Source organism: Craterilacuibacter sinensis (assembly GCF_009831765.1).
Taxonomy (GTDB): domain Bacteria; phylum Pseudomonadota; class Gammaproteobacteria; order Burkholderiales; family Chromobacteriaceae; genus Craterilacuibacter; species Craterilacuibacter sinensis.
In genome coordinates, this window is record NZ_WSSB01000005.1 from 165,181 (window position 1) to 222,331 (window position 57,151).

Annotated in this window: 53 protein-coding genes (1 of these 53 cut by a window edge); 38 read left to right on the forward strand and 15 right to left on the reverse strand. The window is 58.5% G+C overall.

Annotation, left to right across the window (positions count from 1 at the left end; genetic code table 11):
- Window positions 1–16: 16 nt before the first annotated feature.
- The 3 genes from GQF02_RS07285 to GQF02_RS07295 all read right to left on the reverse strand — a co-directional run bounded on the left by GQF02_RS07285 (window position 17) and on the right by GQF02_RS07295 (window position 2,699).
- On the reverse strand, window positions 17–499 hold the full coding sequence (locus GQF02_RS07285) for a glutathione peroxidase (RefSeq protein WP_124734397.1): 483 nt from the start codon (window positions 497–499) through the stop codon (window positions 17–19).
- A 366-nt stretch (window positions 500–865) separates the two neighbouring features.
- A complete protein-coding gene (locus tag GQF02_RS07290) occupies window positions 866–1,993 on the reverse strand; it encodes a M14 family metallopeptidase (protein ID WP_160795987.1) in 1,128 nt (375 codons plus the stop codon).
- Window positions 1,994–2,144: 151 nt separating this feature from the next.
- Window positions 2,145–2,699, reverse strand: coding sequence for a phasin family protein (locus GQF02_RS07295; protein ID WP_124734395.1), 555 nt, complete (start codon window positions 2,697–2,699; stop codon window positions 2,145–2,147).
- 229 nt (window positions 2,700–2,928) lie between these two features.
- Between GQF02_RS07295 and phaR the strand changes: the two genes are divergently transcribed.
- Window positions 2,929–3,501, forward strand: coding sequence for a polyhydroxyalkanoate synthesis repressor PhaR (gene phaR / locus GQF02_RS07300; RefSeq protein WP_160795989.1), 573 nt, complete (start codon window positions 2,929–2,931; stop codon window positions 3,499–3,501).
- Between the two features lie 65 nt (window positions 3,502–3,566).
- Here phaR and hypF read toward each other — a convergent pair whose 3' ends face one another.
- Entirely contained in the window at window positions 3,567–5,870 is a 2,304-nt protein-coding gene (gene hypF, locus GQF02_RS07305) for a carbamoyltransferase HypF (protein ID WP_160795991.1), read from the reverse strand.
- 136 nt (window positions 5,871–6,006) lie between these two features.
- Here hypF and GQF02_RS16070 point away from each other — a divergent pair, with 136 nt between their 5' ends.
- Both GQF02_RS16070 and GQF02_RS07310 read left to right on the forward strand, forming a co-directional pair.
- On the forward strand, window positions 6,007–6,129 hold the full coding sequence (locus GQF02_RS16070; RefSeq protein WP_268891005.1) for a hypothetical protein: 123 nt from the start codon (window positions 6,007–6,009) through the stop codon (window positions 6,127–6,129).
- Window positions 6,126–8,630 carry an EAL domain-containing protein gene (locus tag GQF02_RS07310; protein WP_328698597.1) on the forward strand — a complete coding sequence of 835 codons (2,505 nt, stop codon included), beginning with the start codon at window positions 6,126–6,128 and terminating at the stop codon, window positions 8,628–8,630. Before GQF02_RS16070 ends, GQF02_RS07310 begins: the two co-directional genes overlap by 4 nt.
- 91 nt (window positions 8,631–8,721) lie before the next feature.
- Here the strand turns inward: GQF02_RS07310 and GQF02_RS16140 are convergent, their stop codons facing one another.
- Window positions 8,722–10,254, reverse strand: coding sequence for a methyl-accepting chemotaxis protein (locus GQF02_RS16140; RefSeq protein WP_160795995.1), 1,533 nt, complete (start codon window positions 10,252–10,254; stop codon window positions 8,722–8,724).
- Between the two features lie 331 nt (window positions 10,255–10,585).
- Between GQF02_RS16140 and GQF02_RS07320 the strand changes: the two genes are divergently transcribed.
- The 8 genes from GQF02_RS07320 (at window position 10,586) to GQF02_RS07355 (ending at window position 19,490) form a co-directional block, all read left to right on the forward strand.
- Window positions 10,586–11,044, forward strand: coding sequence for a hypothetical protein (locus GQF02_RS07320; RefSeq protein ID WP_160795997.1), 459 nt, complete (start codon window positions 10,586–10,588; stop codon window positions 11,042–11,044).
- The gene (locus GQF02_RS07325; RefSeq protein WP_235930097.1) at window positions 11,041–11,931 is read left to right on the forward strand and encodes a DMT family transporter; all 891 of its coding nucleotides are present in this window, start codon (window positions 11,041–11,043) and stop codon (window positions 11,929–11,931) included. The genes GQF02_RS07320 and GQF02_RS07325 overlap by 4 nt, the downstream gene beginning before the upstream one ends.
- A gap of 19 nt (window positions 11,932–11,950) precedes the next feature.
- Window positions 11,951–12,820 (forward strand): DMT family transporter, encoded by an 870-nt coding sequence (locus GQF02_RS07330; RefSeq protein ID WP_235930098.1) that lies wholly within the window; start codon window positions 11,951–11,953, stop codon window positions 12,818–12,820.
- Window positions 12,821–12,857: 37 nt separating this feature from the next.
- A complete protein-coding gene (locus GQF02_RS07335; RefSeq protein ID WP_124734389.1) occupies window positions 12,858–13,214 on the forward strand; it encodes a SpoIIAA family protein in 357 nt (118 codons plus the stop codon).
- A gap of 73 nt (window positions 13,215–13,287) precedes the next feature.
- On the forward strand, window positions 13,288–15,591 hold the full coding sequence (locus GQF02_RS07340) for a Tex family protein (protein WP_160795999.1): 2,304 nt from the start codon (window positions 13,288–13,290) through the stop codon (window positions 15,589–15,591).
- 181 nt (window positions 15,592–15,772) lie between these two features.
- Complete coding sequence (locus GQF02_RS07345; RefSeq protein WP_160796001.1) at window positions 15,773–16,744, forward strand: M14 family metallopeptidase; 972 nt, start codon at window positions 15,773–15,775, stop codon at window positions 16,742–16,744.
- A 104-nt stretch (window positions 16,745–16,848) separates the two neighbouring features.
- Entirely contained in the window at window positions 16,849–17,910 is a 1,062-nt protein-coding gene (locus tag GQF02_RS07350; protein ID WP_160796003.1) for a GGDEF domain-containing protein, read from the forward strand.
- Window positions 17,911–18,182: 272 nt separating this feature from the next.
- Complete coding sequence (locus GQF02_RS07355) at window positions 18,183–19,490, forward strand: hemolysin family protein (RefSeq protein ID WP_160796005.1); 1,308 nt, start codon at window positions 18,183–18,185, stop codon at window positions 19,488–19,490.
- 113 nt (window positions 19,491–19,603) lie between these two features.
- Here GQF02_RS07355 and GQF02_RS07360 read toward each other — a convergent pair whose 3' ends face one another.
- The 8 genes from GQF02_RS07360 to prpB all read right to left on the reverse strand — a co-directional run bounded on the left by GQF02_RS07360 (window position 19,604) and on the right by prpB (window position 33,437).
- Window positions 19,604–21,382 carry an aminopeptidase P family protein gene (locus GQF02_RS07360; protein ID WP_160796007.1) on the reverse strand — a complete coding sequence of 593 codons (1,779 nt, stop codon included), beginning with the start codon at window positions 21,380–21,382 and terminating at the stop codon, window positions 19,604–19,606.
- 85 nt (window positions 21,383–21,467) lie between these two features.
- Window positions 21,468–23,075, reverse strand: coding sequence for a methyl-accepting chemotaxis protein (locus GQF02_RS07365; protein WP_160796009.1), 1,608 nt, complete (start codon window positions 23,073–23,075; stop codon window positions 21,468–21,470).
- 167 nt (window positions 23,076–23,242) lie between these two features.
- Window positions 23,243–25,399 carry a methyl-accepting chemotaxis protein gene (locus tag GQF02_RS16145; RefSeq protein ID WP_220789375.1) on the reverse strand — a complete coding sequence of 719 codons (2,157 nt, stop codon included), beginning with the start codon at window positions 25,397–25,399 and terminating at the stop codon, window positions 23,243–23,245.
- A 153-nt stretch (window positions 25,400–25,552) separates the two neighbouring features.
- On the reverse strand, window positions 25,553–27,181 hold the full coding sequence (locus GQF02_RS07375) for a methyl-accepting chemotaxis protein (protein ID WP_160796011.1): 1,629 nt from the start codon (window positions 27,179–27,181) through the stop codon (window positions 25,553–25,555).
- A 153-nt stretch (window positions 27,182–27,334) separates the two neighbouring features.
- Complete coding sequence (gene prpF / locus GQF02_RS07380) at window positions 27,335–28,531, reverse strand: 2-methylaconitate cis-trans isomerase PrpF (protein WP_160796013.1); 1,197 nt, start codon at window positions 28,529–28,531, stop codon at window positions 27,335–27,337.
- Between the two features lie 136 nt (window positions 28,532–28,667).
- A complete protein-coding gene (gene acnD, locus GQF02_RS07385; RefSeq protein WP_160796109.1) occupies window positions 28,668–31,289 on the reverse strand; it encodes a Fe/S-dependent 2-methylisocitrate dehydratase AcnD in 2,622 nt (873 codons plus the stop codon).
- A gap of 87 nt (window positions 31,290–31,376) precedes the next feature.
- Complete coding sequence (gene prpC, locus GQF02_RS07390) at window positions 31,377–32,522, reverse strand: bifunctional 2-methylcitrate synthase/citrate synthase (RefSeq protein WP_160796015.1); 1,146 nt, start codon at window positions 32,520–32,522, stop codon at window positions 31,377–31,379.
- 36 nt (window positions 32,523–32,558) lie between these two features.
- Entirely contained in the window at window positions 32,559–33,437 is an 879-nt protein-coding gene (gene prpB / locus GQF02_RS07395; protein WP_160796017.1) for a methylisocitrate lyase, read from the reverse strand.
- A 320-nt stretch (window positions 33,438–33,757) separates the two neighbouring features.
- Here prpB and rpoE point away from each other — a divergent pair, with 320 nt between their 5' ends.
- From rpoE to nagZ, 18 genes are all read left to right on the forward strand, one after another.
- Window positions 33,758–34,357, forward strand: a complete 600-nt coding sequence (rpoE, locus tag GQF02_RS07400; protein WP_124734379.1) for an RNA polymerase sigma factor RpoE — start codon at window positions 33,758–33,760, stop codon at window positions 34,355–34,357.
- Between the two features lie 2 nt (window positions 34,358–34,359).
- Window positions 34,360–34,842, forward strand: a complete 483-nt coding sequence (locus GQF02_RS07405; RefSeq protein ID WP_160796019.1) for a sigma-E factor negative regulatory protein — start codon at window positions 34,360–34,362, stop codon at window positions 34,840–34,842.
- Window positions 34,842–35,798 carry a MucB/RseB C-terminal domain-containing protein gene (locus tag GQF02_RS07410; protein ID WP_160796021.1) on the forward strand — a complete coding sequence of 319 codons (957 nt, stop codon included), beginning with the start codon at window positions 34,842–34,844 and terminating at the stop codon, window positions 35,796–35,798. The genes GQF02_RS07405 and GQF02_RS07410 overlap by 1 nt, the downstream gene beginning before the upstream one ends.
- Window positions 35,795–36,277 (forward strand): SoxR reducing system RseC family protein, encoded by a 483-nt coding sequence (locus GQF02_RS07415; RefSeq protein WP_160796023.1) that lies wholly within the window; start codon window positions 35,795–35,797, stop codon window positions 36,275–36,277. Before GQF02_RS07410 ends, GQF02_RS07415 begins: the two co-directional genes overlap by 4 nt.
- A 2-nt stretch (window positions 36,278–36,279) precedes the next feature.
- On the forward strand, window positions 36,280–36,531 hold the full coding sequence (locus tag GQF02_RS07420; RefSeq protein WP_124734375.1) for a glutaredoxin family protein: 252 nt from the start codon (window positions 36,280–36,282) through the stop codon (window positions 36,529–36,531).
- Between the two features lie 71 nt (window positions 36,532–36,602).
- The gene (lepA, locus tag GQF02_RS07425) at window positions 36,603–38,396 is read left to right on the forward strand and encodes a translation elongation factor 4 (protein ID WP_124734374.1); all 1,794 of its coding nucleotides are present in this window, start codon (window positions 36,603–36,605) and stop codon (window positions 38,394–38,396) included.
- The gene (gene lepB, locus GQF02_RS07430; protein WP_328698598.1) at window positions 38,397–39,377 is read left to right on the forward strand and encodes a signal peptidase I; all 981 of its coding nucleotides are present in this window, start codon (window positions 38,397–38,399) and stop codon (window positions 39,375–39,377) included. It abuts the gene before it with no gap.
- Window positions 39,378–39,526: 149 nt separating this feature from the next.
- The gene (locus GQF02_RS07435; protein ID WP_124734373.1) at window positions 39,527–39,901 is read left to right on the forward strand and encodes a DUF4845 domain-containing protein; all 375 of its coding nucleotides are present in this window, start codon (window positions 39,527–39,529) and stop codon (window positions 39,899–39,901) included.
- A gap of 3 nt (window positions 39,902–39,904) precedes the next feature.
- Window positions 39,905–40,612: a ribonuclease III gene (rnc, locus tag GQF02_RS07440; protein WP_160796025.1), complete on the forward strand. Its 708-nt coding sequence runs from the start codon at window positions 39,905–39,907 to the stop codon at window positions 40,610–40,612.
- Window positions 40,609–41,496: a GTPase Era gene (gene era, locus GQF02_RS07445; RefSeq protein ID WP_160796027.1), complete on the forward strand. Its 888-nt coding sequence runs from the start codon at window positions 40,609–40,611 to the stop codon at window positions 41,494–41,496. The genes rnc and era overlap by 4 nt, the downstream gene beginning before the upstream one ends.
- A gap of 1 nt (window position 41,497) precedes the next feature.
- Window positions 41,498–41,824, forward strand: a complete 327-nt coding sequence (locus tag GQF02_RS07450) for an antibiotic biosynthesis monooxygenase family protein (protein ID WP_124734370.1) — start codon at window positions 41,498–41,500, stop codon at window positions 41,822–41,824.
- The gene (gene recO / locus GQF02_RS07455; protein WP_124734369.1) at window positions 41,824–42,567 is read left to right on the forward strand and encodes a DNA repair protein RecO; all 744 of its coding nucleotides are present in this window, start codon (window positions 41,824–41,826) and stop codon (window positions 42,565–42,567) included. The genes GQF02_RS07450 and recO overlap by 1 nt, the downstream gene beginning before the upstream one ends.
- A gap of 19 nt (window positions 42,568–42,586) precedes the next feature.
- The gene (gene pdxJ / locus GQF02_RS07460; RefSeq protein ID WP_220789376.1) at window positions 42,587–43,318 is read left to right on the forward strand and encodes a pyridoxine 5'-phosphate synthase; all 732 of its coding nucleotides are present in this window, start codon (window positions 42,587–42,589) and stop codon (window positions 43,316–43,318) included.
- Window positions 43,318–43,701: a holo-ACP synthase gene (gene acpS / locus GQF02_RS07465; protein ID WP_124734368.1), complete on the forward strand. Its 384-nt coding sequence runs from the start codon at window positions 43,318–43,320 to the stop codon at window positions 43,699–43,701. The genes pdxJ and acpS overlap by 1 nt, the downstream gene beginning before the upstream one ends.
- Window positions 43,702–43,732: 31 nt before the next feature.
- Window positions 43,733–44,071: an FKBP-type peptidyl-prolyl cis-trans isomerase gene (locus tag GQF02_RS07470; protein ID WP_160796029.1), complete on the forward strand. Its 339-nt coding sequence runs from the start codon at window positions 43,733–43,735 to the stop codon at window positions 44,069–44,071.
- Window positions 44,072–44,092: 21 nt separating this feature from the next.
- The gene (locus GQF02_RS07475; RefSeq protein ID WP_160796031.1) at window positions 44,093–45,118 is read left to right on the forward strand and encodes an acyltransferase family protein; all 1,026 of its coding nucleotides are present in this window, start codon (window positions 44,093–44,095) and stop codon (window positions 45,116–45,118) included.
- Window positions 45,102–45,893: a sialate O-acetylesterase gene (locus GQF02_RS07480; protein ID WP_160796033.1), complete on the forward strand. Its 792-nt coding sequence runs from the start codon at window positions 45,102–45,104 to the stop codon at window positions 45,891–45,893. The genes GQF02_RS07475 and GQF02_RS07480 overlap by 17 nt, the downstream gene beginning before the upstream one ends.
- A 21-nt stretch (window positions 45,894–45,914) precedes the next feature.
- Complete coding sequence (gene nagZ / locus GQF02_RS07485) at window positions 45,915–47,000, forward strand: beta-N-acetylhexosaminidase (RefSeq protein WP_160796035.1); 1,086 nt, start codon at window positions 45,915–45,917, stop codon at window positions 46,998–47,000.
- Between the two features lie 140 nt (window positions 47,001–47,140).
- Here the strand turns inward: nagZ and GQF02_RS07490 are convergent, their stop codons facing one another.
- Both GQF02_RS07490 and GQF02_RS07495 read right to left on the reverse strand, forming a co-directional pair.
- Window positions 47,141–49,528: a bifunctional diguanylate cyclase/phosphodiesterase gene (locus GQF02_RS07490; protein ID WP_160796037.1), complete on the reverse strand. Its 2,388-nt coding sequence runs from the start codon at window positions 49,526–49,528 to the stop codon at window positions 47,141–47,143.
- Window positions 49,529–49,984: 456 nt separating this feature from the next.
- Window positions 49,985–51,181, reverse strand: coding sequence for a multidrug effflux MFS transporter (locus GQF02_RS07495; protein ID WP_160796039.1), 1,197 nt, complete (start codon window positions 51,179–51,181; stop codon window positions 49,985–49,987).
- Between the two features lie 143 nt (window positions 51,182–51,324).
- Between GQF02_RS07495 and GQF02_RS07500 the strand changes: the two genes are divergently transcribed.
- The 9 genes from GQF02_RS07500 to GQF02_RS07540 all read left to right on the forward strand — a co-directional run.
- Entirely contained in the window at window positions 51,325–51,612 is a 288-nt protein-coding gene (locus GQF02_RS07500; RefSeq protein ID WP_160796041.1) for a hypothetical protein, read from the forward strand.
- Between the two features lie 259 nt (window positions 51,613–51,871).
- Window positions 51,872–52,282, forward strand: coding sequence for a flagellar basal body rod protein FlgB (gene flgB, locus GQF02_RS07505; RefSeq protein ID WP_124734361.1), 411 nt, complete (start codon window positions 51,872–51,874; stop codon window positions 52,280–52,282).
- 2 nt (window positions 52,283–52,284) lie between these two features.
- A complete protein-coding gene (gene flgC / locus GQF02_RS07510; protein WP_124734360.1) occupies window positions 52,285–52,695 on the forward strand; it encodes a flagellar basal body rod protein FlgC in 411 nt (136 codons plus the stop codon).
- 17 nt (window positions 52,696–52,712) lie between these two features.
- On the forward strand, window positions 52,713–53,393 hold the full coding sequence (locus tag GQF02_RS07515) for a flagellar hook assembly protein FlgD (protein WP_124734359.1): 681 nt from the start codon (window positions 52,713–52,715) through the stop codon (window positions 53,391–53,393).
- Window positions 53,394–53,430: 37 nt separating this feature from the next.
- On the forward strand, window positions 53,431–54,738 hold the full coding sequence (gene flgE / locus GQF02_RS07520) for a flagellar hook protein FlgE (RefSeq protein ID WP_160796043.1): 1,308 nt from the start codon (window positions 53,431–53,433) through the stop codon (window positions 54,736–54,738).
- Between the two features lie 14 nt (window positions 54,739–54,752).
- The gene (locus tag GQF02_RS07525; RefSeq protein ID WP_160796045.1) at window positions 54,753–55,496 is read left to right on the forward strand and encodes a flagellar basal body rod protein FlgF; all 744 of its coding nucleotides are present in this window, start codon (window positions 54,753–54,755) and stop codon (window positions 55,494–55,496) included.
- Window positions 55,497–55,520: 24 nt separating this feature from the next.
- Entirely contained in the window at window positions 55,521–56,303 is a 783-nt protein-coding gene (gene flgG, locus GQF02_RS07530) for a flagellar basal-body rod protein FlgG (protein WP_124734356.1), read from the forward strand.
- Window positions 56,304–56,320: 17 nt separating this feature from the next.
- Window positions 56,321–57,013, forward strand: a complete 693-nt coding sequence (locus GQF02_RS07535; protein ID WP_124734355.1) for a flagellar basal body L-ring protein FlgH — start codon at window positions 56,321–56,323, stop codon at window positions 57,011–57,013.
- Between the two features lie 8 nt (window positions 57,014–57,021).
- Window positions 57,022–57,151, forward strand: the beginning of a protein-coding gene (locus tag GQF02_RS07540; protein ID WP_160796047.1) for a flagellar basal body P-ring protein FlgI. 965 nt of this gene lie beyond the right edge of the window; the window shows 130 of its 1,095 coding nt (coding positions 1–130); the start codon lies at window positions 57,022–57,024; its stop codon lies off the right edge, out of view.

The following is a 57,151-nucleotide window of genomic DNA, read 5'->3' on the forward strand; positions in this document are numbered from 1 at the left end:
GCCAGCCCTTTATGCTTTACAGCAGCGCTTCGATCTCGTTCGCCATGGATGAAGGTGTGGTTTGCGGAGCAAAGCGCCTGACGACATGGCCCTGACGGTCAACCAGATACTTGGTGAAATTCCATTTGATCGCAGGCAGGCCCAGCAAGCCGGGCTTTTCTTTTTTCAGGTAATCCCACAAGGGGCTCGCGTCTTTACCGTTGACGTCGACCTTGTCCATCATGGTGAAGCTGACGCCGAAATTTTTCTGGCAGAACGCACCGATGCTTGCAGCATCTCCGGGTTCTTGCTGGCCAAACTGGTTACAAGGAAAGCCCAGTATGACCAAGCCTTGTGCATGATAACGCTGGTGCAGCGCTTCAAGCTCGGCATATTGCGGGGTGAAGCCGCATGCGCTGGCGGTGTTGACGATGAGCAGAACCTGACCTTCAAACTGGCTCATGGGCAAAGGCTGGCCATTTATCGCCAACGGCGCGTATTGATAGATAGGGGATGGCATCAGGGCTACCGCAAGGATGAAGAATAGCCAGCTTAAGGCAAGGTGGATGCCAGACGCAATGAGTGGGGGACTACTGAAAAGTAACAGACAAAAAAGAAGCGCCGTGGCAAGGGGGAACCACGACGCCCCAAGGAAAACAGCTTGCTGTGCAAGAACCCTGCGCCCATCAAGGGCAAACCGGATCCTTCGTTAAAGGTAGAGCATGTATGGGGGAAAAGCGAGGATGAATCGAGAAAGGAGATGGATCTGATTACTATCTGCAACAAAACGGGGAAGTAGTATCATTTGTCCGGCCAGCAGTCCGCCTGAGTCAGGACGAGATCTGCTTGCCGGTATTGGTATTTAATGTATCAGGCTGATGTGCAATCAGCGCAGGTGGCGCAGGACGGCGAGAATGGGGGAGAGTGCAGCTTCACCCATGCGCAGACTGCGCTGGCCGTTCCAGCCAAAGTCGTCATCCGGCAGATTGGCGTTATCCTTAAACGGCATTTCCAGCGTAAAAGCGAGGCAGCGGAACTGTTCGGCGACCCAGGCGGTTGCCCAGGTCAGCTCGGCTTGTCCTTTTTCCTGCTTCGGATAACCGATTTCATCCTGGAAATCCGGGCAAGCAAGCTGCAATTGCTCCTTGAAGAGCGTCTCTAGCCTGGCAATGCGTTCATCGTAGGAAGGTACGCCTTCGCTGCCTGCGGTAAAGACATAAGGCAGTGCCTCGTCGCCGTGGATGTCGAGGAACAGGTCAACCCCGGTTTCCAGCATTTTCTGGCGAACCGCCAGCACTTCCGGACTCTTGTCTGCGCTTGGTGCATTCCATTCACGATTGAGGTTGGCACCGGCGGCATTGGTTCTGAGGTTGCCATGGATGGCACCGTCCGGATTCATATTGGGCACGATGTAGAACGTGGCCGAGTCCAGTAGCAAACGGCTGGTCGGGTCTTGTGGGTCCAGCAAGCGATTGAGCAAGCCTTCGACAAACCATTCGGCCATGGTTTCCCCCGGATGCTGGCGGGCAATAATCCAGATCTTGAGGTCGGACTCGACTTCGTGGCCTATGGTCAGCAGGTCGATATCGCGGTCTTCAATGGTTGAGCCCAGCGAGCTGACATCACACAGGCCGGAGCTTTGTGCCTGACCGATCAGGTTGAGGTGCTGCTCGTAGGAGTAGGGCTCGAAATAGGCGTAGTAGACGCTGCCGGCCAGCGGTACATGTTCGATGGTCAGTGTCTGCCCATCATAAGTCGTCGGTACGCGGAACCAGTTGACGCGGTCGTATGAGGCCATGGCCTGATAGTCCTGCCAGCCTTGCGGGTAGGCACATTCTCCTGCATTGAGAAAGCGTAGCGTACAGGGTTGGTAGGCTGCGCCTTGCAGGCGGAAATAAAACCATTGGGCAAAGCTGGCTGCATTGTCCTGACGGATCTTTAGCTGGATGTCGGAAAAATCGTCAAACTGGACAACTTCAATACTGCCGGCGTCAAAATGGCTGCTGATTTTCATCCGATATAACCTCGGGCTCGGTGAACGGTGGAAACAAGGGCAGATTGTACTGCTTGTTGGCTGGCGTATCACCCCCATGATGCAAAACACCCCGCGCATGCGGGGTGTCGGATGCAGGCTTGCAGCTGGCTGCAAGCCCGAAAGTGCAGACTTAAGCGTTGCTGCGCTTGGCGTTGGCGTTTTTAACCGCATCAGCGGTCGCGCTGCCTGCCGTTTTGATATTGCTGTCGGCAAGGTGCACCACTTGCTGTGCGCTTTGCGTCACGCTGTTGACGGCAGCTGCGGTGGCTGCAATCGATGTTTTGACTGCGTTGACGGCTGCGTCGGAGCCTGCCGGTGCATTCTTGGCCAGTGTTTCAATCGAGCTGATCAGGCCTTTATTGAAGTTGCCGATATTGTCTTCGACCAGTTTGGTCATGGCACCTTGCGTCTGGGAAATGATCTCGTAGAAGCTGCGTGCATTTTCAACGGCTTTTTCAGCGGCGAGGCCGGCCATTTTGTTGAAATTCGCTGCGATGCTTTGCGGATCACTGGTGCCTGACAGTTCACGGGCAAACTCGGAATTTTCTTGCAGGGTTTGCTTGGAGATGTCCAGATTGAATCTGATCAGGCGCTCGGTGCTGTCTAGCGCGATTTGTGCGGCACGCAATGTGATCTCGTAGTGATTGAGAGAAAAGGTATTGAGTTGTTCTTTGGCGGTATTCATATCGTCGGTTTCCTTAGGCTTTGAAGGTTTTAATCGGGCGATTCAGGATGCCGTTTTGAGTTCTTTTTGCAGCAAGTGATTGTTTTTTTTGGTTGTGCTATGCACAATCCATCTCAATCTATCATGCAGTGCAGCATGGTGCTAGACGTTTAACTCTACTCTGTTGTTTTTATGATAGAGTAATGTTGTGTTGCGATGTAAAACAGAAATATACAAAGGGGGAGTTTTCATGAGTATAGAAAAACGGGTTATTAAAAAATATCCCAACCGCCGTCTGTACGATACCGCGACCAGTTCGTATATCACGCTGGAGGATGTTAAGCGTCTGGTATTGGATAATGTCGATTTGCAGGTAGTGGATGCCAAGACCCAAGAGGATATTTCGCGCAGTGTTTTGCTGCAGATTATCCTGGAGGAGGAAAGCGGTGGCTCTCCCATATTTACTCATGACGTGCTGACCCAGTTCATCCGTTCTTATGGTCAGGCGATGCAGGGCATGATGGGGCCGTTTTTGGAGAAGAATCTGGAGATTTTCGGTCAGTTGCAGAAAAAGATGCAGGAGCAGAGCCGTTCCTTATGCTCGGATGGCAATGGCTGGAATGCCAATTTGTGGGGCGAGTATATGAAGCTTCAGGCGCCTGTGATGCAAAACCTGATGTCGAACTATATGGAGCAGAGCAGCAGTACGTTTCTTGATATGCAAAGCCGTATGCAGGAGCAGACCAAGCAGTTGTTCTCGGGGTTTGCTTTCCCCGGATTTCCTGTCCCACCGGTACAAGCCGAAGACAGCAACAAAAAATAAAGCTTGTCTGCCGTCCCCGCATACAAACGCCTGCCTGTGTGGCAGGCGTTTTGCATTCACCCCATTTACCCTTTTGTCTGGGCCTGCAAGCGCTGGCGGGCGATCCAGGCTTGTCCCAGACTGATTCCGCCATCGTTTGGCGGCAGCTGCCTGGCGCGCAATGCATTGATGCCGGCGCCTTGCAGGCGGGGAAGTAATGCTGCCATCAGTCTGCGGTTGCTACAGCAGCCCCCGCTTAACACCACGGTATTGATGCCACTGGCCGCGCAGGCATGGTGTACCCAGTCGGCCAGTGCAGCGGCAAGTGTCGCATGCCAGATGCCGGAAATTTCACCGGTTTTACTTCCTAAACCGGCCAGTTGGCGACATACCGGTTTGAGGTCAAGCTGCATGTCTTTTATCTGCCAGCCATCCAGCATGGGCGCGCATTCTGCCGCTATTTCCTCCAGACGTTGCAAGGCCTCGTTGTCAAAGCGCTGTTCTTCGCACAGGCCACACAGTCCCGCGATCGCCGCGAACCAAAGCGCCATGCTGCTGGTGTTTTGTAGTTGCAGCGGCTTTTCCAGTTGGGCGGCAATGGCAGGCCAGGCCGGGCGCTGGCCAAAGCGGCGCTGGGCCTCCTGTCCTTCACCCAGTGCATAGAGCAAGGCACTTGCCATAAGCCATGGCTCGCGCATGGCGCGCAAGCCGCCTGGCAAGGGGAGGGGTGCGAGTTGGCCCAATAGCTCGAAGCGGCCACCATGGACCTGCATGAGTTCGCCACCCCAGCCTTTGCCGTCCTCCCCAAGTCCGAATGCGTCCAGCGCCAGGCCTAATGCCGGGCTGGTGTGGCCATGCTCGGCCAGTACTGAGGCAATATGCGCCTGATGGTGCTGGATATGAAACAGAGGCACACGGTAGTGTCTGGCCATCTCTTCGGCCAGCCGGCTTGAGTCCTGGCTGAGGTCAAGGTCGCAGGCAATGGCGGCTGGCGTGATATCGGTCAGCTCAAGCAGGTGATGGGCGCTGGCTTCCATGGCATCGCAGTTAAGCGGATGGTTCAGGTCGCCGACATGTGGGGAGACAAACGCCTCCTGTCCCCGCAGGACGCAAACGGTATTTTTATGCTGGGCGCCCAGTGCCAGAATACTGGGGCCGGTACTTGCCAGAGGGAGCGGGTCAGGTGCGTAGCCACGGGCGCGCCGCAGAAAGAGTGGCTGCTTGCCATCCTGAATCAGTACGCTATCGTCGCAGCGTGCGACGATATTGCGGTTGTGCAGCAAGAATACATCTGCCAACTGGTTCAGTCGTTCGCGCGCTTCCCGGTTGCTGATCACAATAGGCTCGCCGCTAGGGTTGGCGCTCGTCATGACCCAGACGCGGTCACAGGCTTCTTCCCGCCATGCATGGCCATCCGGCCTGCCCAGTGCTTCATGAAACAGCAGCCATTGTTGTGGCGTGTAAGGCAGCATAACCCCCAGACTGTCCAGTCCTGGTGCCACGCCAGCTAGTTTGGCGTCGGTGTCATGACGCTTGCGCAGTAATACGATCGGACGCTCGCGTGATGCCAATAGCTCGGCTTCCTCCTCGCTGATATGGCATAGGCGTCGGGCAGAGGCAATGTTGAGTACCATGACCGCCAGAGGTTTATCCTGTCGTTTTTTCTGTCCGCGTATCCGTCTTACGGCCTCTTCCTTGTTTGCATCGCAGACCAGGTGGAAGCCTCCCAAACCTTTCATGGCGATGCTGCGTCCCATATTGAGTACTTGCAAGGAGCCCGCTATCGCATCGCCTTTAAGGGCCTGGCCAAAGCGATCGGTCAATGACAGACGCGGGCCGCATGCCGGGCAGGCATTCGGCTCGGCATGGAAGCGACGGCTTTCCGGATTGTGGTATTCATCATGGCAGCTTGGACACAAGGTAAAGGCGGCCATGCTGGTTTCGGCCCTGTCGTATGGCAGGGCGTGGGTGATGCTGTAGCGCGGACCGCAATCCGTGCAGTTGATAAACGGGTAGCGGTAGCGGCGATTGCCTTGTTCGAAAAGCTCATGCAGGCAGTTGGGGCAGCTTGCCATGTCTGCCGGCACATAAGCGTGCGTAGCCTTGCCGCTGCTGCTGAGTATTTCGAAATGATCGCATTCGTCTTGCGGCGGGATGGTTTCCTGCGTCAGGCTGTCCAGTCTGGCCAGGGGCGGCAAGTTCTGGCGCAGGGCCTTTTTGCATGCTGCTACTGTCTCGCCAGGGCCTTGCAACTCGATAACGACGCCTTCGCCGGTGTTTTTTACAAAACCGGCCAGGTGGTGGTGTTTGACTACGCGCCAGACATGGGGACGAAAGCCGACGCCCTGAACGCGTCCGAGAATGGTGAGGCGGGTGCGGCAAGTCGTCATGTGTTTTTCTCGGTGTGCTGTATCGGATAAGTATGCAGCTTATGTCGAGCCATGCTGCAGCGCGGAAACTAACGCCCTACATTTTAAGCATTTAAATATTGATTGAAAGTGGAAATTGATAATTTCATGAACTAAATTGGATGAATTTGTTATTATTCGAATTGAATGTGGGGTGGTGAAAAATGATTGTCCAGCATTTATCGTGCTTGCCGTGCATGGTAAATGGCTGGTGGCGGCTTTTTATTGGGGGGGTGTGTGACGTTCCAACGCGCGATAGCAACGCTGGCATCCAGCAATATACTCAGTTGCAGTCCAGAAACCCCTGCGGCCGTGGCGGCTCGCATGATGGTCGATGCGCATTGCGGATCCATCGTGGTGATGAGCCCTGCCGGCAAGGCACTGGGTATCTGGACCGAAAGCGACGCGCTGAAGATGGGTGTAGGCTGCCATGATGATTTATCGCAAGCGATCGCCGGGGTGATGAGTGCGCCGGTATTCACGCTTGATGCCGGACTGGGTACACAGGAAGTGGCTGCCTTTTTTCGGCAGAAGCAGATCCGCCATGCACTGCTGACCCGGGATGGGGAGTATGTAGGTGTGGTGTCGGCCTCCGATATCGTATCGCATCAGGGCAGCGAGGTCTTTTTACGCTGTACCCGGCTGGACAACCTGTCGCTGGCTCCTTTGGTGAGTGTCGGTGCAGATCGTCCTTTATCCGAAGCCTTGCAGGTGCTGCGTGATAGCGGCCGTGATGCGCTGGCCATCGATTTTGCCGATGGCAGCTGGGGTATTCTGACTGCGCGTGATGTACTGGCGCTGCTTGCCCGGCAGCAGCAGGATGTCGCCGTGCGCGAAGTGTGCAGTTACCCGATGCGTAGCGTCGCCGTGAATACGTCATTACTGGCGGTGCGCCAGCAATTGTTGGCGCAAAAAACGCGCCATATGGGTGTGTCCGGTCTGGATGGATGCTTGCAGGCGATAGTCGGTATGGTCGATATCATGTATTCGATCGAGCACGAATTCATTGCCGAGTTGCAGCAAGCTTTGCAGCAACGGGATGCGGCGCTGGCAAATTCGCGTCAAAACCTGATGCTGGCGGAAAAGGTCTTCGAGTCGACGCAGGAGGGCATCGTCGTGACCGACCCGGCGGGTGTGATTTTGCATGTCAACGCGGCATTTACCCGGATAACGGGTTACAGCCGTGAGGAGGTGCTGGGAAATACGCCGGCGATACTGCAATCCGGCCAGCAGTCGCCCGAGTTCTATCAGTCTTTCTGGCAGAGCCTGAAAAATGAAGGGAATTGGCAGGGCGAGCTGGTCAATCGGCGCAAAAATGGTGTGCTGTATTCCGAGCATCTGTCCATCTCCGGCATTCGTGAGCCTGATGGCAGCATCCTGCACTATGTAGGGGTATTTTCGGACATCACCCAGCGCAAGTTGTCTGAAGAGCGTTTGCATTATCTGGCGAATCATGATGCGTTGACCGGCTTGTTCAACCGCACCTTGTTTGCTGATTATGTCGCAGATGCGGTGCAGCGCAGCCTGAATGGCGGGCAGTTTGCTGTCCTGCATGTCAATCTGGACCGCTTCAAGCTGATCAACGACACGCTTGGCCATCAGGTAGGGGATGCCTTGTTGCGCCAAGTCGCAACGACGCTGAAATCCAGCCTGCCAGACAGTGCACGCGTGGCCCGCTTGGCCGGGGACGAGTTCGGGGTTTTGTATGAATACGGCGAAAGCGTAGTGCTACTGGCGGCGCTGGTGCAGAAAACGCTGGATCAGTTAGCTGGCGAAATTCAGGTAGACGGCAATCCGCTCTTTATTACCGCCAGCATCGGTGTCGCCTTGTACCCGGATGACGGGCATAACGCCGAGACTTTATTGTTGAATGCCGATGCAGCCATGCACAAGGCCAAGGCGCGCGGCAAAAATGCATTCCAGTTTTATGCGTCAGATATGAATGTCCGTGCCATGGCCAGGCTGGAGCTGGAGTTCGCGTTGCACCGGGTGCTGGAGCGTGAGGAATTGGCACTTTACTACCAGCCCAAGATCGATCTGGCCAGTGGCCGTTGCTGTGGTGCCGAGGCACTGTTGCGCTGGTTTAGCCCGGATCTGGGCTCGGTCTCGCCAGCTGCCTTCATTCCGCTGGCCGAGGAAACCGGACTTATTATTCCTATCGGTGAATGGGTATTGCGCACTGCCTGCACACAGGCGAGTCATTGGCTGGCGCAGGGTGTGCTGGAGGGGCGGGTGGCGGTAAACCTGTCCGGGCGTCAGTTCGCTTCCGGTAATATTGTTGCCATGGTCCGGCGTATTCTGGATGAGACCGGTTTGCCGGCCGGGTTTCTGGAGCTGGAAATTACCGAAAGCACGGCCATGGATGTCGATAGCGACGTGCTGGGCCAGTTAAGCAGCTTGCGCGCTTTGGGGATTGCGCTTTCCATTGATGATTTCGGCACCGGCTATTCATCGCTGGCGTATCTGAAGAAGCTGCCGGTCAGTGTGCTCAAGGTTGACCAATCCTTTATCAAAGATTTGCATCACGACCGGGATGATGCCGCTATTGCTGCCGCCATTATCTCGATGGCCCGCAGTCTGGAGTTGGACATTGTCGCTGAAGGTGTCGAACTGGAAGCGCACCGCCAGTTTTTACTACAGCATGGCTGCACGATGGCGCAAGGCTATCTGTTTAGCCGACCCTTGCCGGCCCAGGAGATGGGGCGCTGGCTGGCTGGCGATAAAGCGGCCTGCATAGTATAGGTATAAGGGTGGCGGCTGTGATGGGAGTAAAGGCAGACCGGGGGTGCGCGCCTGTAGTCAGATGCGCACCCTTTGTGAGGCTTAAACCGGGTCAGGCATAGTAGCGTTGCGGCTCGCTACGCACATTGGGTGCCAAGTGGGGCGCTGTATTTCGTGTCTGGAATGTAGTGATTGACTTGCCAAGCTCCGCCATCAGCCTATCCAGCTGCCGGGTTGCATGGGCAATGGTATCGGTTTCTGCCGATAGCGCCCGGGTATCGCTTTCGATCGAGGTAATATTGCTGGCGAAGTGACTGAAGCCTTCGTTTTGCTTGGCCTCTGCCATTGAAACCTGTTGCAAAAGGTGGCCAAGTTCCAGTGTATTGGCGATCATCCCTCCAAGTTTTTCATGGGCCGACAGTGTATGCTCGCGGCCCGCTCGCATCTGGGTATTGCCTTCCCGCATGGCGATAATCGATGACTGCGTGCCCTCATGAATAAGATGTATCTTGTCGCCGATATCCACGGTGGCTTTTTGCGTGCGCTCAGCCAGTTTCCTGACCTCATCTGCGACGACGGCAAAACCCCGGCCGAATTCGCCGGCACGCGCCGCTTCGATCGCTGCATTGAGTGCCAGCAAATTGGTCTGGTCGGCAATTTCCCGGATCATCTGTACGATACTGTCGACTTCCGTACTGCGCTCGCCCAGCTCTTCCAGTTTCTCTGCTGCCGCATCGATGACGGCACGCGCCTTGTTAAGTTGTTGTACGGCGGCGTCCATTGCTTCTCCACCCGCATGCGCCGCGGTGCCTGCGGCTTCGGCCATGGTGGTGGCACGTTGTGACTCGTGGGCACTTTGCTGCGTTAATGCCGACATTTTCCGTGTTTCAGTCACCATGTTTTCGGCACGTTGGCGCTGTTTGGTCATGGTGTCGGCCATCAGGCCGGCGCTGCTGGCAATGTCGCGGCTTTCGGTTGTAGCGGCCTGAATAGAATGCGTCACCTGCGCCATCATCTCCTTCATGATGCGGCTTGCGTTTTCTGCCTCTTCGCGCGCGGCTTCCAGTTTCTCGAAGCCACGGGCTTTGGCTTTTTCAAATGAAAGCGACAGGATGAATACCGTCAGCGTGAGTCCGATCAGGGATTTTGCCTGTAGTTTTGGGAATTCTTCGTGGGCAATGGGGGTAGGCGGGAGCCAGCCGTGATTCTCCGACAAAACAAGCATGGCGATGATGGCCAAAATGGTCATTCCGCTCCACACCGTGCCCGAGTTGCGGCCATTGATAAATATGGCCGCCATCGGCACAGCGGCATACCAGACGATGCTGGTCGACATGACGCCGCCGTTAACGTAGACCATCCAGCTAACGAGTGCAAACATGCATAGCACCACGTACTCGCCAACCAGACGTACCATGCCGCTGAATTTAAGTGCGAAAGCGCCGGACAGTAGCGACAGGCAGCCAAGCAAAATGCCGTCTGCCATCGCCGGGTGGTTCAGCTTGTAGTAAGACAAGGCAAACAGCGGTGCGATCAGGCCCGCGGTTAGTGCCGCGCTGATGATGGTACGGGCGCGGATGAGCAGTTCCTGCTGCTGGCGGACAGCGGCAGGGATAAACCACTCGGTGATACTTTGTAGCGTCATAATGAAGTCTCTCCCGTGATTTGCTTTTTATTATCAATACCGTAGCGGTAATGAAAGGTTTTGTGGGTGAACTCTAAAACAAATGTTCGATTAGAACAATGGTGTATTTGGGGGGGCGATCAAGCAGCAACGCTGTATTTTTGGCTTTTGGCCTGGGTGTGGGGCTTGCCTGAATCGCTGGTGTCATAAGTATGGTTTGAGGCAAAATGATAAAAGCGGCCTATTCCGCCATGCCTAGAAATCGATTGCCCTCATGTTGCGTTTGCCTTTGTTGTCTGTTTTGCTGCTCTGTTTCCCTGTTTGGACATGGGCTGCGCCCTATCGCGATACCGTGTGGCCCCTGACCTTCGATTTGCCGGCGCAGTGGCAGGTCAGTAGCAAGACCGAGAAAAAGCGCCGCAGCCTGCAGGTTTTGCCCCGACGTGCAGAAGACCGGGAGCGTGGCGATGCGCGCGCGGTGTTCAGCGTGCGCCGCTTGGCTAAGCGCGACAGCTTGCAGCGCTTGACCCAGCCATACCGTAGCGCCCGGGGCGGGCGCGAGGCCGCCAGCCGTATCGAGCTGGATGAAAAGCGTGGCCGTGTGCTGCTGGACTATCGCGAGAGCGAAAATGTACAGAATGGCCTGTGGATCGTGCGGCGCCACCAGAAGGTATGGCAGCTGGACAAGGCTTCGCGCCGGGTGTTCGAGGCCGATTGCAGCGCCAATGCGTCCGAGTACAAACACTACCGCCAGCCTTTTTCCAGCCTGTGCCTGAAGTTTGCCGTCAGTGGCAAACGCGAGCAGCCATGAGTACGGCCATCCGCGCAAGGCAGACGCTATGGCTACGCGTGCGCGCGGGGCGGCTGGGTGCCGGCTGGATGGTGCTGGCGGGGCTGTCGTTTGCGCTGATGGGGGTATTCGTCAAGGAGGGGGCGCGCACGTTTTCTTCGACCGAGCTTTTGTTCTGGCGCACCTTACTGGGCGCCTTGTGCCTGTCGGGGGTGATGCGGTTACGCGGACAGTCGCCGCGCACATGCAATTTTCCTGCCCATCTCAAGCGTAGCCTTATCGGTTATGCCTCCATGGCCATGCTGTTTTATGCACTCGCCCATTTGCCCTTGTCGAGCGCAATTACGCTGAATTACACTTCGCCGCTTTTCTTTGTCCTGCTGTGCATGATCAAGCTGCGCGACCGATTGACACCGGCCGTGGGGCTGTCTGTGGTGCTGGGCTTTATCGGGGTGGTGCTTCTGCTTAAACCCGGCTTCGCTTCGGATGCCTGGTTTGCCACACTGATTGGCCTGGGCTCGGGGCTGTGTGCCGGCTTTGCCGTGTTTCAGGTGCGCGAGCTGGGACAGATGGGGGAGCCATCGTGGCGCACGGTGTTCTGGTTCTTCTGGCTCGCCAGCGGCTTTGGTCTGGTGTTTTTGCTGTTTGGCCCGGGCTTTACCCCATTAAATAGCGCTAATGTCGGGCCCTTGCTCGGTGTCGCGCTATTCGGCCTGACCGGCCAGCTGGCAATGACCCGTGCCTATCAGGAAGGGCGGCGCTTTCTGGTCGCCAGCCTTGCCTATCTGACTGTCGTCTTTTCCGCCTTGTTTGGCGTTCTGCTCTGGGGTGAACCCATGCGCGGTGACGCGGTGCTGGCGATGACGCTGGTGATCCTGTCCGGTGTGATTGCGGCACGGCGCGGATGAATTTTCTTTTTGGAACGGTATGAAGCATTTGTTTTTGCCTGCGCGCTGGCGGGATTTTTCCCTGGGCGCGGGCTGGATGGTGGTGGCCGCTTTTTTCTTCGGCCTGATGGGGGTATTCGTCAAACTGGGCTCGGCCAGTCTGAGCTCAAGCGCACTGGTGTTCTGGCGCACGCTGATTGGCGTGCTGCTGCTGGGGATTCCTGCCTTGCTCAAGGGACAGCGTTTTGCGACGCCTTGCCTGCGGCGTCATATTCAGCGCGGTCTGTTGGCTTACACCTCGCTGCTGCTGTACTTTTATGCCATCGCTCATCTGCCGCTGGCGACCGCAGTGACCTTGAATTACACCTCGCCCATGTTTCTTGCGCTGCTGTCGGTCGTATTCTTGCGCGAGAAACTGTCGCCGCGCGCACTGTTTGCGCTGGCGCTGGGTTTTGTCGGGGTCGTGCTGCTATTGCGCCCGACACTGGCGTCGGATGCCTGGCTGGTGGGCCTGATGGGGCTGTGTTCGGGCCTGTTGGCCGGCTGGTCTTATCTGCATGTGCGCGAGCTTGCGCGTCTGGGCGAGCCTGAGTGGCGTATTGTGTTTTATTTCGCACTGATCGCGACGCTGGGCGGGGCGGTGCTGGTATCGTTCGAGGGCTGGCAGCCTATGGATGGCTACACCATGCTGATGGTGGCCGGGCTGGGCATCACCGCCACCATTGCCCAGCTGGCGATGACCCGCGCCTACAAGGTTGGCAACAAGCTGGTGGCGGCCAACCTGTCCTACCTGACCGTGGTGTTTTCCACCTTGCTGGGTGTGCTGTTGTGGGACGAGTCCCTGCCCGGTGCATCGCTGTCGGCAATAATATTGATTGTGATCAGTGGAATGCTCGCCAGCCGGCGCTAGAATGTTAATTGCATGAATAACGTGAGAGGTGTAGCGCATGATTTCCATCCGTGAGCAGGACTATGGCCTGGATGTCGCCTTGTATGGCGAATTTACTCTGGCCGATTTCAAATTGTTCGAAGCGGCGCTGATGAAACGCGTCGGCGAGCAGCGCAAGCCTGATGTATTGCTGGACTTGTCCGAGCTGAAGGACTTCACCATCGACATGGCGCTGGAAGAGGTGAAATTCATGCGTGCACATGAAAAAGACTTCGGCCGCATCGCGCTGGTGGTCGAGGATGTGTGGATCAAGCTGGCGACCCATATTGCCGGCATGCTGTCCGATGCGCGCTCGCACCACTTTGAAACACTGGAAGAAGCGCAGGCCTGGCTCAAGGGCGCAGATCCGCTGTAAGGCTTGCAGGGCTTGCTTTTACCGGTTTAGCCGCTACAGTAGGGACTTTTCTTCGCCAAGACAGAAAAGCCGCATGATCAAGTCTATTGCCAGCCGCCTCGCGGCGGAACTCAATGTCCGCGAGGCGCAAGTCCTTGCCACGGTCGAACTGATTGACGAGGGCGCAACCGTGCCCTTTATCGCGCGCTACCGCAAGGAAGTGACCGGAGGTCTGGACGACACTCAGTTGCGCCTGCTGGATGAGCGCCTCGTCTATCTGCGTGAGCTGGATGCCCGCCGCGATACCATACTCAAAAGCATTGCCGAACAGGACAAGCTCAGCCCTGAGCTGCAGGCCGCCATTTTGGGCGCCGATAACAAAACCCTGCTTGAAGACCTGTACCTGCCGTACAAACCCAAACGCCGTACCCGTGCCCAGATCGCGCGCGAAGCCGGGCTGGAGCCGTTGGCCGATAGCCTGCTGGCTGATCCCACCCAAGTGCCCGAAGCGGCGGCCGCTGCTTATATCTCGGTGGATAAGGGTGTCGCCGATGCCAAGGCCGCACTGGATGGTGCCCGCGCCATTCTGATCGAACGCTTTGCCGAAGATGCCGCACTGTTGGGTGTTCTGCGCGACAAATTGTGGCAAGAGGGCGAGCTGACCGGCAGCGTGGTGGCGGGCAAGGAAGCCGAAGGCGCCAAGTTTTCCGATTACTTCGCCCATCGCGAGCCGATACGCAGTACGCCTTCACACCGCGCGTTGGCACTGCTGCGTGGCCGCAATGAGGGCATTCTGACGCTCAGCCTTAAATACCAGCCGGACGAAACGCCGATTACCGAGCGTTCGGCTTATGAGCTATTGATTGCCCGCCATTTTGCGGTGGCCGATCAGGGCCGTGCCGCCGATAAATGGCTGCTGGACGGGGTGCGCCTGTGCTGGCGTGCCAAGATTTTTCTTTCCTTCGAGCTGGAGCTGCTGGGCCGGCTGAAAGACGCGGCTGACGCCGAGGCGATTAAGGTGTTTGCCGGCAATCTGCACGACCTGCTTTTGGCCGCGCCGGCCGGCGCGCGTGCCACCATGGGGCTGGATCCGGGCATCCGTACCGGCGTGAAAGTCGCCGTCGTCGACGCCACCGGCAAACTGCTGGACACCGCCACCGTTTACCCGCACGAGCCGCGCCGCGACTGGAATGGCGCACTCTCGACCCTGGCTGCGCTGGCCGTGCGCCATCAGGTTGATCTGATTGCCATCGGCAACGGCACCGCCAGCCGCGAAACCGACAAGCTGGCCGAAGAGCTGACCCGTGCGCTGCCGCAACTGGCGATGACGCGCGTGGTGGTGTCAGAGGCCGGCGCATCGGTGTATTCGGCATCCGAGCTGGCTGCACGCGAATTTCCGGCGCTGGACGTTTCCTTGCGTGGTGCGGTGTCGATTGCCCGGCGCTTGCAGGACCCGCTGGCCGAGCTGGTGAAGATAGACCCTAAAAGCATCGGTGTCGGCCAGTACCAGCACGACGTCAACCAGAGCCAGCTGGCCAAGTCGCTGGACGCCGTGGTGGAAGATTGCGTCAACGCCGTCGGGGTGGATGTGAATATGGCCTCGGTGCCGCTACTGACCCGCATCTCGGGGCTGAATGCCACGCTGGCGGCAAATATCGTGGCTTATCGAGATGCCAACGGTGCGTTCAAAAGCCGCAAGGCGCTGTTGAAAGTGCCGCGTCTGGGTGAAAAAACCTTCGAGCAGGCGGCAGGCTTTTTGCGCATACGCGGCGGCGACAATCCGCTGGATGCGTCGTCGGTTCACCCGGAAGCCTATCCGGTGGTGGAGAAGATCGTCAGCCGTACCGGGCGTGCGGTGTCCGAACTGATTAGCGACGCCGGCGCCATCAAGGCGCTGCGTCCGTCCGACTACACCGACGAGCGTTTTGGCTTGCCGACGGTGATGGATATCCTGAAAGAGCTGGAAAAGCCGGGGCGCGACCCGCGCCCCGAGTTCAAGACGGCGACCTTTCAGGACGGGATCGAGGACATCAAGCATTTGCTGCCGGGCATGGTGCTGGAAGGTTGCGTCACCAATGTCACCAACTTCGGTGCCTTTGTCGATATCGGCGTGCACCAGGACGGGCTGGTGCATATTTCCGCCTTGTCCAATAAGTTTGTCGATGATCCGCGTACCGTGGTCAAGGCCGGCGATGTGGTGCAGGTCAAGGTGATGGAAGTGGATGTGGCGCGTAAACGCATCGCGCTGACCATGCGCATGAGCGACGAGCTTGGCGCCCAGCGTTCCAGTGCACCGACTGGCCGCAGCGATGCCCCGCGTGGCGGTAAGGGCAAGGCAGTGGAAAAGGCGCCGGCCAATAATGCGATGGCGGAAGCGTTGGCAAGGCTGAAGCGCTAAGCCCATCTGTTTCCTTGAAAAGCCCGCCAAAGTTGCGGGCTTTTTTTGCGGGCAGGCATCACCAGGCCCGGGATTCAGGGCAAGCGCAGGCGGATTTGCGGGAGCTTGAGCGTGCTAACTGCATTGGCATGATGTGGTGATCCGGTTTATCTTCTGGGGATTGCCAAACTGCGAGCGCACCATGTCTATCCCTTTGCAATTTTCATCCTACCAATTTGCCTCTCCCCAAGCCGGTCCGCGCTTAATCGTGCTGGGCGCCGTGCACGGTAACGAGGTTTGCGGCACCTTGGGTATCCGCCGTTTGCTGGCCGAATTCGAGAGTGGCGCACGCGTGCTCAAGCAAGGCTGCGTAAGCTTGGTGCCGGTGACCAATCCGCTGGCCTACAACAAGGGCGAGCGCTCGGGCGACCGCAACCTTAACCGTAATTTTGCGCCGACCGATACGCCGCTGGAGTTTGAAGACCGCATCGCCAACTGGCTATGCCCGCTGCTGGCGCAACACGATGTGCTGCTTGATCTGCATTCTTTCCAGTCCAAGGGGCAGGCTTTTGTGTTTATGGGGCCGCATGACAATGCCGGTACGCTGGAGCCGTTTGTCCATGCGGCCAAGGAAGAGGCACTGGCGCGCCGTTTGGGGGTGAATCGTGCGGTGGATGGCTGGCTGTCGACCTATGCGCTGGGGGTGAAGCGGCGGGTGGCCTTGTTTGGCGAGGCCGATTCGCGCCAGATGCAGCTGAATACCGACCCGCGCTACGGCATGGGCACGACCGAATGGATGCGCCGTTGTGGCGGCTGGGCGCTGACGCTGGAGTGCGGCCAGCATGAAGACCCGGCCGCACCCGATGTGGCGTATCAGGCCATCGTCAATACCTTGGCGCACCTGGGGCTGATTGATGCACCCGCACCTGCACCGGTTGACGGGATGGAGGCGCTGTCGCTGTATGAGGTGATTGACCGCATGCACGCCGATGATCAGTTTGTGCGCGAGTGGGTCAGCTTTGACAAGGTAAAAAAGGGTGAGCAGATCGCCATCCGCGCCGACGGCACGCCGGTACTGGCCGTGGACGACGGGCGCATCGTGTTCCCCAATGTGAAATCGCAGGCGGGGCAGGAGTGGTTTTATCTGGCGCGCGAGTCGGGGCGGCTAGGCTGAATGCGGCCATTGTTGTGGCGCACACACTTGGCTAGATAATGACTTTTGAGTAAAATAGCAGTGCATCGCTATTTATATTACTTAACGACCCTGAAAGGGGTGTCATGACGTGTGTTGTCGCTGACCTGATTCCCGACAGGCAAGCTATGCCGGACGTTGCCGGCGAGCCTGCCCGGCAGGATATCCAAACCTTGCGCGAGGCGCTGGCGCGCAGTCAGTGCGAGTTGCAGGCCAGCAGGCTTGCCCTGGCCCGGCAGTCGCGTGAGCTGGCTTTTTATCGCGCAGCCCTGGATACCCTGCCTACGCCTATTTTTGCCAAAAATTCCGAGTTGCGATTTACATTTTTCAATCACGCCTATGAGGATTTTTTTGGAGTAAGTCGCGATGACTATCTGGGCAAGAGCGTGATGGAGCTCGATTATCTGCCTCTTGACGAGCGGATAGCGTATCAGGAAGAAGATGCCCGGATGCTTGCCTGCCAGAGCGTTGCGAACCACGAGAAGATTTACTCTTCACCGCTTGATGGGGGCGGGAGAACGACTCTTTACTGGAGCAGGGGGTTCTCCGATGACACGACGGGTGTTGCCGGCCTCGTCGGTATGATTGTTGATATTTCCGGGCAGAAGGCGCTACAGGACGGCTTGCGAGAGACGGTTGAACAACTGGTACAGGCGCATGAACAGGTGCGCACGCAGAGCCTGACCGATGAACTGACCCAGCTTGCCAACCGGCGTGCTGCCATGTTGCGCTTGCAGGGGCTGTTTGCACTGACCGAGGCCGGTGAGCTCGGCTTCAGCCTGATCCTGTTCGATCTTGACCACTTCAAGCGCATCAATGACAGTCACGGTCATGATGCCGGGGACACTGTCCTGCAGGCGTTTTCCAGTGTACTGCGCGAGCATTGCCGGCAGAGTGATATGGTGGCGCGTTTCGGTGGCGAAGAATTCATCTGCCTGCTGCCTGGCGCGTCGCTGGAAACGGCTGGGCATATCGCGCAGCGGATTCTTCAAGCGTTGCAAAGGCCCGGCGTCAGCCCCTGGCCTGTGACCTGCAGCGCCGGCGTTGCCGCTTTTGCGTCCGGCGATACCGCAGCCGGACTGATCAAGCGGGTCGATGATGCGCTTTACCGTGCCAAGCGTACTGGGCGTAATCGGGTTTGCTGCTGAGGGGCTACTCCAGCCTGTTGCGTGTTGTCGGTGTGTCGCGCCATTTTTACGGCGGGCTGAACACCGCCAGCCATCGCGTGTTGATCAGACCCGCTTATGTGTACTGATCTTGCGATCATGCAAAATGTAGGTAAGATCTAGCTGTTTTTATTGTTAAGGAATGACCGCGGGCCTGCCCGTGATCCTATGGACCCTTTCCCCTCTGTCTGTTCTGTTGTTCATCCCGCATCCCCCTTGTACTGCCACGCGCATTTCCGACAGGAGGCGCCATCGTGGAAGTGCTGATCCTGATAGGCCTGATTATTCTCAATGGCGTGTTTGCCATGAGCGAGATCGCGCTGGTCACCGCGCGCCGCGCACGTCTGTCCAAGCTCGCCGATAACGGCGACCACGCCGCCGCTGCCGCGCTCAAGCTGGGCGAAGAGCCGACCCGCTTTTTATCGACAGTACAGATTGGCATTACTTCAATCGGTATTCTGAACGGTATCTTCGGCGAGGCCGTACTGGCCGAGCCGCTGGCCGTGTGGCTGGTGTCGCTGGGCGTGCCGGGGCACGGTGCGTCGATTGGCGCGACGGTGGGGGTGGTGATCGTCATCACCTATGTCTCTATCGTGGTTGGCGAACTGGTGCCCAAACGGATCGGCCAGATGGCCCCCGAGACTATCGCCCGGCTGGTGGCGCGCCCGATGCAGTATCTGGCACTGGCAACCCGGCCGTTCGTGCACTTGCTGTCGCTGTCGACCGAGGCTTTGCTGCGCCTGATGGGGGTGCGTAACCAGATTGCCAGCGGGGTGACCGAGGAAGAGATCCAGACCATGCTCGACGAGGGCAGCGAGAGCGGCACCATCGACACCCACCAGCACGAGATGTTGCGTAATGTGTTCCGTCTCGATGACCGCCAGCTCTCGTCGCTGATGATCCCGCGTGCCGACGTGGTCAGCCTCGACACTACGCTGCCGTTTGCCGACAACCTGGCACGGATGACCGGCTCTGAGTTTACCCGCTATCCGGTCTGTGCCGGTGCGCTGGACCGGCTCAGCGGCGTGGCCAACGCCAAGCATGTGCTGACCGCAGCCCTGGCCGGCGGCGAGCCGGACTGGGCATCACTGCTGCAACCGGCGCTGTTCGTGCCGGAGACGCTGACCGGGATGGAGCTGCTCGAACAGTTCCGCGTTGGCGGCACCCAGATGGCGATGGTGATCGACGAGTATGGCGAGGTCGAGGGTATTGTTACCTTGCATGACCTCCTGGAAGCGGTCACCGGTGAGTTCACCCCGCGTGACGCAGACGACGCCTGGGCCTTGCAGCGCGAGGATGGCTCGTGGCTGCTGGACGGCTCGATTCCGGTGCCCGAACTCAAGGACAAGCTTTCGCTCAAGGAAACCCCGGAAGAGGACAAGGGCCGCTACCACACCCTGTCGGGGATGATCATGCTGCTGTTGGGGCGGGTCGCGCGTACCGGCGATATCGTGTGCTGGCAAGGCTGGCAGCTGGAAGTGGTCGATATGGACGAGATGCGTATCGACAAGGTGCTTGCCAGCCGGGAGGTGGTCGAGCCGGATAATGACTTGCCTGCCTGAGTGGCCAGGCACAGCGGCTAGCCGCTACTTTTTCGGCAAGCCGCGGGCGTTCAGATGCCCGCGGCTTTTTTATCGCTGTACGCGCGTCCGGCATCCGAAAGCCGGCACTTGCATCAGACTGGCTGCGTAGAGGCCAGTAGCCAGTCGCGGGCGGCACCTTCTACATGCGGCAGTAGCCGGCTGCGTACTTCGGCATGGTAGGTGTTAAGCCAGTCGCGCTCGGCGGTGTCCAGCAGTGCAAGCACGATGCAGCGCGTATCGATCGGGCACAGCGTCAGCGTCTCGAAAGCAAGAAAATCATTGAACTCGCTGACGCCTGCCTCGATATTGAGTACCAGATTTTCAATGCGTACCCCCCAGCGCCCCGGCCGGTAGATGCCCGGCTCTATCGATGTCACCATGCCTTCCTGCATCGCCATGTGTGGGGTCGGCAGCGCGCGCGAGATGCTTTGCGGGCCTTCATGCACATTAAGGAAATAGCCGACACCATGGCCTGTGCCATGGCCGAAGTCTATGTTTTCCCGCCACAGCGGTGCACGCGCCAGCGCGTCCAGCATGGGCGACAGCGTGCCTTTGGGGAAACGGGTGCGCGACAGATTGATCACGCCCTTGAGTACCAGCGTAAAGTCGCGCTTTTGAGCCTCACTGGGGGTGCCGACCGCGACGACGCGGGTGATGTCGGTGGTGCCGCCCAGATACTGGCCGCCGGAATCTATCAGCAGCAAGCCGTCGCCCTGAATGGTGGCGTGAGCCTGAGCTGTGGCGCGGTAGTGCGGCAATGCGCCGTTGGCGTTAAAGCCGGCAATGGTGGCGAAACTCTCGGACACAAAGCCCGCCCGGCGCGCGCGCGCGGCGGTGATCTGGGTGTCGATATCCAGCTCGGTCACGCTTTCGCGGCCTATGACCGACTCGAACCAGGCAAAAAATTCACACAGTGCCGCGCCATCTTGCTCCATGGTGGCGCGGATCTGGCTGGCTTCGGCCTTGCTCTTGCATGACTTGAATAGCGTGCTGGGGTTGATGCTTTCTATGATGCGCACGCGGTCCGGTACGCTTTGGGCGAAACCCTGGGTGACCCGTGCCGGATCCAGTAATAGCGTAGCGTCCGGTGCGAGTGCGGCCAGCGCCGCTTTGGCATGGGCATAGGGGGCGAGCGTGATGCCATCGGCACCAAGGCGTGCGGCAAGGGCTGCATCCAGCTTGCCGGCGCCGACAAACAAGGTGGCGCTGTCGTGCCTCAGTAGCAAATGGGCAAGAAAGACCGGGTTGTAGCTGACATCACTGCCCCTGAGGTTGAGCAGCCAGGCGATATCGTCCAGTGTCGAGAGCCAGTGGTAGTTGGCGTCTTGCGCGGCCATGGCGCTGCGTACGCGTGTGATCTTGTCGGCACGGCTTTCGCAGGCGGCAGGTGGCAGATGTTCGTACACCGGTGCGCTTGGCAGTGCCGCGCGCTCGCTCCAGATGGCGGCGACCGGATCAAGCGCGGTGTTGAGCACGACGCCGCTATGACTCAGCGCCTGCTTGAGGGCACGGGCGGCGCCTTGCGACAGCACATCGCCATCGACAGCCAGTACCTGGCCTGCTTTTAGCTGGCTGGCCAGCCAGTCGAGATGCTGGGTGCTGGCGGCCGTTTCAACCTTGACCAGCGTAACCCCGCTGCCGGCAAGCTCCTGTTCGGCTTGCGTCCAGTAGCGGCTGTCCGCCCAGAGGCCGGCAAAATCCTGAGTGACAATCAGCGTCCCCATGGAGCCGGTAAAACCCGACAGCCATTGCCGCGCCTGCCAGTGCCCGGGCAGATATTCGGACAGATGCGGGTCGGACGACGGAATCAGGCAGGCATCAAGGCCTAGCGCAGCCATATGCTGGCGCAGGCGGGTCAGGGCAGGGCTCATGGGGCTTCCTCTTGCGGGTAGGTCCCCATTGTCGGTGGCGAAAGCGCTGGCGGCAAGTGCGGATAGTGGCCGCCAGCTTTACACATTAGCTCCGGCTCAGCCGGAATCGTCCTGCGCTCTTGCGCAGTGTGGATATCAGGCCCGCGGTCTGGCCGATTGCCTGGCGGCACTGTGCCAGCGCGATCTGGTTTTGTTCGGCCAGTTGAGCGACCTGCTCGATCCCGGTGGCAATTTCCTTGCTAGCCAGCCCCTGCTCGCCAATAGCGTGAACGATCTGGGCAACCTGCGTCTGAATGTGCTGATTGCTCGAGTCCAACTGGCGTATCGTTGTCCCGGTTTGGACAATGAGTCCTTCTTGCGCGGTGACGGCCTCGGCATTGTTCTGCATGGCATGATTAGCGTTTTTGATGCTGTGCTGGATACTCGCCATTGTGCTTTCGATCTCGCCGGTTGAGCGAGCTGTTCGTTCGGCAAGCTTGCGTACTTCATCCGCAACCACGGCGAAGCCGCGTCCGGCCTCGCCGGCACGAGCGGCTTCAATGGCTGCGTTCAGCGCCAGCAGATTAGTCTGCTCTGCCACATCGCGGATCACGTTGACAATATTCTGGATTTTTGTCGATTCGGACTGCAGACTCTCGAGCACCATACTGACATCTCCCGCTTTCCGGGCAACATCCAGCATGCCTTTACTGGCCTGATCTATTGCTATCAGCCCCTTGCCCGAGTGCGTCATACCGTCCTCGACATTTTGCAAAATGGTCTGTCCGGACTCGGCAATATGGTTGACGCTGACGGTCAGTTGTTCGACTGAACTTGCCATCATCGCCACGGCATCGCTTTGGCGGGTGATGCGCTCGAACAGCCCTTCGCTTTGCTGGTCAATTTGCGCGGACTGGGTGGATAGCTCATCTGATTGGGCATGAATGGCTTGCGCCAGCGTAGTCAGCCCGGATTGCATCTGCCCCATGGCCGCCATGGCGCTGCGGGGCGGTGCGGAGGGTATGGCGATATCCAGATGCCCGGCTGCAACCTGATGCGCGATCTGCGCCAATTCTTGCGGGTCGGCTCCCAGGCTGTGGCGAAGACCGCGCAGCATCCAGGCTATCGACAGCATGGCCATCAGTACGGCCGCCAGCGCGAGGCTCGCGCAGACTATCTGGTAATACTGCAGATCTGCGGCCAGTTCGGCACGCTTGTTTGTGGCATGTTGCGCCGTTTGTTTGCCTTGCTCGATCAGTGTCTGGCGTATTTCACGCCATAGTGGCGTTTCCTGCTTATTCAATCGCTCACGCGCCAGTACGCCATCGCTGGCTGCCATGCTGGCAATCTCGGTGATCAGGCGATCACGTTGTTCGCTTTTGGCACGGATTTGAGCCAGGGCGCTCTGGGATTGCGCATCCGAGAGTGATTCGGCCCGTTTCAGGTCTTCGTGAAATGTTGCCTGTGCCTTTGCCAGATTTTTATGGCCCGTTGGATTCGCTGGATCGAGCAATACATTGCGTAGTGCCTGACCTGTCTGCAGGCCTTGGGCATACATCGAGGAGACGCTGTCGGCGAGGACCTGATCGTGTTGGGCCAGCCGGTTAAAACCGGCATTGATCTGGCCCAAAGCAAATAGCGCCAGCAAGACCGCGACCAGAAGCAGTGACAATGAGCCGGCAAAAGCCAGCATGATCTGTTTTTTAAGCGACATATGTCATGGCCTGATTGTTTTTGACCTTATCAATTTTAAGGTTTTTGCAGTCCATTGTCTTTTTTATATATTTATTTGGAATTTGATGCTCGTCATCAGTTGGCCATTGTTTTCGTGCCCGCGTCTATGCCAGATGCTGGCTTCGTTTATGCCCATGGCCGAAATGGCTAGCGCGCGAGTTGCGAGACGCGGAATTTGCCCGCCAGCAGGGTGAGACCGTCGATGCCGTTGCGTGCCTCGTTGACGCTACCGGCCAGTGCGGCCTGGGTTTGCCCCAGATTGATGCTGACATCGCCGATTTCTTCTGCCTCATGCAAACGCTCGTGACCGGCATTCGACAATTGCTGGATGATGCCGATCAGTCCGTCGACAAGTGCCTGTACTTCTGGGTTTTCTCCGGCGGATGCTTCGGCGAGCTGTAAGCCTTCTTCCAGATCCCGCATGCCGGATTGCATGCTCGCGACCGCACTGGCAGCCTGTTGCTGTACGCTGCTGATCATGCAGCGAATGTCCTCGGTGTTGCTGCGGGTGCGTTCGGCCAGTTTCCTGACTTCGTCGGCGACCACTGCAAAGCCGCGCCCGGCCTCGCCGGCACGCGCAGCCTCAATGGCGGCATTCAGTGCCAGCAGGTTGGTCTGGTCGGCGACGTCCTGAATCAGGCCGACCACACTGCTGATCTGTTGTGTACTGTCGCCTAGCGAGTCGATGATCGATGCCGATTGCGCGACGGTCTGGCGAATGCTGCCGGTACGTTCGCTGACAGTCTGCATCTGGTTTCGGCTGCTGTTGTTCTGTTCAAGCATCGCATCGCGCACATGGTCGGCGTAACGGTTGGCGTCGGCGAGTATGACCGCTTGCATCTGCAGCCCTTCCCGTGTGCGGGCCGCGGTGCTTTGTACCTGGGAGGCGGCGACGCCTGCGGCCTGGTTGTGTTCGCTCATGCGCAAGTTGGTGTGGCCAAGCGTACGGCTGACGCCAAGCAGGCGGCCCAGCGTCAAATCCAGATTGTCAATCAGGCTGTTGACCCATTGGGCCATCAGGCCGGTTTCGTCATGGCGCAGCGAGTCACGCTTGATGCGCAAGGTCAGGTCGCCAGCGCCCTCGGCGACATTGCGTATCATCCCCGACATGGCACGCATGCGTAGCGCCAGCGGTTTTGCAAACAGGGCATGAAACCCCAGCGTTCCGCCAAGTGCCAGACACAGTGCCGCACCGGCCTGAAGCGCGCCCGGCAACGCCGTCAAGTGCGTCACCCCCAGCGTTGCCGCCGTCAATGCCAGCTGGAGGCCCAGAAAGCGGGTGCTTAACTGGTAGCTGACCGAGCGGTAGCGGTAGACCTCTTCAAGGTCGGCTTCGCACATCATGCCCCAGGTGTCGGGCGAGCCGGGCAGCTTGAAACTGATACCTTTGCCGACGACGGGGATGTGGCGGTAGTCGGCGTAGCCCGGGTAGGTGACAAACAGGTTTTCGCCCCGGCGTATGGTTTCGCGCACGCCAGGGTGCAGTTCGCCGCTGGCCGGGTCGTTGAAGACGAGTTCAAGTTCGGTGTGTTCGCGTACCTTTACCGTGCCGTAGGGCGTGGTGACGCCGTCTTTCAGGTTGTCGCCGCCGCTAAAAGTATGGTCTTCGAAACGTGATCGCGATAAAGCAGTGCCGGGGCGTATTGAGGGATCGACGACTGGCTTGACCATGAACAGGTAGTTGTCGCCTGAGGCATGGAAAATATGCCCGGCCTCGCGCTGGATCAGGTCGCCCAGCACATCGTTGGGCACGCGCGCGCGCAGGCAGCCCCAGCTTGCGCCGTCGCGTATCAGCGGTTGGTGGAACATCAGGGTCACTGCATCGTGAAAGCGTGAACTGCGTGCACCCAGACGTAGGGTTTCCTCATCGCGGTACGGCCCGTACAGTACCGGTTTGCAAAGGCCCTGTTGCAGTAAAGGGGGGAGGGGGGAGGTCGGTGAGCGTGTGTGTTTGGCCGTGCTCGCCAGAAGCTGCCCTTGTGGTGACAGGATAAATAGTTCGGTTACATCGCCTAAGGTGGCATAAGCCTCTTCAAGCGCTGCCGTATATTGGCCCGGCCCCAGGCTGGACAGGTGTTTGCCCAGGCTATCCAGTGCCTGCCAGTGTTGCGTTGTCCAGTCGAGCAGTATCCCTACCCGGGTACGGGCAAAATTTTCGAAGATGTCTTCGAGTACCGTGTAGCGGTCACGATTAAGGAAGCAGGACCAGCGCATGGCGATTTTTCCGGTCTTGCCAAGCAGGGGGAGCCAGTGTTGTTCCTGAGTGCTGCGTGCCATTTGCGTGCTTTTAAGCATGTTTTGCATGGTGGCCTCCTTTTTCGATAAAACAGATATGCAAATAGCGTGCCAGTGACCGGCAGGGAGAAGCCAAACGGCAGCGCAGTTGCGCTGCCGTTTGGCTGAATGGGCTTGCGATTGGAAGGGGGGCGGTTTACTGCGATGCCCCATATGGGTGCATCAGGTGCGAAAGCGCGAAACCGATTCCTGCAGCGTCGAGGCCAGCTTGTCCAGTTCGGCCACCGCCTGAACAGTGTGGCCGATAGCGATGTCATTTTCGCGTGCGCGCTCGGCAATGCTCTCGATATTGTGAATGACGACGTTGCTGCTGGCCTTTTGATGCTCGGTCACGCCCACGATCTGATCCAGACCGTGGCTGACATCGGCAACCGAAACCCGGGTCGCATCCAGTACGGCGACAACCTGCTCTGTCGATTGCTGGCTGGACGCCAAGCGGCTCAAGCTGTGTGCCAATGCTTCACGCACAGCTAGTGATTTCGGCCCGAGTGCCGAGGTCACCTTGTCGATTTGTGCGGCCGAGGCGGCTGATTTCTCTGCCAGCTTGCGTACTTCGTCGGCGACGACGGCAAAGCCGCGGCCGGCTTCGCCAGCTCGCGCCGCTTCGATGGCGGCGTTCAAGGCCAGAAGGTTGGTCTGCTCGGCAATTTCACGTACCTGACGCGTCATGTCGTTGATTGCCGAGGTCGAGTGCATGAAATCGTTTTCGGCATCGGCCATTAAGCGCACGGCTTGCTCGACTTGCAATGCCTCGCTACGCAGCAACGCCAGATTCTGGCGCCCGCTTTCGGATTGTTCGCAGCTGCGCGCTGAAATATCGCGTACTGTGCCGGCTTGTCCGGCAATGGCCACGATGTGCTGGGCCAGCGTTTCGACTTCGCTTGTCGCGGCCTGTGACTGGTTGCTTTGCAGTTTCGAGCCTTGCGCCAGGCTGGCGGCGTGGCTGGACAGGGTGTGCGATGCGGTCGCGACGGCGCCGGCTGAACGGCTGACATCACGCACCAGCGCCGAGATGGTTTCCAGCAGGCGGTTGAAGCGGTATGCCGCGATGCCGATCTCGTCACGGCTGGCGACCGGCAGGCGCCGGCTCAGGTCTCCATCCCCTCCGGCCAGTTCCGCCAGCCCCTGCGACATCTGGTTTAGCGGGCGGGTCACGAAGCGGCGGATAAACAGGAAGATCAGTCCCATCAGCGGTAGCGACATCAGCAGGGCAAAGGCGATGCTCTGGTTGCGAAAACCGTCTACGGCAGCATAGGTCTTGGTCAGGGAGATGCGCATGCTCACTGCGCCTAGCGGTGTACCTTCGGCCACCTGATGGCAGCTGATGCAGTTTTTGCCCAGATAGTTGCTGGATGCCAGTGCCGGATAGACCACCCGCAGCATCTCGCCTTGCGCCGGTGAGCTTTCGATGGCGATATAGGGTTTGCCGCTGGCGAGTGCCTGGCGTTCGATGTCGTCAACCGGGCGGGCTTTGTCGCCGCCGTTGCCTGGGCCGAATATTTTGCTTACACCTTCGCCGCGCAATACGCGCAGGTCGTGCACGCTGGACAGCTCCCGGATCTGGTCCAGAAAAACATCGCGTTGCGCCACGGTGCCGGTGATCATCATCCCGGTCAGTCCAGCCAGCGTCATTTCGTTCATGCTGTGCGCCAATCCCTTGGCCTGATCGACGGCTATCTCGCGGCTGACGCGGGTCTCCCAGGTAATCAATCCGCCTAATGCCAGCGCCAGGCAAAGCCAGATGGCGGAAGTCAGGCGTAGCCAGATCGGCCAGTCGGAAAATTTTCGCATGAAGAAAGATCCATACCTGAAAGGAATTCGGAAAGTATAACTTATTAATATGCCATTTGAGATGATGTGGAGTGATAAAAGTTAAGCCTGATATGACAAAAACCCCGGGCTATGCCCGGGGTCGCCGATGGGGTGGTATTGCTGTTTAGCGGGTCAAGATTCGCATGTGTCGCCGGGTACGCGCACCCAGCCTTCCATCAGTACGCGCGCGCTGCGGCTCATCACAGCCTTGGTGACCGTCCACTGGCCATTCGCCTGCTGTGCCTCGGCGCCGACGCGCAAGGTGCCGGACGGGTGGCCGAAGCGTACCGCGCTTTTCTCGCCGCCACCGGCTGCAAGGTTGACCAGCGTGCCGGGAATGGCGGCGGCCGTGCCGATGGCCACCGCACAGGTGCCCATCATTGCGTGGTGCAGCTTGCCCATCGACAGCGCGCGTACCAGGAGATCGATTTCGCAGGCCTTGATGGCTTTGCCGCTGGACGACAGATAGTCGGCTGCGGGTGCAACAAAGGCGATCTTGGGCGTGTGCTGGCGTTTTGCGGCTTCGTCCACATCCTGTATCAGCCCCATGGCCCGTGCCGCGTAGGCGCGGATGGTCTCGAAGCGGATTAGCGCCGCGCTGTCATTATTGATGGCATCCTGCAGTTCGGTGCCGGTGTAGCCGATATCGGCTGCGTTGACGAACACAGTCGGGATGCCGGCGTTGATCATTGTCACCTTGAAGGTGCCTACGCCGGGCACCACCAGATCGTCGACCAGATTGCCGGTCGGGAACATCGCACCGCCTGCGCCGTCCTCGTCGGCGGCCGGGTTCAGAAACTCGATGGCGACTTCTGCAGCGGGAAAGGTGACGCCATCCAGTTCGAAGTCGCCGGTTTCCTGCACGGCACCTGCGCTGACCGGTACATGCGCGATGATGGTTTTGCCGATATTGGCCTGCCAGATGCGTACGGTGCAGATGCCGTTGTCCGGTACGCGAGCAGGATCGATCAGGCCTTTGCTGATGGCGAAAGAGCCGATGGCGGCGGTGAGGTTGCCGCAGTTGCCGCTCCAGTCGACGAAGGGCTTGTCGATGGAAACCTGGCCGAACAGATAATCGACATCATGCTCTGCCTGCGTGCTTTTGCTGACAATCGCGGTTTTGCTGGTGCTTGAGGTCGCGCCGCCCATGCCGTCTATCTGTTTGCCGTACGGGTCGGGGCTGCCGATGATGCGCATCAGCAGAGCGTCGCGCGCCGCACCGGCTACTTGCGCGGCAATCGGCAGCTCTTGCAAGGCAAAGAGCACGCCCTTGCTGGTGCCGCCACGCATATAGGTGGCGGGAATGCGTATCTGGGGAAGGTGAGCCATGGCTGAATTCCTGATGAATGTATTGGGTAGGCCTGGCGGCCGAGTCTGGCAGGGCGGGCCGCTACCGGCCAGACCGGTTTGCATTGCCTGGACGGGCGTTAGCCGCCATCTGGCAGCTAACGCCTATAACCGGCGCTTACGCTAATGCAACTTCAGTCTTGCTTGACTCAAGGAAGTCTTGCGCGAAGCGCTGCAATACACCGCCTGCCTCGTAAATCGAGACTTCTTCGGCGGTATCGAGGCGGCAGGTGACCGGCACTTCGACGCGTTCGCCATATTTGCGGCTGATGACCAGCGTTAGCGTCGCGCGCGGGGTGCGCGCACCCAGCACGTCGTAACTTTCCGTGCCGTCCAGCGCCAGGGTTTTGCGGGTGACGCCCGGTTTGAACTCGAGCGGCAATACGCCCATGCCCACCAGATTGGTGCGGTGGATGCGCTCAAAGCCTTCGGCGACGATGGCTTCGACGCCGGCCAGACGCACGCCTTTGGCCGCCCAGTCGCGCGAGCTGCCCTGGCCGTAGTCGGCACCGGCGATGATGATCAAGGGCTGCTTGCGTGCCATATAGGTCTCGATTGCTTCCCACATGCGGGTGACCTTGCCCTCCGGTTCGATGCGGGCGAGCGAGCCTTGCCTGATCTGGCCATCGACCACGGCCATTTCATTGATCAGCTTGGGGTTGGCGAAGGTGGCACGCTGTGCGGTCAGGTGATCGCCACGGTGCGTGGCATAGGAGTTGAAGTCCTCCTCCGGCAGGCCCATCTTGGCCAGATATTCGCCGGCGGCCGAGTTGGCCAGAATGGCATTGGACGGCGACAGATGGTCGGTGGTGATATTGTCCGGCAATAGCGCCAGCGGCCGCATGCCCTTGAGTGTACGCTCGCCGGCCAGTGCGCCTTCCCAGTAGGGCGGGCGGCGGATATAGGTGCTTTGCTCCCGCCAGGCATAGAGCGGGCTGTCGGCCTGTTGCGCCACACCCAGATCGAACATCGGGATATAGACCTGCTTGAATTGCTCTGGCTTGACGCTCTTGGCGACAATGGCGTCGATCTCTTCATCCGATGGCCAGATGTCGATCAGGCGAATCTCGCGCCCGTTCACCACGCCCAGCACGTCCTTTTCAATGTCAAAACGCATGGTGCCGGCAATGGCGTAGGCAACCACCAGCGGCGGCGAGGCGAGGAAGGCCTGCTTGGCGTAGGGGTGGATGCGGCCGTCGAAGTTGCGGTTGCCGGACAGCACGGCGGTGGCGTAAAGATCGCGTTCTATGATTTCTTGCTGGATTGCCGGGTCAAGCGCGCCGGACATGCCGTTACAGGTGGTGCAGGCGAAGCCGACAATGCCGAACCCCAGTTGTTCCAGTTCGCTCAATAGGCCGGCATCCTTCAGATACAGCTCGGCCACTTTGGAGCCCGGCGCAAACGATGACTTCACCCACGGTTTGCGGGTCAGACCCAGTTCATTGGCTTTTTTCGCCAGCAGTGCTGCCGCAACCACATTGCGCGGGTTGCTGGTGTTGGTGCAGCTGGTAATGGCCGCGATGATGACCGCGCCGTCCGGCATCAGCCCTTGTGCCTCTTCGGCGCGGGCGGCGGCAAGCTGGGCTTCGCTGGCAATGCCGCGTGCCTGCAATTCGGTTGTCGGCAGGCGCTTGTGCGGGTTGGACGGGCCGGCCATATTGCGCGTGACGCTGGACAGGTCGAACTCGAGTACGCGTTCGTATTCGGCACTGGCAAGGCTGTCCGCCCACAGGCCGGTGGTTCTGGCGTAGTTCTCGACCAGTGCCACCTGTTCAGGTTCGCGCCCGGTCAGCTTCAGGTAGGCGATGGTCTGTTCATCGATGTAGAACATGCCGGCCGTGGCGCCGAACTCTGGCGTCATGTTGGAAATGGTGGCGCGGTCGCCGATAGACAGGCTGTCGGCACCATCGCCGAAAAATTCGAGCCAGGCGGAGACGACGCGTTCCTTGCGCAGGAACTCGGTCAGTGCCAGCACGATGTCGGTGGCGGTGATGCCGCTCTGACGCTTGCCGGTGAGCTTGACGCCGACGATGTCGGGCAAGCGCATCATCGAGGCGCGGCCCAGCATCACGGTTTCGGCCTCGAGGCCGCCGACGCCGATGGCGATCACGCCCAATGCGTCCACATGCGGGGTGTGGCTGTCGGTGCCGACGCAGCTGTCCGGAAAGGCGACGCCGTCACGTGCCTGAATCACCGGCGACATTTTTTCCAGATTGATCTGGTGCATGATGCCGTTGCCGGCCGGAATCACGTCCACGTTCTTGAATGCGGTACGGGTCCAGTCGATGAAATGGAAGCGATCCTCGTTGCGGCGGTCTTCGATGGCGCGGTTCTTGGCGAAGGCGTCCGGGTCGAAGCCGCCGCACTCGACAGCGAGCGAATGGTCGACGATGAGCTGGGTCGGCACCACCGGATTGACTTGTGACGGGTCGCCGCCTTGATCGGCAATGGCGTCGCGCAGACCGGCCAGATCCACCAGCGCAGTCTGGCCCAGAATGTCGTGGCAGACCACGCGTGCCGGAAACCACGGAAAGTCGAGGTCGCGCTTGCGCTCGATCAATTGCTTGAGGGCGTCGGTCAGTGTGGCAGGGTCGCAGCGGCGCACCAGGTTTTCGGCCAGCACGCGCGCGGTGTAAGGCAGTTTGGCGTAGGCACCCGGCGCGATCGCATCAACTGCGGCGCGGGTGTCGAAATAGTCGAGGCCGGTGCCGGGCAAGGGTTTGCGGTAGTGAGTATTCATGGTGTCGGTCATCACGATAGGGTAGGCATGCATGCGGCAAGGGGGAGCCGGCGCCAGGCGCACGGCTCCCCCGCTTAATTCAGGCGCTTAGCGTTGTTCGATCGGCAGGAAGGCCTGATCTTCCGGGCCGACATAATTGGCGCTCGGACGGATGATCTTGCCGTCGATGCGCTGCTCGATCACATGCGCGCTCCAGCCGCTGGTGCGGGCGATCACGAACAGCGGGGTGAACATCGCGGTCGGCACACCCATCATGTGGTAGGACACGGCGGAGAACCAGTCGAGATTGGGGAACATGTTCTTGATGTCCCACATCACGGATTCCAGACGCGCGGCGATGTCGAACATCTTGCTGTCGCCGGCGGCGGCCGACAGCTCGCGCGCGACTTCCTTGATCACCTTGTTGCGCGGATCGGAAATGGTGTACACCGGATGGCCGAAGCCGATCACCACTTCCTTCTTCTCTACCCGTGCCTTGATATCGTTTTCTGCTTCATCCGGCGTGTCGTAACGCTTCTGGATATCGAACGCCACTTCGTTGGCGCCGCCATGCTTGGGGCCGCGCAGCGCGCCGATGGCGCCGGTGATGGCCGAGTACATATCGGAGCCGGTGCCGGCGATGACGCGGCTGGTGAAGGTGCTGGCATTGAATTCGTGCTCGGCATACAGGATCAGCGAGGTGTGCATCGCCTTCACCCACAGCGCGGACGGCTTTTCACCGTGCAACAGGTGCAGGAAGTGGCCGCCGATCGAGTCGTCGTCGGTTTCCACCTCAATCCGCTTGCCGTTATGGCTGAAGTGGTACCAGTAAAGCAGCATCGAGCCGAAGCTGGCCATCAGGCGGTCGGCGATATCGCGCGCGCCGGCGATATTGTGGTCGTCCTTCTCCGGCAGGGTGCAACCCAGCGCCGATACGCCGGAGCGCATCACGTCCATCGGGTGGGCCGAGGCCGGCAGTGCTTCCAGCACCGCCTTGACCGAGGCGGGCAGGCCGCGCAGCGCCTTGAGCTTGGCCTTGTAGCCGGTCAGTTCGGCGACATTGGGCAGCTTGCCATGCACCAGCAGGTAGGCGACTTCTTCGAATTCGCAACGGTCGGCGATGTCGAGAATGTCGTAGCCGCGATAGCTCAAATCATTGCCGGTACGGCCGACGGTGCACAGTGCGGTATTGCCGGCGGCTACGCCGGACAGGGCGACGGATTTTTTCGGCTTGCCGATGACGACTTCAGTCATGTGATTCTCCTTTGCAGATAGCGGGGTGGACGCGGATTATTTGTTTTTTTCCTGTTGAAACAGGGCGTCCAGTTTTTGTTCGTAGTCGTGGTAGCCGAGGTGATCGTACAGATCCATACGGGTCTGCATGGTGTCGACCACATTAGCCTGGGTGCCGTCACGGCGCAGCGCCTCATAGACATTCAGCGCGGCTTTGGAGGCGGCGCGGAAGGTCGACAGCGGATACAGCACCAGCGAGACGCCGTTATTGCCCAGTTGTTCGGTGGTATACAGCGGGGTGGAGCCGAACTCGGTGATGTTGGCCAGTACCGGCACCTTCACCGCCTCGGCAAACTGCTTGTACATGGCAAGATCGGTAATCGCCTCGGGGAAGATCATGTCGGCGCCGGCCTCGACGCAGGCGATGGCGCGCTCGATGGCCGATTCCAGTCCTTCAACTGCCAGTGCATCGGTGCGCGCCATGATCACCATGTCGTGCTTGCGTGCGTCGACGGCGGCCTTCACGCGGTCGACCATCTCTTCCTTGCTGACGATGGCCTTGTTCGGGCGGTGGCCGCAGCGTTTTTGCTGGATCTGGTCTTCGATATGCACGGCAGCGGCACCGGCTTTTTCCAGACTACGCACGGCACGGGCGATATTGAATGCGCCGCCCCAGCCGGTGTCGATATCGACCAAAAGCGGCAGTTCGGTGACGTCGGTAATGCGGCGTACATCGATCAGTACGTCTTCCAAGGTGGTGATGCCAAGATCGGGAATGCCGCAGGAGCAGGCGGCGACACCGCCGCCGGACAGATAAATGGCCTTGAAGCCGGAGTGCTCGGCAAGACGGGCAAAATAGGCATTGACCGCGCCGACAACCTGCAGCGGCTTTTCCTGCTCGACGGCAAGACGGAAACGTTGACCCGGGGTATGCATCTGGCGGCTCCTTGATGATGTGTTGACTGAGTGATTGTTCCAAATTCTAGCAAGTGCTTGGTAAGTTAGTAAATGGCGTAGGCATTTTTTTCTTGTGTCTGGCTATTTTTTTGTCGCTTGTTGTGTTTTTGGCTGGTAAACGCACGTTTGGAAGTACGTGCAATGGTCAGAAGCTGGTGCTTGTCGGTTTTGCTTTGCAATGTGCTCTGTTAAGGTGACGGCTTATTACGGTCGAACTTATCCGGAGCAGAGGAGTCATAAGAGATGACTATAAAAATCTGGACAGCAAGCATAGAAAAAATCAGGAGCTGTAAACAAGAATGAGTGATCGGGAACTCGATCAGCAATTGGTGGAGCGCGTCCAGCGCGGGGAGAAGCGCGCCTTTGATTTGTTGGTTTCCAAGTATCAAAGACGTCTGGGGCGCTTGTTGTCGCGCTTTATCAAGGACAGCGCGGACATTGAGGATGTGACGCAGGAGGCCTTTATCAAGGCTTACCGGGCATTGCCGTCATTTCGGGGTGAGAGCGCTTTTTACACTTGGCTGTATCGTATCGGAATCAATACTGCCAAGAACTTTCTCAGTGCCAATGGTCGAAGACCTGTGTTCAAGGCCGGGGTCGAGGATGAAGATGGCGAGGTCGCTGATCTGGGCGATCAGATGCCAGATTACCATACGCCCGAAGCGGACATGATGAACCGCCAGATCGTGGAAACGGTTAATCAGGCGGTGAATGCGTTGCCTGAGGAGTTGCGTACGGCAATTACCCTGCGTGAAATGGATGGTCTCAGCTACGAGGAAATCGCCCAAGTGATGGATTGTCCGATTGGTACGGTCAGGTCGCGTATTTTCCGTGCGCGTGAAGCGATTGCAACGCAGTTGCGCCCCTTGCTGGATACGGCAAAAGACAAGAGGTGGTAGTGATGAAAGAAAATATCTCTGCTTTGATGGACGATGCGCTGGATGATGCAGCGGCACACGCGGCCATCACTGATTTGCAGGCGGATAAGACATTGAAGGATAGCTGGGATACCTATCAGCTGATCGGGGATGCCATGCGCGGTGGCGGGGGCCTTGCGCTGGATGTGCGGCGCGAAGTCAGTGAGCGCCTGCGTGATGAGCCTACCGTTTTGGCCCCGGCCAGACGCTGGCCTTTGCCGGCCCGAAAGCTGCGCCATTACGCATTGGCCGCATCGCTTGCTTGCGCGGCCGTTGTCGGCTGGATGGGCTGGCAGCAGGATGAGTCGGAAATGGTGGTGGCCAAAGCAAGCGAAGCCCAAGTGTTCAGCCCGGTTACAGCGGTAGAAGCACCTTATTTGCTGGCGCATCAGGAAATGGCGGGGACAATAGACAGCTCGCAGCGGCGGGTTGCCTATGTGCCCGCGCGTGACAAGGCAGCACATTGATGCAGTTCAGGTTCTGTGTTTTTTTGGGCGTGTTGCTGGCACCTTTGGTGCAGGCCAGCCCTGATGATGACTGGGCCTTGCTTGGCAAGGCTGCGCAAGTAGCACGCCAGCAAGCATTGTCCGGCAGTTACTTGCACCAGATAGGCTCTGCATCCGAGACCTTCCGTATCCAGCGTACAGTCAGCAAAGGGAAAGTCAGGGAGCGCCGAGTTTCGCTGGATGGCTTGCCGCGCGAGATTATCCGTCATGGCGACGTGCTGATTACGTCCGCTCCGGACGAGCATTCGCTGCTGGCTGCAAAAATAAGCAGTGCCAAGCTGTTTCCCGCCATTCTGCCGGATAATGTGGCCATGCTGGCTGATGGCTATGCCTTAAGCCGCTTGGGCTCGGATAGGGTAGCGTCGCGCGAATGCCAATGGTGGCAGTTGAAATCGCTGGAAGCCGGGCAGCGCTATACACAGCGCGTTTGTCTGGATAAGGCCAGTCATCTGCCGCTGAAGTGGGTCACGCTGAATGCACAGCAGGATGCGGTCGAGTTGTTCAGCTTTATCGAGCTGGATGATCGCGCACCGCGCGCCAAGGTCAGTGTGCAGCCGGTTTATCCCTTAAGCTCAGCGTCTTCTGCTTCTGCCGTGAAGGCTGAAGAGGGGGTGGGGTCGCTAGAGATCAAAGGCATTCCACCGGGTTTTCGGTTGCTGCGTTCTGTCATGCGTAAAATGCCGGGTAATGATGGTGCGCCACCGGTTCAACACCGGGTGTATAGCGATGGTCTGGCCGTGTTTTCCCTGTTTGTCGAGTATGCCAAGGATGCCAAACCGGCGCCTCATCTGACGCATGGGCCTATTTCGGTAGCTACAGACAATGAGGGCGAGTACCGTTTGACCTTGGTGGGGGATCTGCCTGATGCCGGTTTGCAGTCCATTGCCCGTCATTTGCGGCTTGTTAAAAAATCATGATTGAAACCGAAGCACGCGTACTGCGCGTCGAGCCCGGTGCGGCCTGGGTCGAGCCCAAGCCGCATTCGCCATGTGGCCAGTGTGATGCTGAGGGCGGTTGCCGTTCCTTGAGTATCGCGCGCCTGTTTAGCGGGCGTGATCCGGTGTTCCGGGTGCTGGATAGCCTGGGAGTGGGGGCCGGGGACCGGGTGATGGTGGCCGTGCCGGAAAAAAGCCTGAGGCAAAGCGTGTTGCTGATGTATGTCTTGCCGCTGTTTGCCTTGTTCGCCGGCGCGCTGTTAGGCGCGCTGTTTGGCGAGATGGCGTCGGCGCTTGCCGGTTTGGGCTGTTTGCTGCTGAGCTTGCTGCTGGTACGCAACCGGGCGCAGCGCCTGTCGGAGGATGGCCGTTTTCAGCCCCATATTGCCAGCAAGCTGGGGCCTGACGCCATTGTGGCAGCGCCTCGTTCTTGCCGTTCAAAAAACCGGCCCTTGGAGTAAAAATGACGCTGACGCTGATGTTCCGCGATTATTGCAGCCTGTGCCATGCCATGCGTGATGCGCTATTGCCCTGGCAGGCGCGCTACGGCTTTGAGCTGGATATTGTCGACGTGGATGCCGACCCGGTGCTGGAAGAAAAGTACAACGAACTGGTGCCCGTGTTGCTGGATGCAAAGGGCGAGATCTGCCACTGGCACCTGGATGAAGCCGCTCTGGCGGAACGTTTGGCTGCACATGCCGGCGAAATCCGCTAGAATCGCGCACTAATTGATACCTGTACGAGGGCGCACTACGTGCCCTCGTCTTTTTGTTGTCTGCGAGCCTGATGAAACACATACGCAATTTTTCTATCATTGCCCATATCGACCACGGCAAATCCACGCTGGCTGACCGTTTTATCCAGTTCTGCGGTGGCTTGGATCTACGCGAAATGAGCGCCCAGGTGCTCGACTCAATGGATATTGAGAAAGAGCGTGGCATTACCATCAAGGCGCAGACTGCAGCCTTGCATTACAAGGCGCGGGATGGCGAGGTCTACAACCTCAACCTGATCGACACACCGGGACACGTCGACTTCAGCTATGAAGTGTCGCGTTCGCTGTCCGCCTGCGAAGGCGCGCTGCTGGTCGTGGACGCTTCGCAAGGTGTAGAAGCCCAGACCGTTGCCAACTGTTATACCGCCATCGACCTGGGGGTCGAGGTGGTGCCGGTGCTGAACAAGATCGATTTGCCGGCTGCCGAGCCAGAGCGCGTCTGTCAGGAAATCGAAGACATCATCGGTATCGAGGCCATCGATGCGGTGCGTGCCTCGGCCAAATCCGGTATCGGCATCGAGGACATCCTCGAAACCCTGATTGCCAAGATTCCGCCGCCGGTCGGCGATGTGGATGCCCCGCTCAAGGCGCTGATTATCGATTCGTGGTTTGATAACTACGTCGGCGTGGTGATGCTGGTGCGCGTCAAGGACGGCGTGATCAAGCCCAAGGACAAGATCAAGTTCATGGCCACCGGTGCCGAGCATCTGTGCGAGCAGGTCGGCGTATTCACGCCTAAAGCCTTGCAGCGCAGCGAGCTTAGGGCCGGCGAGGTGGGCTTTATCATTGCCGGTATCAAGGACATCAAGTCGGCCAAAGTTGGCGATACCATTACCTTGATGAAAACGCCGGCAGCCGAAGCATTGCCGGGCTTTAAGGAAGTCCAGTCGCAGGTGTTTGCCGGTCTGTATCCGGTGGAAAGCCACGACTACGACAATCTGCGCGATGCGCTGGAAAAGCTGCAGCTGAACGATGCTTCGCTCAAGTACGAGCCGGAAGTGTCGCAGGCGCTGGGCTTCGGCTTCCGTTGCGGTTTCCTGGGGCTGCTGCACTTGGAAATTGTGCAGGAACGTCTCGAGCGCGAGTTCGATATGGACCTGATCACCACGGCGCCTACCGTGGTGTATGAGCTACTGATGAAGGACGGCGAGGTGATCCATGTGGAAAACCCGTCCAAGCTGCCGGATCCTGCCAAGGTGGAAGAAATCCGCGAGCCCATCATTACTGCCCATATCCTGCTGCCGCAGGAGTATGTCGGTGCGGTGATGACCTTGTGTAACGGCAAGCGTGGCGTGCAGCGCAATATGCAGTATCTGGGCCGCCAGGTGATGCTGACTTACGATATGCCGATGAATGAAGTGGTGATGGACTTCTTCGACAAGCTCAAGTCCACCAGCCGCGGCTACGCATCGCTTGACTACGATTTCAAGGAATATCAGGCGTCCGACCTCGTCAAGCTGGATATTCTGGTCAATAGCGAGAAGGTAGATGCGCTGTCGCTGATCGTGCACCGTCAGAGTGCCCAGTTCCGCGGCCGTGCCGTTGCCGCCAAGATGCGCGAGCTGATTCCGCGCCAGATGTTTGATATCGCGGTGCAGGCTGCCATCGGTGCGCACATTATCGCGCGCGAAACCATCAAGGCCTTGCGTAAGAACGTGCTGGCCAAGTGCTATGGCGGTGATATTACCCGTAAGAAAAAGCTGCTGGAAAAGCAGAAAGCCGGTAAGCGCCGCATGAAGCAGGTGGGTAATGTGGAAATTCCGCAGGAAGCCTTCCTCGCCATCTTGCAAGTAGGGGACAAATAAGTGAGCGGGAATCTGTTCTGGGTGTTTGTCGTTGTGGCTGTGGTCGGCATCGCGCTGATTGCGTCGGCCGGCAAGAAAGAGGCGGGGGCCAAAGAGTGGCCGGCCGCCGTGCAGTGGGGCTATATCGCCTTGCTGGTCGGCTGCTTCGGCGTGCTGTCGAGCTGGATGAGCTTTTCAGCCGTGATGCTGGTGATTGTGCTGGTGACCGGCTTTGGCTGGGCGCTGGACAAGTTCTATCTGGCACGCCGCCGTGCGCCGGGTGAAGAACCCGGCCATATGGTCGACAACGCCAAGGGCTTTTTCCCCATCATTCTGGTGGTATTCCTGCTGCGCTCGTTTATTGCCGAGCCGTTCCAGATTCCCAGCAGCTCAATGCGGCCGGGGCTGATTGTTGGCGACTTCATTCTGGTCAATAAATTCACCTACGGCATACGGGTGCCGGTGCTGAACAAGGTGATGGTGCCGGTGCATGAAGTTGCGCGTGGCGATGTGGCGGTGTTCAATTTCCCGCCTAACCCGCGTGTCGACTACATCAAGCGTGTGATCGGGCTGCCGGGGGACACGGTCGAGTACCGTAACAAGAGCCTGACTATCAACGGCAAGGCTGTGCCGGATGTGGCGGATGGTACTTATGACTATCTGGAGCAGGGTCTGGCGATGATACGGAACGACCAGTACATCGAAACCCTGCCATCCACACCTGAGGCCAAGACCTATAAGGTGCTGAAGATTCCTCAGGCGCCGGTCTATGATCCGGCACAGGTGCGCGACTTCCCGTATCGGGATAATTGCCAGTATGCTGAAGACGGTTTTGTGTGCAAAGTGCCACAGGGTCACTATTTCATGCTGGGCGATAATCGCGACAACAGTCTGGATGGCCGCTACTGGGGCTTTGTTGCCGATGACCTGCTGGTGGGCAAAGCTTTCCTGATCTGGATGAATTTCGGTGATTTTTCGCGCATCGGAATGAAAATAGAGTAACGGTTTCGCCTTTTGACTGCCCGGTTCCCGCCTGTACCGTTGCGGGGCCGGGCTTTTTCATTCGCCAAATTTGGCCGCGCGTGCCAGCAGGTTTAGAATGCGGCTTTCGTTGCCATGATGGCGATCAGCTAAAAACAGGAGCAGAGCGTATGCGTTCTCGGGAATACGGTTTATCTGCGGTGTCGCTTTTGATGACGATACTGCTGGCTGGTGCATTGATACTGGGATTTTTCCGTGTAGTACCGGTTTATTCCGAGTATTTCGAGATCAAGAATGCCTTGAATGATATGGCCAAGAATCCGGCGCCCGAGGGCGAGTGGGGCTTGCGTCAGGAATTTGCCCGTCGTGCCGGGGTAAACGATATTAGCTCGGTCAAGCCGCAAGACTTGCGCATCTACGCACCGATCGGCCAGCAGCCGGCCATTACCGTGGCCTGGCGCCGTGAAGTACCGATGGTCTCCAATGTAAGCCTGCTTTTCGATTTCAACATTCACGCTGGCCAAAAAGCCGGCATGCAACCCTAAGCCGTGACCCAACATAAAGATATCCGATTTCGCCGCCTCAGCGAGGCATTAGGCTACCGTTTTACCCGTCCCGAGTGGCTGCGCCAGGCTTTGACGCACCGCAGCTACGGCACGCCCAACAACGAGCGGCTGGAGTTTGTCGGTGACAGCATTCTCAACTATACCGTCGCCCGCATGCTGTATGACCGCTTCCCGCAATTGACCGAGGGCGAGCTATCGCGCCTGCGCGCCAATCTGGTGAATCAGCAGACGCTGTCCGAACTGGCCCAGCTGCTCAAGCTGGGGGACGAGCTGTATCTGGGTGAGGGCGAGCTTAAGAGCGGCGGCTTTAACCGGCCGTCCATTCTGGCGGATGCGCTGGAGGCGACCTTTGCCGCCGTGAGTTTTGACGCGGATTTTGCCGCCGCCGAAACTGTGGTGCGCCATTTGTACCGTGAGCGGGTCGAAGCGATTGATCCGACCCGCCATGCCAAAGATGCCAAGACACGCCTGCAAGAAGCACTGCAGGCGCGCAAATATCCGCTGCCGCGCTACCGCATCCTGAGCCAGTTGGGTGAGGCGCACGAGCAGCACTTCAAAGTCGCGTGCGAGCTGGGCGATCTGGGCATCGATACCAGCGGCGAAGGCAATAGCCGGCGCGCGGCCGAACAGCAGGCCGCCGAACAGGCGCTGCTGCAACTGGAAGCACAATTCAAACTGGGCAAGAAATGACCGAAACCTCTTATCGCTGCGGCTTTGTGGCCATCGTCGGCCGTCCCAATGTGGGCAAATCGACGCTGATGAACCACCTCATAGGCCAGAAGATCAGCATCACCTCCAAAAAGGCGCAGACCACGCGCCATCGCGTGACCGGCATCCATACTACCGATCACAGCCAGTTCGTGTTTGTCGATACACCGGGCTTCCAGACTTTTCACGGCGGCGCGCTGAACGAGACCTTGAACAAGAGCGTCAAGGACACGCTGGGCAATGTCGATTGCGTGATGTTCGTACTGGAAGCCAAGCGCTTTACCCCGGCCGACCGCGAAGTGATGGCGCTGTTGCCGAAGAAAATCCCGGTGATTCTGGTGGTGAACAAGGTCGACAAGGCCAAGGACAAGATCGAGCTCGCCAACTTTATCGATGATGTGCGCGCCGAGTTCCCTTTTGTCGATGCCGAAGTGGTCAGCGCCAAACATGGTCAGCGTATTGCCGAACTGCTGGAAAAAGTAGCACCCCATCTGCCCGAGTCGGTGCCTCTGTATCCGGAAGACATGATTACCGACAAGAGCCAGCGCTTCCTTGCAGCCGAAATCGTGCGCGAGAAGCTGTTCCGCTATCTGGGCGAGGAGCTGCCGTACTCGATGAATGTCGAAGTCGAGCAGTTCGAGGTGGATGGTGCCATGTACCGCATCCACGTCGCGATCCTGGTCGACAAGGAAGGGCAGAAGCCCATCGTGATCGGCAAGGGTGGTGAAAAGCTGAAAAAAATCTCGACCGAGGCCCGCCTCGATATGGAAGCGCTGTTCGACACCAAGGTTTACCTCGAGGTGTGGGTCAAGGTGAAGTCGGGCTGGGCCGACGACGTGCGTTTCCTCAAGGAATTCGGCCTGTAAAATGTTTGCCCACACCCCCGCGCCGCCTTACTGGGCGGTCATCTTCTCCAGCCAGCGCAGCGATGTGGCCGATGGTTACGGCGATATGGCTGACGCGATGGTGGCGCTGGCTGCGCAGCAGCCGGGCTACCTTGGCGTCGAGAGCGTGCGCAGTGATGACGGCTTCGGCATCACCGTGTCGTACTGGGCCAGTGAAGAAGCGATCGCCGGCTGGAAGGCCGAGGGTCGCCACCGGCTGGCACAGGCCGAAGGCTACGCGCGCTGGTATGCGGAGCTCTTCACCCGCGTGGCCTGCGTCGGGCGCGACCACCACTGGACGCGCGGCTGATGCAGCCGGGCAAGATAGACCGCCAGAGCGGCTTTATCCTGCATGCGCAAGCCTATCGCGAGACCAGCTTGCTGCTGGATGTGCTGACGCGCGATTACGGCCGCGTGGCCATGGTAGCGCGCGGCGCGCGCCGGCCGCGCGCCGAATTGCGTGGCCTACTGTTGCCGTTTCAACCCTTGTCGCTGGCCTGGTTCGGCAAGACCGAATTGCGTACCCTGCACCGTGCCGAATGGCAGGGCGGGGTACGTCTGCTGGCCGGGCAGGCATTGGTATGCGGCTTTTATCTGAACGAGTTGCTGGTGCGCCTCACCGTGCGCGAAGATCCGACCCCTGCTGTTTTTACAGCCTACGACGCCGCCGTGCGGGCGCTGGCGCAAGGCGAGGCGCAGGGCGTGGTATTGCGCCGTTTCGAACTGGCTCTATTGGGTGCGCTGGGTTATGCGCCCTTGCTTGGGCATGATGGCGCCGGTGCACCGCTGGATGCAGGCTCGCTGTACCGGGTACAGGCCGGCTCTCCTCCCGAGCTCTGGCAAGGCGGCGTGGCGCATGATGGCCAGGCCGTGGTGCGCGGGGCGGTTTTGCTGGCACTGGCCGCCGGTGATTTTGACGATGCGCATGCGCTGCGCGAAGCGCGCGGCGTGACCCGGCTGATGCTGGCCAATCTTTTGGGTGACGACAAGCTCGCCACCCGCGAATTGCTGCTGCCGCTCGCCCAGGCGACGGAAGCGGCCAAACCGGTTTAAGACGAACGAGGAAACAGGCATGATCCTGCTGGGCATCAATATCGACCATGTGGCAACCTTGCGCCAGGCGCGCGGCACCCGCTATCCCAGCCCGATAGAGGCCGCACTGGTGGCCGAAACGGCTGGCGCCGACCTGATCACGCTGCATCTGCGTGAAGATCGCCGCCATATCCAGGATGCCGATGTCGTCGCCATGAAGCAGGTCATCAAGACGCGGATGAATCTGGAGATGGCGCTGACCGAAGATATGCTGGAAAACGCGCTCAAGGTCATGCCGGAAGATGTGTGCCTGGTGCCGGAAAAGCGTGAAGAAGTCACCACCGAAGGCGGGCTGGATGTGATCCGCTACTTTGACGAGGTCAAACGCTTTACCCAGATCCTGTCTGATGCCGGTATCCGCGTGTCGCTGTTTATCGATGCCGACCGTGCCCAGATCGAGGCGGCATTTGACGCCGGTGCGCGCGTGATCGAACTGCATACCGGCGCCTATGCCGATGCCCATTCGGCCGAAGTGCGTCAGGCCGAGCTGACCCGCATCCGCGAAGCAGCCGTGTACGCGGCGCATCTGGGCTTTACCGTCAACGCAGGCCATGGCCTGTCTTACCATAACGTCAAGCCGGTGGCCGCCATCCGAGAAATCGCCGAGCTCAATATTGGCCACGCCATCGTCAGTCAGGCCCTGTTTGTCGGCTTTGCCGCTGCAGTGCAGGAAATGAAGGCGCTGATGCGCGAAGCGCGGCGCGGCGAATAATGATTTGCGGTGTGGGCACCGATCTGGCCGAAATCGCGCGCTTCGAGGCCATGATTGCGCGCCGTGGTTTGGGTGTCGGCCGGCGCCTGCTCTCGGCAAGCGAGCTGGCCGATTTTGCCGCCAGCTCTGATCCGGCCCGCTTTCTGGCCAAGCGTTTTGCCGCCAAGGAAGCGCTGGCCAAGGCGCTGGGCACCGGGGTCAGGGCGCCGGTACTGCTGACGGCGATTGCCGTTGGCCATGACGCGCTGGGCAAGCCGCAGTTTGCGTTGTCGGCCGAGCTGTCTGCCTTTGTTGCCGCGCGCGGCATCAGCCATCTGCATTTATCTATCAGCGACGAGCGTACACAGGCGCTGGCCTTTGTTGTGGCCGAAAGCCGCAGTTAGTCGCACCCTGTCTTATTACTGGAAAGTCAGCATGACCTCTGAACTGCAAATCATCGATATCGTCGTGGGCGAGGGCAAGGAGGCCGTCAAGGGCGCCCTGATTACCACCCAGTACCGCGGCTGCCTGGAAGACGGCACCCAGTTTGATTCCTCCTACGATAGAGGCCAGCCGTTCCAGTGCGTGATCGGTACCGGCCGCGTGATCAAGGGCTGGGATCTGGGCCTGATGGGGATGAAAGTTGGCGGCAAGCGCAAGCTGCTGGTGCCGGCGCATCTGGCCTATGGCGAGCGCCAGATCGGCGCACATATCAAGCCGGGCTCCAATCTGGTTTTTGAAATCGAACTTTTGGAAGTGCTGACGCGGGATTGATAATTTAATTTAGGAGGTAGGGTGTCTAAAGTTAATGGTGGTGAATTCTTGTATTCATTTGAAAATATGCGGGCGGTTGCAATATTGTTCGTTATTTTTTCGCATTTTTCTTCTGTTTATAAATTTGGCGAATCAGCTGATATTGTCAAATTTATTCTTGCAGATGCGACGACATTATTTGTTTTTATATCAGGATATCTATTTTATTATTTGTCGGGCAATAAAGGCTTTGGTTACTTAGATTATTTAGGTAAAAAATTTAAGTTTGTTGTGTTGCCTTTTTTCTTTTTTTCTTTTTTTGCCATATTAGCGGGGTTGGTTTTTAGGGAAAATGAATTGTATGGTTTGACTCCTGTGGCTTATATGTTATGGAGTTTTATTGTGGGTGGGGTTGTCAATGGGGCGATGTGGTTTATCCCCATGATTTGTTTGTTTTTTCTTGTGTCGCCAATGCTTCTTTTCTGTACTAAGCGAGATTGGTTTTTTGTAGTGGTTGTTGCTGCAGTGTTGTTCTCTGTTTATTCCTTTCGCCCTGTGGGTAACCAAAATCCAGTACTAAGTTTTTTTCACTTTATGGGTTTTTATTTGATGGGTATGTTTTTTGCACGTGGAGGGGTGGTAATGGATCTCTTGCGATCTAGGTCAAAAACTGTTATGGCAGTTTCCGCTTCTGGTTTTTTTGTGCTACTGGTAGTTTGGTTAGGGGGTGATCAGGTTGTTCAAGGGTATTTCGATTATATATTGCAGCCGAATATTATTCAGATGGGTAAGCTTTTTTTTGTTGTTTTTTTATTTTTTTTATTTGAGAGGTTTTTGAGTAAAAAAATAAAACCCATGTCTTATATTGCAAATATCAGTTTTGGTTTATTTTTTGTGCACGGGTTTTGGTCTCTGGTATTTTTAAAAGCAGCTTCATACTTGGAGGTGAGTAGGTTGTCGACTTATTTTTCTTTGGAGTTTTTGTTTGTATTTTGCTTTTCAGTAATTTCTATAGATATAGCTAAGCGCATTCTTGGTGCAAGGAGTCGGTATGTTATCGGTTGCTAATTGTGTGAGGCTATTTGTCGTTATTTTTTTAAGCTTGCTTAATATATCGGTAGCCAAGGAGGTTCATATACTCGTTATTGGTCAATCCATTTCTTCCAATTGTAATCAGAATAAATTTGGCAAGGTAGATGGTGTTTATCAGTTTGATTTGAATGGTAATGTTGTGGCGGCGAGCGACCCTTTCATCTGGGCGGACTGCAATGGTGGCAGCATGTGGATGCCGCTGGGTGAGCGCATGATCAAGTCAGGCTTGGCAAGCAAGGTTGTTTTTATGCCCATAGGGATAGGTGGTACCAAGGTCAGTGAATGGCTGGTTGGTGGACGGGCTTTTGGTAAGTTGGAAACGGCTTTGTCTGTGATAGCCAAGAAAGGTATAACCTTTGATTACGTTTTGTGGCATCAAGGGTCATCTGATATTGGGACGCCAGGTAATATATATCAAGATGATCTACACAAACTCTATTCCTATGTTCGAAAAAAAATTGGTGTTGTGCCGTGGGTTGTTGCGAGACATTCCCGTTGCTATGGTCGTTATGATGAAAAAATAGATGGTGTTCAGCAAAAAATAGTTACCAATGCCCCTTTGTTTTTTTATGCGGGCCCCGATAATAATTCGCTAGATGATCGCTTTCGTTTTGATTCGTGCCATCTTAATAAGACGGGGCAAATTAAAATGGCGGAGCTATGGTTTGAAAGTATTGAAAAAGTAGGGCAAAGGAAAGAGTCTATCGAGAAAGAAACCCTGCTTTATTGGTTTAAAAAAATACCTTATTAAAGTGCGCATGAGGAGCCTTGAATGCCTTTTCCCCTGAATCTTGCTCGCGGCCCGGTGATGGCCGATGTGGCCGGCTTTGCCCTGACCGATGCTGAACGTGCGCGCCTGTGTCATCCGCTGGTGGGTGGTGTGATCCTGTTCCGCCGCAATTTCGAGTCGGTCGAGCAGCTCAAGGCATTGACTGCCGAAATCCGTGCGCTGCGTAGCCCACACCTTCTGATCGCGGTCGATCACGAAGGCGGGCGGGTGCAGCGCTTTTTGCCCGGCTTTACCCGTCTGCCGCCGATGCAGATGCTGGGCCAGGCGTTTGACGCCGACCCGCAAGCTGCACTCGCGCTCGCGCATGACGTGGGCGAAGTGCTGGCCGCCGAGCTTGCCGCCTGCGGCATCGATCTGTCGTTCACGCCGGTGCTTGATCTTGACTGGGGCCGCTGTGCGGTGATTGGCAACCGCAGTTTCCACCGCGATCCGCAGGTGGTCACGCAACTGGCGGTGGCTTTGCAGCAGGGGCTCGCCGCCGGTGGTATGGGCAGCTGCGGCAAGCACTTCCCCGGCCACGGCTTTGTCGAGGGCGACAGCCATCATGTGATCCCGGTCGACAATCGCAGCCTCGCCGAACTGCGCGAAGACGATCTCAAACCGTTCGCGGCGCTCGCCGCAGCCGGCATGACGTCGGTGATGCCGGCGCATGTGGTCTACCCGGCCATCGATAGTCTGCCTGCCGGTTTCTCGCGCCTGTGGTTGCAGGACATCCTGCGCGCCGAGCTGGGCTTTGACGGCGTGATCTTCTCGGATGATCTGACCATGGAAGGTGCGGCTGGCGTCGGCAATATCGGCGCCCGTGCCGATGCGGCCTTTGCCGCCGGCTGCGACATGGTGCTGGTATGCAACCGCCCGGATCTGGCTGACGAGCTGCTCGCGTCACTCCAGCCGCCGGCACAGCCGGAACTGGCTGCGCGCCTGGCGCGCATGCAGGGACGGGATACGCCGCAAGCGTGGCGCGAACACCTGGCAAGCGATGTGTTCGCCGCCAAGCGCGCGCGTGTCGCGGCGTTGTCCATTCCTCCCGAGGCGTGCCGCGGTGTCGCGGTGGGGGAGGCGAGCTGAACAATCAACAAAAAACGCCGACGGAAACGTCGGCGTTTTTTGTTGGGGATGCCGCCGTAACTAGTGGGCAAGATTGGGTTCGGGTTTTGTGTCCGCTGCGCGGACGTACGGGTAGCGCTTGCGCACTGACCGGCGACATCTTAGCTCAGGGGTGCGGGTTTTTCATACAGATAGCCCTGATGGTGCTTGCAGCCATTGGCCAGCAGGAAGTCGCGCTGCTGTGCAGTCTCCACGCCTTCGGCGATGACGTTCAGCTCCAGGCTGTGCGCCAGTGCGATGATGGTGCGCACAATCGCGTCGGCGCTTGTGCTGTGCGTGATGTCGTCAACAAAGCTCTTGTCGATTTTGAGCTGGTTCAGCGGTAGGTGTTTGAGGTAGGACAGCGAAGAGTAGCCGGTGCCGAAATCGTCCAGTGAAAACAGGACGCCATGCTTGCGCAGCCTGTGCATTTTATCGGCGGCATGCGCAATATCGCTTAGCAGCAGGCTTTCGGTCAGCTCCAGTTCCAGTCGTTCGGGTGTGGCGCCGCTTTGTTGCAGGATGGCAATCACGGTGTCGACAAAGTCGTCCTGCTGGAACTGCAGCGGGCTGATATTGACGGCGAGGCGCAGATGGGCACAGTCTTCCTCTTTACTCCAGCGCGCCAGCTGCTGGCATGCCTGCTCCAGTACCCATCTGCCTAGCGGAATGATCAGGCCGGTCTCCTCTGCCAGTGCAATGAAATATCCTGGTGCGATCAGACCCCGTTGCGGATGTTTCCAGCGCAGTAGCGCCTCGTAGCCGGTGGCGGCGCCATTGTTGTCCACCTGCTTCTGGTAGTGCAGGACGAATTGCTGTGCGGCGATGGCTTCGCGTAGTGCGTGTTCTTGCGTCAATCGCTGCTGGACGGCTGTCTGCATTGCCTGGTCATAAAAGCGCAGGGCGTTGCGCCCGGCGGTCTTGGCTTGGTACATGGCAAGGTCGGCCTGGCGCAATAATTCGTCTGCGCGGCCGGCTGCGTCTGAAAACAGTGCGATGCCGATGCTGCCGGTGCAGTGGTGGGTATGACTATCCAGATGGTAGGGCTGTGCCAGCAAGTCGCTCAGTATTTCGGCGACATGTTCTGTTTGGCTGGCTGCCTTGGCCGGTTCGCTGTCCAGGTTTTCCAGTAGAACGACGAATTCGTCTCCGCCTAGGCGGGCGATGGTGTCGTCTTGGCGCAGACGTTGCCCCAGGCGTTCGGCAACCTCCTTGAGTAGGCGGTCTCCCATTTCGTGGCCGTAGCTGTCGTTGAGCGGCTTGAAATTGTCCAGGTCGATAAACAATAGTGCACCTTCGTTGCCGCTGCGCTGGTGGGTGAGCAGTGCGTGCTCGATGCGTTCGAGCAGCAGCCGGCGGTTGGGCAGCCCGGTTAGCGGGTCATAAAAGGCGAGGCGGTGGATCTCGCGCTCGGCAGCCTTGTACTGCGACAGGTCCGAGAGCGTGACAATGTAGTGGCTGATGGTGCCACCGTCGTCCCAGATGGCGCTGCCCGTCATCCACACCGGGATGAAGCGGCCTTGTTGATGCTTGATCCAGAGTTCGCCCTGCCAACTGCCGCTGCTGGCTACGGCTTCCCAGATGCCGTTATAGAAATCCATGTCGTACTTGCCGGTACGCAGCAATAACGGGCTTTGGCCGGCGAGGTCGGGGCCGTTATAGCCACTTATTTCGCCAAATGCCCGGTTGGCGCGCAGGATCCTCTGGTCGGCGCCGACGATGAGCATGCCCTCTTGGGCATCGAATACACTGGCTGCGATGCGCAGTTCTTCGTCGGCTGCGCGTCGCTGGCTGATGTCGCTCAGGCTGCCGACCATGCGTAATACGGTTCCCGCTTCATCACGTTCGACTACATCGCCGCGATCCAGTACCCACACATAGTGGCCGTCATGATGGCGCAGGCGGTGTTCGCTGACGTAGCTGCCTTTGTCCTGCAGGCATGTCCCGATGCGCGCCTGAACGGCCGGGCGGTCGTGCGGATGGATCAGATGAATAAAAAAATCGGTGGCATGGCTAAGGTGCGATGGGTCCAGTCCCAGCAGGCGGCACCACTGGGCATTATGGCTGACCTGCTGCGTGGCCAGATTCCAGTCCCATAACCCCTCGCCACTGGCTGTCATTGCCAGTGCCAGTTGCTGCGCCTGGGCGCCCAGTTCCAGTTCGCGCTGCTTGCGTGCGTTGATGTCCTGCACGAAACCGATGACTTGCAGGTCGGCATCGACAGCTTCACCGCTGATATAGAGCCAGCGCCAGCTTTCGCCATCACGCACCCGTAGTTCGACGGCAAAGTGCTTGTCGTTCATCAGCTCGCGCCAGGCTGTTTGCAATGCTGGCTGGTCTTGCGGGTGGATGCGCTCGGCCAGTTTGCGTGGATGCAGGATAGCCCCCGCAGGCAGTCCGAGCAGACGGCAGGCCTCATCCGAGCCTTCAAGGTGGTCGCCGCCAGCCGAATAGTGCCAGTTGCCCAAGCGGGCCAGATGCTGGATGCGGTGAGTGATTTGATGGCGCATGGCTGTTCTCTCTTTGCGGCGGGACACGGCTTGTGTCTGGCTTCAGCATAGACGGGTAATGCAGTGCTGATTTTCCGGATGAGTGTCTGTGCATGGTGTGCTGTCTGCGCGTATTGGCAAGCAGCGGCCGGTTCCGGATGGCGATATAGACGCGGGTTCTTTTTTGACCGGGTGAGCGCTGCGGTATCCGGCCGGCGTGGGGCAAGTGATCTGAGCTTTACGATGGCGCTGCATTATTTACGTTATGAGTAGGGCTGACTGGCGATAAACAGCCCCGGTACCTTGCCGGCGCGCCTGCTTCGCCTGCGCGGACGCCTGGGAGATCTGCTATTGCCGAAACAACGGTGGGGGCGTAAATGCCCCCGCGTTGTGAAAAAGCTGCCATCTCGTTACCCGATCAAACAAGTTCGATCCGCTGAGTGAACGGCATTACTGCGCGCGGCAGCGTTTTTGCATTCACGACGCCGGCGTCGGTGGCGCGTGGCGGCGGGCGAGGCGCACGAACACGAGGCCGAGCGCGGCGAAGGTGAGCGAAGCGATGGCCAAGAGCGTCACACTGTGCCAGATCAGCGGGGCGAGGGCACCGGCGACCACTGCGCCGGTCAGCGTCTGCACGAAGCCCTGCATGGATGAGGCGGTGCCGCGCTGCGCGGGGAACAAATCGAGGATGGCCAGCGTGATCGACGGCGCAGCCAGCGACATTCCCATCGTATAGAGGCCGATCGGCAGCACGCTCGCCGGTAGCGATGGTGCGAACAGCAGTGCGTGCAGGGTGTTGGCAAGGCCGGCGGCGAGCATCATGGCGTAGCCGGTGTTGACCGATTGGCGCGCGGTAAAGCGTCCGGCGGCGCGGCCGGACAGCCAGGCACCGGCGATCATGCCGGCAACCGCCGGGCCGAACAGCCATAGAAAATCGTTGGGCCCTAGCCCGAGCTGGCCGATCAGCATGGCGGGCGCTGATGGCACATAGACGAAGAAGCCGACGAAATTCAGGCTGACCGCAACCGAGTACAGGCGAAAGCGCGGGTTGCCGGCGACGGCGCGATAGTTGGCCAGCAGCGAGCGCGCGGCCAGTGGCGTGCGTTTGTCCACCGGGTGGGTTTCCGGCAGCGCGGTCAGGCACAGCAGAAACAGCAGGGCGCCAACGATTGCCATGAATGCGAACACCGCGCGCCAGCCGAAGGTGGTGAACAGCCAGCCGCCAATCACCGGCGCCAAGGCTGGCGACAGCGCGAACAGCATGGTTACCTGCGACATCAGCTTCTGCGCGGCAATGCCGTGGTAGCAGTCGCGGATGATGGCGCGCCCGACAATTAGCCCGACGCCGCCGCTGACTCCCTGCAGTACGCGAAAGGCGATCAGCTCGGCAAAGCTGTCGGCGAAGGTGCAGCCCAGCGCCGCGAGCGCGTAGCAGAAGGTGCCGGCAAGCAGCACCGGGCGGCGGCCGATGGCGTCGGCGATCGCGCCGTGCCACAGCATCATCAGCCCGAAACTGGCCATATACGCGGACAGAACTAGCGGCGTCTGCAGCTCGGAGACCGACAGTGCGCCGGCAATCGCCGGCATTGCCGGCAGGAAGGTGTCGATGGCAAACGGCCCCAGGGTGGCGAGGGCAGCGAGGATCAGGGCAAGGGGCGGAGCGTAGCGGGGCATGAGTTTGTCAGGAGGATAGGCTGGAAGATTCTAGCGCATCTGCCCTTCCTGCTCCATCGGATAGATTGGGTTTGCCTGATGTGGCGCAATATTCTGCCGGTAATAACGGATTACCTTGGCCATTTATTATCGAAGGGCACGTCATGCGATTGTTGCTGGTGGGTGGTCCGCTGGATGGGCAGTGGCACGAGGTCGCGCGCGAACCGGAAAAACTGCTGCTGGCACATGCGGGCGAGTCGTTTGAGTACCAGCGCGTGCTGTGGGTGTGGCCGCCGCGCGATGCGCTGTGGCTGTTCTGGTGGCATGGCGCGCCCGCCCCCGAGGCCGTGCTCGCGACGCTGGATCGGGCGGCACTTGCGCCTTTGTGCAGTCAGCGCGAGGCGCTCGGGCAAGGGGCGCTGGAGGTGGCGCCCGCCATGCTCAGACCGTAAGCGGTCGGTCGGTATGGCATCGCGCGCTGGATGCATCGTCGTTGGCTTGTTGTCCTGCCGGTTTCATGCTTGCGGTGGCAACTGGTCGCACGCTGTTGTTTCCTGTTGCCGTCCGGCGGCAATTATTGCCGCTTGCGAATAGGGTTTTGTTTTTATTTTGTAAATTCACCCAATAAAAATCGGCCTTATTCGATAGAGTGTGAATAGTTTGTGTTTGGCACGAATCCTGCTATATCCTTGAGGCTTACTTGGGGTGGATATGCTAGACAAAATTGCCAAACACTTTGAATTCCAGCAAAAATCGCTGAACCTGCGCGCCTATCGGGCCGAGGTGCTGGCGAGCAATCTTGCCAATGATGACACCCCCAATTACAAAGCCGTCGATTTCGACTTCGGTCAGGCCTTGTCTGCCGCCCAGTCGCAGCAAGGCGGCACTTTAGCCATGGTGCGAACCAGTGCCGCCCATCTGGATGGCGCAGCGGGCACCGCAAGCGACAAGCCCAATCTGGCATACCGCAATAGCGTGCAGCCCAGCCTGGATGGCAATAGTGTAGATATGGACGTGGAGCGGGCGGCATTCACCGATAATTCGCTGCGCTACCAGAGTACGCTGACATTCCTCAATCGCCGCATCACCGGCCTTGCCGACGCAATCAAGGGTGGTCAATAAAAATGTCGCTTTCCAATGTTTTTACCATTGCCGGATCTTCACTGACCGCGCAATCGCAACGCCTTAATCTGGTCGCCAGTAATATCTCCAACGCCGAGAGCGCCACCAGTTCGACCGGCGAGCCTTATCGTGCGCGCCATGTGGTGTTTTCGGCGACGCCGGTGTCGGCCAGCCAGCCGCAAGTGGCGGGGGTGCGCGTGACCCAGATCGTCGAGGACACGTCGCCATTCCGGCTGAAATACGACCCTTCACATCCGTTGGCAGACGAGAAGGGTTATCTGAAGCTGCCCAATGTGAATCCGGTGGAAGAAATGGCCGATATGATCTCGGCCTCGCGCTCCTACCAGACCAGCGTGGAAGTAATGAATACCGCCAAGACCCTGTTGCAGAAGACTCTGCAGCTGGGGCAGTAAGCCTAAAGGATTGAATCATGGTTAGCAGCGTCAGCAACGACATCATCTCCGACCTGAACAAGACGGCGAATGCCAGAAGCGGCAACAGCAATGCCAATTCATCCCAAGGCATTCAGGATCGTTTTCTCAAGCTGCTGATGACGCAGTTGCAGGCGCAAGATCCGATGAATCCGATGGATAACGCCGAGATCACCAGCCAGATGGCGCAGATCAGCACCGTCACCGGCATGGAAAACATGAACCAGACGATGAATATGTTGTTGCAGTCTCAGTTCGCCAACCAGTCGATGATGGCGGCGACGCTGATTGGCAAGGATGTGATGACCGATGGTGACACGCTGACGCTGAAGGGCGAAGGAAGTACGACAGGGGGTGCGGTCGAACTGAATGCACCAGCCGACAAGGTGATGGTGTCCGTCACCGATAAGGATGGCAATGTCGTGCGCCAGATTGCTATTGAGAAGCCGACTACCGGTATCAATAAGTTTGAGTGGGATGGCAAGGATGGCAATGGCGAGGCGCTGCCTGAGGGCGAGTATAAGTTCAAGGTCGAGGCCAGTAATGGCGGCACAGCCGTGAAGGCGACGACGCTGGGTTTCCAGAACGTGAACGGCGTGACCTGGGAGCAGGGTATTCCGATGCTGATGCTGGGTAATGGTAAGACCACGTCGCTGGCAGAAATCATTCAGATCGTTTGAACCGGACGCGACAGATCAAATTAAAGAGGGGTAGGCAATGAGTTTCCAGCAGGGTCTGAGCGGTCTGGGGGCTGCATCCAAGCAGCTTGACGTAATCGGCAACAACGTGGCCAACGCCAGTACCGTCGGTTTTAAGCGTGCACGTGCCGAGTTTTCCGATTTGTACGCGGCCAGTATGTATGGTGTGTCCGCTACCGCCACCGGTATCGGCTCTCGCACCGTGGCGGTAACCCAGCAGTTCAACCAGGGGCCGGTGACCAGCACCGGCAACCCGATGGATATGGCGATTACCGGTCAGGGCTTTTTCCGCATGCAGGGTGCCGACGGGCAGGCGATGTATACCCGCAATGGCGAGTTTCAGCTTGATCGCGAGGGTTACTTCGTCAATGCCGGCCATTATCTGACCGGTTACGGGGTGGATGACAAGGGGCAGGTGGTGGCAGGGCCGCCGCAGCCTTTGCGTGTCGATACCTCGAATATCGGCGCCAAGGCGACCAGTAGCATGATTCTGGGCTCAAATCTGGATGCGCGCGCCGAGCCGCCGGCCAAGGCATTTCCCAATGTCACGCCCGGCTCGAATACGCCCGACCCGAACAGCTACAACTACACCAATACCGTGACGGCCTACGATAGCCTCGGCGTCAGCCATCAGGTGAGCTTCTACTATGTGCGTCGCCCCGATGCTGCGCCCGTGCCACCGGCAACCGAAGGGGTGAAGTCGTTGGAATGGGATGTCTATAGCAGCGTAGACGGTGGCGCTATTGCTACGGCGGCACCAGTGCCGCCTGCGACGGTAGGCGCGCCTGTCGCAGCAACGACGCTGCAGTTTGACTCCACCGGTAAGATTGTGGCACCGAACGGTAAATTTACGCTGAGTCAGGCGGTAACAAGTGGCGGTGCGCCCTTGAATATCGCGGTCGAAATGACTGGTTTCACCCAGAATGCCGGTCCGTATGCCAATGCCGAGCAGCGCGTCGATGGCTGGGCTGATGGTGTACTGTCCAGTGTGGGAACGTCGAAAGAAGGCTTTATCGAGGCACGTTACTCCAATGGCCAGACCAAGATCGTCGGGCAGGTGGTACTGGCCAATTTCGCCAATGCGCAAGGCTTGCAGCCTATCGGCGACAACCGCTGGGTCGAAACCTATGCTTCGGGCGGTGCCAAGATCAATACGCCGGGCAGCAGCAATGTCGGCTATGTGCAAGGTGCAGCGCTGGAAGACTCCAACGTCGACATGACCACCGAGCTCGTCAATATGATCACCGCGCAGCGCTTTTATCAGGCCAATGCGCAGACCATCAAGACGCAGGACACGGTGTTGCAGACGCTGATCAACCTGCGTTGATAAGGAGCTAGGCGATGGACCGCATGCTGTATCTGGCCATGAATGGCGCCAAGCACGTCGAATGGCAACAGTCGACCACGGCGCAAAATCTGGCCAATGTCCACACCAACGGCTACAAGGCCGATCAGGTGGTGTTCCGCGCCTTGCCGGTGGTGGGCGACGGTTCGCCGACCCGCGTCTATCAGGTCGACAATACCGTGGGGCATGATCTGTCGCAGGGCAGCTTGCAGCAAACCGGCAACGAGAGCGATTTTGCATTGGCCAATGACGGCTTTTTTGCCGTGACCGCGCCGGATGGCACCGAGGCCTACACCCGCGATGGTGGTTATGTGCTCGACGAAGCCGGCACTATGCGTACCCGTTCCGGCCTGCCGATTATCGGCGAGGCCGGGCCTTTGCAGGTGCCGCCCAATAGCCGGGTGCTGATTGCCAAGGATGGTTCGGTGTCTGCGGTGCCTACCGATGGCGGCGACCGCAACCCGCAGGAAGTCGGACGTATCAAGCTGGTCAACCCGGGTGCACGTGCCGTGTATAAGGGCGAAGATGGCCTGTTCCGTCAGCACAGTGGAGCGGTGGCTGTGGCCGACCCCGATGTAAAAGTGGTCAGCGGTGCGCTGGAAGCCTCCAATGTCAATGCGGTTGAGTCGCTGGTGCAAATGATCAGCCATGCCCGCCACTATGATCTGCACGTCAAGCTGATGCAGACCGCCGACCAGAATGCCCAGCGCGCGACACAATTGTTGTCGCTGAACGCTTAAGCCGCCAGATAAGGAATCCGCATCATGATGCGTTCGCTGTATATCGCCAAAACCGGCATGGATTCCAGCCAGTTCCGGCTGGACGTGACCTCCAATAACCTGGCCAACGTCAATACCAAGGGCTTCAAGCGCTCCAACGCGGTATTCGAAGATCTGTACTACCAGACACTGCGTCAGCCCGGTTCCCAGATCGCCGGTGGCGGCACCTTGCCGACCGGTTTGCAGGTGGGTACCGGTTCGGCCGCGGTGGCTTCTGCCCGTATCCATTCGCAGGGTAATCTGGTGCGGACCGAACAGACTTTCGATATGGCTATCGTTGGCGATGGCTTCTTCCGCGTCCAGATGCCGGACGGGATTGCAGCTTATACCCGTAACGGTGAATTCAAGCGCAATGAAGAAGGCACCATTGTCAATTCGGCCGGCTATGCGCTGGACCCGGCGATTACCATTCCGTCCGATGCGTCCCAGGTCAGCATTTCCGACTCGGGTGTGGTGCAGTATTTTATCAAGGGCAACCCTGACCCGGTGGTGGCCGGTACCATCCAGACTGCGTCGTTTATCAATCCGCAGGGTCTGGAGAGTCTGGGTGAAAATCTGTATCTGCCAACCGCAGCTTCCGGTGCCGCGATCGAGGGCGACCCGGGAACAGAGGGGCGGGGCAAGATCAGCCAGGGCTATCTGGAAGACTCCAACGTCAATGTGACCGAAGAGCTGATCAATATGATTCAGGCGCAACGTGCATTTGAAATGAACTCCAAGGCGATCAAGACCGCCGACGAGATGCTGCAGCGTGTAGCGCAGTTGTAAATAAGTAGAGACAGTTCATGAATCAGTATTGGGTAAGGCGGCTGGTCACTGCGCTGGCTTTGTGCGCGTTGTCGGCGTGCGCGGTGCAAGCGCCTTCCATCGTGCAGCAGCCGGTGTCGGTGCGCCCGCAACCGGTGCCGCTGACTGTGCCTGCCAATGGCTCCATTTTTCAGCAGGCCAGCTTTCGTCCGCTGTTCGAAGACCGTATGCCGGTCGGGGTGGGCGATATCCTGACGGTACAGATCGAGGAAAATACCCGCTCGTCCCTGAGCGAGGAGTCCAAGGGTAGCCGCGATGCCAGTATCAAGGGCAGCATCGACGCCAGTATCAATATCCCGTTTTTTTCCAATTATCTGGAAAACAAGCTGGGTGGCACATCGTTGAATGGCAGCGGCTCGGCCAGCCGTAACGGCAAGGGCAGCAATACCAATGTCAGCTCGTTCAATAGCTCGATTTCGGTGACGGTGATCGATGTGCTGGCCAACGGCAATCTGGCGGTCAGCGGCGAGAAGCAGATGAAGATCAACGAGGAACTGGAAGTGGTTCGGCTGTCGGGGGTGATCAATCCGCGTGATATCAAGAAGGGCAATGTGGTGTCGTCAACGCGCATGGCCGATGCGCGCATCGAACAGGTCAATCAGGGCAGTAACCGCCTGTTTAACCAGACCGGCTGGCTGTCGCGTTTCTTTTTGACCATCTTGCCGTTCTAGGAGTGCTTGTGCGTAATGTGATTTTTGCCTTGTTGGCGGCTCTGATGCTGCCATTGACGGCACAGGCTGAGCGGCTGAAGGATATTTCCAGCATTGCCGGCGTACGCCAGAACCAGCTGATCGGTTATGGTCTGGTGG

Bases quoted from the DNA above. Each gene is read 5' to 3' on its own strand.
- GQF02_RS07285 (WP_124734397.1), bottom strand. From the start codon at position 499: ATGCCATCCCCTATCTATCAATACGCGCCGTTGGCGATAAATGGCCAG.
- GQF02_RS07290 (WP_160795987.1), bottom strand. From the start codon at position 1,993: ATGAAAATCAGCAGCCATTTTGACGCCGGCAGTATTGAAGTTGTCCAG.
- GQF02_RS07295 (WP_124734395.1), bottom strand. From the start codon at position 2,699: ATGAATACCGCCAAAGAACAACTCAATACCTTTTCTCTCAATCACTAC.
- phaR (WP_160795989.1), top strand. From the start codon at position 2,929: ATGAGTATAGAAAAACGGGTTATTAAAAAATATCCCAACCGCCGTCTG.
- hypF (WP_160795991.1), bottom strand. From the start codon at position 5,870: ATGACGACTTGCCGCACCCGCCTCACCATTCTCGGACGCGTTCAGGGC.
- GQF02_RS16140 (WP_160795995.1), bottom strand. From the start codon at position 10,254: ATGACGCTACAAAGTATCACCGAGTGGTTTATCCCTGCCGCTGTCCGC.
- GQF02_RS07325 (WP_235930097.1), top strand. From the start codon at position 11,041: ATGAGTACGGCCATCCGCGCAAGGCAGACGCTATGGCTACGCGTGCGC.
- GQF02_RS07330 (WP_235930098.1), top strand. From the start codon at position 11,951: ATGAAGCATTTGTTTTTGCCTGCGCGCTGGCGGGATTTTTCCCTGGGC.
- GQF02_RS07335 (WP_124734389.1), top strand. From the start codon at position 12,858: ATGATTTCCATCCGTGAGCAGGACTATGGCCTGGATGTCGCCTTGTAT.
- GQF02_RS07340 (WP_160795999.1), top strand. From the start codon at position 13,288: ATGATCAAGTCTATTGCCAGCCGCCTCGCGGCGGAACTCAATGTCCGC.
- GQF02_RS07345 (WP_160796001.1), top strand. From the start codon at position 15,773: ATGTCTATCCCTTTGCAATTTTCATCCTACCAATTTGCCTCTCCCCAA.
- GQF02_RS07350 (WP_160796003.1), top strand. From the start codon at position 16,849: ATGACGTGTGTTGTCGCTGACCTGATTCCCGACAGGCAAGCTATGCCG.
- GQF02_RS07360 (WP_160796007.1), bottom strand. From the start codon at position 21,382: ATGAGCCCTGCCCTGACCCGCCTGCGCCAGCATATGGCTGCGCTAGGC.
- GQF02_RS07365 (WP_160796009.1), bottom strand. From the start codon at position 23,075: ATGTCGCTTAAAAAACAGATCATGCTGGCTTTTGCCGGCTCATTGTCA.
- GQF02_RS16145 (WP_220789375.1), bottom strand. From the start codon at position 25,399: ATGCAAAACATGCTTAAAAGCACGCAAATGGCACGCAGCACTCAGGAA.
- GQF02_RS07375 (WP_160796011.1), bottom strand. From the start codon at position 27,181: ATGCGAAAATTTTCCGACTGGCCGATCTGGCTACGCCTGACTTCCGCC.
- prpF (WP_160796013.1), bottom strand. From the start codon at position 28,531: ATGGCTCACCTTCCCCAGATACGCATTCCCGCCACCTATATGCGTGGC.
- acnD (WP_160796109.1), bottom strand. From the start codon at position 31,289: ATGAATACTCACTACCGCAAACCCTTGCCCGGCACCGGCCTCGACTAT.
- prpC (WP_160796015.1), bottom strand. From the start codon at position 32,522: ATGACTGAAGTCGTCATCGGCAAGCCGAAAAAATCCGTCGCCCTGTCC.
- prpB (WP_160796017.1), bottom strand. From the start codon at position 33,437: ATGCATACCCCGGGTCAACGTTTCCGTCTTGCCGTCGAGCAGGAAAAG.
- rpoE (WP_124734379.1), top strand. From the start codon at position 33,758: ATGAGTGATCGGGAACTCGATCAGCAATTGGTGGAGCGCGTCCAGCGC.
- GQF02_RS07405 (WP_160796019.1), top strand. From the start codon at position 34,360: ATGAAAGAAAATATCTCTGCTTTGATGGACGATGCGCTGGATGATGCA.
- GQF02_RS07410 (WP_160796021.1), top strand. From the start codon at position 34,842: ATGCAGTTCAGGTTCTGTGTTTTTTTGGGCGTGTTGCTGGCACCTTTG.
- GQF02_RS07415 (WP_160796023.1), top strand. From the start codon at position 35,795: ATGATTGAAACCGAAGCACGCGTACTGCGCGTCGAGCCCGGTGCGGCC.
- GQF02_RS07420 (WP_124734375.1), top strand. From the start codon at position 36,280: ATGACGCTGACGCTGATGTTCCGCGATTATTGCAGCCTGTGCCATGCC.
- lepA (WP_124734374.1), top strand. From the start codon at position 36,603: ATGAAACACATACGCAATTTTTCTATCATTGCCCATATCGACCACGGC.
- GQF02_RS07435 (WP_124734373.1), top strand. From the start codon at position 39,527: ATGCGTTCTCGGGAATACGGTTTATCTGCGGTGTCGCTTTTGATGACG.
- era (WP_160796027.1), top strand. From the start codon at position 40,609: ATGACCGAAACCTCTTATCGCTGCGGCTTTGTGGCCATCGTCGGCCGT.
- GQF02_RS07450 (WP_124734370.1), top strand. From the start codon at position 41,498: ATGTTTGCCCACACCCCCGCGCCGCCTTACTGGGCGGTCATCTTCTCC.
- recO (WP_124734369.1), top strand. From the start codon at position 41,824: ATGCAGCCGGGCAAGATAGACCGCCAGAGCGGCTTTATCCTGCATGCG.
- pdxJ (WP_220789376.1), top strand. From the start codon at position 42,587: ATGATCCTGCTGGGCATCAATATCGACCATGTGGCAACCTTGCGCCAG.
- acpS (WP_124734368.1), top strand. From the start codon at position 43,318: ATGATTTGCGGTGTGGGCACCGATCTGGCCGAAATCGCGCGCTTCGAG.
- GQF02_RS07470 (WP_160796029.1), top strand. From the start codon at position 43,733: ATGACCTCTGAACTGCAAATCATCGATATCGTCGTGGGCGAGGGCAAG.
- GQF02_RS07480 (WP_160796033.1), top strand. From the start codon at position 45,102: ATGTTATCGGTTGCTAATTGTGTGAGGCTATTTGTCGTTATTTTTTTA.
- nagZ (WP_160796035.1), top strand. From the start codon at position 45,915: ATGCCTTTTCCCCTGAATCTTGCTCGCGGCCCGGTGATGGCCGATGTG.
- GQF02_RS07490 (WP_160796037.1), bottom strand. From the start codon at position 49,528: ATGCGCCATCAAATCACTCACCGCATCCAGCATCTGGCCCGCTTGGGC.
- GQF02_RS07495 (WP_160796039.1), bottom strand. From the start codon at position 51,181: ATGCCCCGCTACGCTCCGCCCCTTGCCCTGATCCTCGCTGCCCTCGCC.
- GQF02_RS07500 (WP_160796041.1), top strand. From the start codon at position 51,325: ATGCGATTGTTGCTGGTGGGTGGTCCGCTGGATGGGCAGTGGCACGAG.
- flgB (WP_124734361.1), top strand. From the start codon at position 51,872: ATGCTAGACAAAATTGCCAAACACTTTGAATTCCAGCAAAAATCGCTG.
- flgC (WP_124734360.1), top strand. From the start codon at position 52,285: ATGTCGCTTTCCAATGTTTTTACCATTGCCGGATCTTCACTGACCGCG.
- GQF02_RS07515 (WP_124734359.1), top strand. From the start codon at position 52,713: ATGGTTAGCAGCGTCAGCAACGACATCATCTCCGACCTGAACAAGACG.
- flgE (WP_160796043.1), top strand. From the start codon at position 53,431: ATGAGTTTCCAGCAGGGTCTGAGCGGTCTGGGGGCTGCATCCAAGCAG.
- GQF02_RS07525 (WP_160796045.1), top strand. From the start codon at position 54,753: ATGGACCGCATGCTGTATCTGGCCATGAATGGCGCCAAGCACGTCGAA.
- flgG (WP_124734356.1), top strand. From the start codon at position 55,521: ATGATGCGTTCGCTGTATATCGCCAAAACCGGCATGGATTCCAGCCAG.
- GQF02_RS07535 (WP_124734355.1), top strand. From the start codon at position 56,321: ATGAATCAGTATTGGGTAAGGCGGCTGGTCACTGCGCTGGCTTTGTGC.